Origin of the sequence: Bacillus cereus group sp. N6 (genome assembly GCF_016483705.1) — a bacterium.
In the GTDB taxonomy this organism is placed as follows: domain Bacteria; phylum Bacillota; class Bacilli; order Bacillales; family Bacillaceae_G; genus Bacillus_A; species Bacillus_A wiedmannii.
On the sequence record NZ_JAEHBI010000002.1, the window covers coordinates 230,687 to 271,527 of the forward strand.

Here is a 40,841-nt window from a genome sequence, read left to right on the forward strand (position 1 = left end):
AAATTATCAGAAAATTATTACTAATTATCATTCTACTAATTTTTCGCGATTTGTAAAGTATTTTTAAAGAATATTCATAATAATTAATTTATTTAAATCAATAACAATCTATTACTACTATACGAATTCTCCCCCATCTACTATATGTAAGTACCACTTTTCTTATTCTTCTCTATTTATTTAAATTTAATTGAATAGTAAAAGAGCGTTAAAAAAATAAATAATATATTTTTTTAACGCTCTTTTTTCCTATTTCCCTTCCGTTACATAAGCCCACTTAAAGCTATATTCTGGACTAATGTTATGTTTCACAATTCCTTTTACATTCGGTTTCATTACATACGCTCTTCCTGTTTGATATAAAGGAACTAACCCTGCATCTTCTTCAAGGAATAATTTTTCTGCTTTCCCTAACGTCTCCCAACGTTTCTTCGCATCACTCATTAATTCATTCCCTGATTTTTGTACCATTTCGTCGTATTTTGCATTTGAATAACTCATTTGGTTATATGGGCTCTTCGATTCAAACATATCAATAAATGTCATTGGATCCGCATAGTCTGGACTCCAACCTGCATAAGAAATTTCATAATCTTGTGCAGTCTCTAATTTTAGTTTTTGTTTGAACGGCTGAATTTTTGTATTAATCGTTACACCTTTTAAATTTTTCTCAATTTGATCTTTTACATAATCAGCAATCTTTTTCGCAGTTCCATCATCATAACTTAGTAATTCAATTGTAACTTGATCTTTTCCAAGTTCTTTTTTCGCTGCTTCCCATGCTGCTGCACCTTTTTTCGGATCATATTTCAGACCATTTTTAAATGTATCTTGGAAATCTTTACCGTCTGGTCCTGTCGCCAGCCCTTTTGGAACCAATTGATCCGTTGCTTTTGAACCATTATTTAAAATAACGTTTGCCAGCCCTTTTTTATCAACCGATAATGCGATTGCTTCACGAAGCTTTTTGCTCTTTAACGGTGTATCTTGTCCGTTACGCTTTTGATTTAAACGTAAGAAGAATGTACTTGCTTCTGAATACTCACCGTACTCATCTTTGTTCGATTTATATTTATCTACAAATTCTCCTGATAGTAATGTAAAATCAATTGATCCTGTATCATATAAGTTTACTTTCGTCGCAACTTCTTTTACTACACTATAGTTAATTTCTTCTAATTTCACAGTCTTCTTATCCCAATACTTATCATTTTTCTTTAGCTGCCATCCTTGTTCATGTTTCCATGAAGACATCACGAACGGCCCGTTATACACAGTTGTATCTGCTTCTAAACCGTACTTATCGCCTTTTTCTTTTACGAATTTTTCATTTAACGGATAGTATGACGGGAATGCTAGTAAATTCAAGAAATATGGTACTGGCTTTTCTAATTCTACTTCTAGTGTATAATCATCTACCGCTTTTGCCCCCAAATCTGTTAGAGGTTTTTCACCCTTATTAATTGCTTCTGCGTTTTTAATATAGTAAGCAATAAATGCGTATTCTGACGCTGTATTTTTATCGAGTAAGCGCTGCCATGCAAATACGAAATCTTTCGCTGTTACAGGATCACCATTCGACCATTTTGCATCTTTCCGTAATTTAAATGTATATTTTTTGCCATCCTCGCTTTTCGTACTAGATTCTGCAGCAGCTGGGATTGGCTTATTATCTTTATCCAAACGATATAATCCTTCCATCGTGTTCCCTAAAATTTGTGACCCTAACGTATCAGTAGATTTAGAAGTATCCATCGTCGGAATTTCTTGATTCTCTGTACGATTTAATACTTGTTTTGCTGCGTATTTAATTTCGGATTTGTTCTCTTCCCCACCACCATTAGACGTCGTAGTTGTTTTCTTCTCCCCACCTGATCCAGAACACGCTGTCAACGCCATACTCATCGCTAAAACTGGCGCTACAACCGCCGTGAACTTTTTCATCTTTTTCTTCATTTTTGTACCCTCCCCAATTATATGTACGAAACTAGATTTGAGTAATTTCCTAATAATTAGTTATCAGAAAATTCTTATTAATTAATATTCTACTATTTTTTCTGATTTTGTAAAGTTATTTTTAAAATATTCTAAAAATTATTCCTTTCACAATAGAAACCTTATATCCATTATTTTTTACATTTAATCTCATAATAAAAAGCATTCCAAAAGTAAAGAATCTACCTTTGGAATGCTCTATTATTTTATCCTTCTATTGTGGACAGCCAGATTCTCAATGCAAGAATAAGATAAGGAACTTGCATATATCCACTTAAAGATAAAACCACTATTTAAAAATTATTTCCCATCTTTTTCAGTCATATATGCCCACTTGAAGCTATACTCTGGGCTAATGTTATGGTGAACGATGCCTTTTGTATTTGGTTTTTGAACGTATGCATCACCACGTTGGTATAAAGGTACAATTGCTACATCTTTCTCAAGAAGCAATTTCTCAGCTTGTCCTAGCTCTTCCCAACGTTTCTTCGCATCGCCCATTAATTCTCCGCCAGCTTTTTTAATCATTTCATCATACTTCTGATCAGAGAAGCTCATTTGGTTATGAGAATGCTTAGACTCAAACATATCTAAGAATGTCATTGGATCCGCATAATCTGGATTCCAACCGCCATATGAAATATCATAATCTTGCTCTGTTTCTAATTTTAGTTTTTGCTTGAACGGCTGAAGTTTAATATTAACTGTTACACCTTTTAAATTCTTCTCGATTTGATCTTTAACATATTCTCCAACTTTTTTCGCATTACCAGTATCATAGTTTAATAGCTCAATTGTAACTTGATCTTTTCCAAGTTCTTTTTTCGCTGCTTCCCATGCAGCAGCTGCTTTTTTCGCATCTGGTTTAATACCGTTTTTAAATGTTTCTTGGAAATCTTTACCGTCTGGTCCAGTTGCTAATCCTTTCGGCACTAAGAAGTCCGCAGGTTTAGATCCATCATTTAAAATAACATTTGCTAAATTTTTCTTATCAATAGAGTAGGCAATTGCTTCACGTAATTTTTGACTCTTTAATGGTGTATCTTGTCCACCACGTTTTTGGTTCATACGAATAAAGTAAGTACTTACTTGTGAATAAGTCCCAAACTCTTCTTTATTGTTTCTATACTTATCAACGAATTCACCTGATAGAAGTGCAAAATCAATTGCATTTGTATCATATAAATTTACTTTTGTAGCTACTTCTTTTACTACACTATAGTTGATTTCATCTAGTTTTACAGTCTTTTTATCCCAATATTGATCATTTTTCTTTAGTTTCCATCCTTGCTCATGCTTCCAATCAGTAAGAACGAACGGTCCATTATAGACTGTTGTATCAGACTCTAAACCGTATTTATCTCCTTTTTCCTTCACGAACTTCTCATTTAATGGATAGTACGATGGAAATGCTACTAAGTTTAAGAAGTATGGTACTGCTTGTTCTAATTCAACTTCTAAAGTAAGGTCATCTACTGCTTTTACTCCTAGTTCCGTTACAGGTTTTTCACCTTTATTAACCGCTTCTGCATTTTTGACTGGGAATGCAATAAATGCATACTCAGCAGCTGTTTTTGGATCTAATAAACGTTGCCATGCAAATACGAAATCTTTTGCTGTTACTGGATCACCATTTGACCATTTTGCATCTTTACGTAATTTGAATGTATATTTTTTACCATCCTCACTCTTCGTGCTTGATTCTGCCGCAGCTGGGATTGGTTTATTATCTTTATCTAAACGGTATAAACCTTCCATTGTGTTCCCCAAAATTTGAGAACCTAATGTATCTGTATTTTTAGAAGTATCCATCGTTGGAATTTCATTTGTTTCAGTACGATTTAATACTTGTTTCGCTGCTAATTTTTCTTCTGATTTGCTATCTCCGCCAGAGCTAGAGTTTGTGCTTGTCTTCTTATCTCCACCTGATGTAGAACATGCTGTTAATGCCATACTCATTGCTAAAACTGGTGCTACAACCGCTGTTAGTTTTTTCATTTTTTTCTTTTTCACTTTCTGTACCCTCCCTAATTCTTAACGCTCTCATTTAAGAATTTTCTGATAATTCTGTTTTTCTTTATATATTTATCAGAAGATTCTTATTAACTATTATTCTACTAATTTTTCGAGTTTTGTAAAGTGTTATTATTGAAAATTTTTAAAAAATTATTTTTTTACAGTAATATTCATAAAAATTCCATAATCTTTTAAAACACTATACCTCATTGAATTCTATGTATTGATTTAATAGTCTTTATATCCCTTCGCTATAAAACACTTGTAAATTATTGTTAATAAATAATGTATATCGTAACAAACCTCTTTTCTACAAAAATAAAAAAGTCAGCTTTGCTGACTTTTTTATCCGGCCATTTTCTTTTTTTTCATTTCCTCTATTACTCTCGTATACTTCTCTTCATCAAATTCATTTTCACTTTTTGCAACAACTACAGTCGCAATACCGTTACCAATTAAATTCACGATAGCACGTGCTTCTGACATGAAACGATCTACACCAAGTAATAGCGCTAACCCTTCTAACGGGATAACATTCATTGCAGATAAAGTAGATGCTAGTACTATAAAACCTCCACCTGTTACTGCTGCTGCCCCTTTAGATGTAACTAATAAAATAGCTATTATAGTTAATTGTTGACCTAGTGAAAGATCGACGTGAAAAACTTGAGCTAAAAATATAGTTGCCATCGATAAATAAATCGTCGTTCCATCTAAATTAAAAGAGTAACCTGTCGGAATGACTAAACCTACTACTGGCTTAGAACACCCGAAGTCTTCCATCTTTGTCATCATTCGCGGCAGTACTGATTCTGATGATGATGTCCCTAGAACAATAAGTAATTCTTCTTTAATATGTGCTAAATATTTCCACAAACTAAATTTGTACAGTTTACAAATAAAATTTAAAACAATAAAAACAAATAATGCCATTGTCGTATATACACAAATCATTAGTTTACCAAGTGGTATTAACGTACTTAAACCATATTTACCAATTGTAAACGACATTCCACCGAATGCCCCAACTGGCGCTAACTTCATAACAATAGATAAAATATTAAAAAATACTTTCGATAATCTTTCAAAAAAGTCGATAACAGGTTGTCCATTTTTCCCGAGCATCGTTAACCCTGCACCGAATAAAATGGAGAAGAACAGAACTTGTAAAATATCACCTTTTGCAAATGCTTCAAACATGTTAGACGGCACAATATGTACAAAGCGGGCAAGAAATCCATCCACTGCATTTCTTGCCCGCTTTGTACATATTGTGAAACATCTCCTCCCTTTAGTTTCGAAGGATCTAATCCATCTCCGGGACGTACAACATTCGCTACGATGATACCAATAAGTAAAGCCGCTGTTGTAACGATTTCAAAATATAATAGTGCCTTCCCACCAACACGACCTACCTTTTTCATACTTCCCATACTTGCAATACCAAGCACAATCGTTAAAAAGATTATCGGTGCAATAACCATTTTAATCATATTGATGAATGTTTCACCAATTGGCTTCATCTCTTGTCCAACACTAGGCCAAATTGCCCCTACTGCAATACCACAAATAATTGCCACAATAACTTGGAATGTTAAATTCTTTACAATTCTCATTTTTAATACTCCCCTGTTTCGTTCATTTCCCCCATACGATTTCAATAATTGCTAATGATGTATTTTATGTAATAGCCCCCCTGCTATTTAACTTAAACCACATCATTATGTTACACTATTATCAATAATTTGAAAATAGTATATAATATTTGAATTTAAATGCCATACTATTAAACATAATAAAAAAGCAGACATTATGCCTGCTTTAATTCTCCTCAATCTGCTTTTCACTTAATCCTAGATGTGTTCTAAGCGTATTACTCAAACTCTGTAGATCTTTTTTATTAGGGTTATAATAATATACACGTTGCCCATTTGGACCGTTGGGTAAATATAAATCATCTCCGCCTAATTGAATCTTTTCAACTGAACCATTTAAACCGTATTTATAAAAAGATAAAATATCATCCATTACTAAATTTGTTTTAAAATCGCCGTCAATCGCCTCAACTATTTTTTCTAGCTTCGTAATCGAGCCTACACTTTTTAATTTACTTAACATCGCTTCAATAACAAGTTGTTGGCGCTGACCTCTCATTGCATCACTATCAATATGACGCGTTCTTGCCAGTGCAAGTGCTTCTTCCCCTGTTAATTTTTGTAGTCCTTTTTTCAAATGGATTGCGTCAGGTTCATCTTTACTATTTTGCTCCGTAAATTCAACTGGGACATTTACTTCAATTCCATCTAATCCATCAACAATTTTAGTAAATGAATTAAAATTAAACTTCACAAAATAATCAACAGGCACTTGTAACAACTTTTCTACTGCTTCCACTGAAGCTTGCGGTCCTCCATCTTTACCATTTTTAACGAAACCACTTCCATATGCATGCGTTATTTTATCTTTTTTCTTTTCAACTGGAACATATGTATATGTATCACGTGGTATGCTCGTTAATTTCACTGTCTTATCATCTTTATTAAAAGTAGCTAACAGTAGTGCATCTGTATGGAAAGCACCATTATACTCCTTTTGTCGTTCTTGATTTTCATCAATTCCCATAATTAAAAGTGAAACATTGTTTGCAATTGGCTTTACAGTTTCCTCACGTAAATGTGATTTTTCACCACGCGCTAAATTTAAACTAGACTTTTGTACGAGATTAGAAGTTTTCATATATACATAAGTACCATATCCAACTCCGCCAAATAGTAATACTACTAACAAGACACTTATTATCGTTGTCTTTTTATATTTTCTTTTATTTTTCTTTTCTCTTGAAGAAGAGGTATTCTCCATATCGTTCCCTCCGTTTTCTATTCATCTAATATATTTTTCAATTTTTCATAATTAGTACTATCCTTTTGAAATACATTCTCTTTCAACCCTTTGTTTATTTGTATCCATTCAGTTGTAATCGAATATTGAATCATACCTTCGTGGAAACTAAGGAACTTTAGCATAATCCCCGTATTTTTCTCTACAACCATTTCAAATTTCCCTCTTAAATCTTCAGATGTACTTACAGGCATTTCTATGTTTATTGTCCCTTCTATTTTGTAGCAATCAAGTCCAAGATACTTCGTTTCTTTATAATTCCAATCTTTATATCGGATTAATAGCTCAGCAAATTCTGATTGCATACTATACTTCGCAAATCCCACATATTCGTCATCATATCGTTTCTTTTCACCTGATTTTCTCAATAATCTTTCCGTAGGATTTAATTTTAATAGTTCATAGTTTCTTTCCTTCGGGCTCCATTTTGTCTCTCTATATGTATACTTCTCATCATCAAATTCTTTTTTCTTGCCCTCGTTATATATAATTGTTCGTTTTTTCGTTAGCTTATCTTCTTTCGAAGAGATACCTCTTTGTTGCTCCGTATCAATCGCATATTTGTATGTTGTAGCGATTCTTGACGAACTAGAATATTCCTCAAATTGTCCTGAAATATTTTTAAAATGATCAATGGAATCCAGCATCTTTTCATGAATCTTTTCTTTATCTGGATAGTTTACGTTCGATTTTATTTCTTCTTCATTTTCATAATCAGAAAACGCCTTTTTCTTTACATATTCAAATACCCCACCATTTTGAGCAAAAATTTGATCAGAAAACTCCGACATAGACACAATGGACAGTGTTAGAACCGCAGCACTTATAGCCATCATATAAACTTTGTAACCTTTCTTTTTTACCGGAAGATTATGTAGTGTACGATTAATCTTTTCATTTAACTCTGGTGGTACTATAACATTCTCTTCTTTTATTCTCTTTTTTATTTTCTCATCAAATAATTTTTCGTTATCCATCCTATACACCTCCTATTCCATCTTTAATCGCTTTTGCAATTGTTCCCTCGCGCGTGACAATCTCGATTTCACTGTTCCTTTTGGCACTTCTAAAAGCTTCGCTATACTTTCTTGATTCATATCTTCATAATAAAAAAGCACCGTAACCGCTCTTAACTCTTCATGTAATGATTGAATCGCATTACACAAATCTATATCTTCATACAGATCACAAGCACTCATATTGTAATCATTTTCTTCTATTACCATTATCTTTTTGTATGATCTAATAATGTTGTTACACTCATTTATCAAAATTCGAATTAACCAAGTTTGAAAAAACTCTTCTTTCTTTAATTTTTTTATATTTTCATAGGCTTTTAAAACTGTTGCCTGTATCGCATCCTCTATATTTGTCTCATCACGTAACATAGCCTTTGCAATACGATACATCTTCATTTTTTCTGTATGTATAAGCGCCATAAACGCTTCATGATCACCTTTTTTCGCTAAGGAAACATCGGTTTCTTCTTTTACAATCATTTTATATAAAGGGATTACTTTCACAATTGCTCCTCCTGTTTCATCCTCACTTCAAATTTAACTTTACATGTATTAGACGGATGAGCCTAGAAAAAGGTTCATTTTTTTGAATATTTCCATAAAAAAAGGTAAACATTCTTCATGTTTACCTTTTTTATACGTAACTCTGAGGACATATCCATTTGGATCGACAACTTTAAAACAATTATTTTCTCATAAAACAATAATGACTTTTCTACATCATATATATAGCTGCACCCCATTCGTTTCCTCCTCATCAAAAAAAGCCCACTCTATCCGTGGACTTTCTACTTTACAACGGTAAATCCCTCTTTCTAAACACTACAATTGCTACTATGAAAATACAAAGTGCTCCAGTAGTTAAACCTATACTCACTGGCCATATATTATATGTTCCCTCAGCAATTTCTTTCGGACGAAATAGCGTAAATAATGATATATTTCTCATCCACTCTAACTTATCGCTTAATTTACCTACCATGTCCGTTACGAAAAATAAAATAGTTAGACTTGCTGAGTAGCTAAGTGCCTTTCTTTCGTCATTACATATACAAGAAAAGAAAAATGAATACGCACTAACGACTAAAAATATTAACCCACCGACTATATTTATCTTCAGGAATAATTCTTTATTTAAGTTATTATCTTGTAGAAACCACTCTGCACCTACTATACCCGCTACATACGTAACAGTTACTATGATTAGTAGCCCTAATACGAGAATAGCCGCTTGCGTGATTGCAATTTGCACTCTAGATACAGGTGTTGCGAGCAAGTATGCCATCGCCCCTTTATCTACATGACGAGCAATTAAATGCGTTGCAACTGTTACACAAAAAATTGTTAATATGATAATAAACAATAGACTATAATATTCGCCAGCTAAAAAATCCATTACGTTTTGAATCGGACTTTCCATTCCAACAATTTTTTTCACACTATCAGGCATAGCACTTATTAATTCATTTAACCCTTTCGCTGATACCATTGAAGGAAAGATCCAAATTATCAACCATAAATATAAAGCTGCACCAGTTGCATAACTCAAAATACTTTTTTGTGTTTCTTTCAAACTAGCTAAAAACAATTGCTTATTCATGCTTTATCCCTTCTTTCTTATCGTAATAATGCATAAATAAATGTTCTAAATCCATTGCTCTCGTTTGAAGCGCTGTTACATTATAGTTTGAAAGTGTTTGTAAAACAGTTTGATAGTTTCCTTGCACAATAATCGATGCTTCTCTACCTTTCACCGCTTCAAATTGCAAATTACATTGTGTAAGAGATTCAATCTCTTCTTGCGATGATACGGTTACATCTATTACCTGTCGTCTCAAGCTTTGTAAATCATGAATATTTTCAACCGTTACAAGGCGACCATCTTTAATTATAGCCACTCTGTCACAAGTTCTCTCAATCTCAGTAAAAATGTGCGATGACATAAGGATTGTTTTCCCTCTTTGCTTTTCTTCTAATATTAAATCGATAAACACTTGCTGCATAAGTGGATCGAGTCCTGATGTTGGTTCATCTAAAATTAACACTTCCGGATCATGCATAAAAGCAGCAACAATTCCTACTTTTTGCTTCATTCCTTTAGACATTTTTCGAATCGGTGTTTTCACATCAAATTGTAGACGTTCTATTAATTCATCTCGTCTTTTCGTATCCTTTAACCCGCGCATTCCTTGCATTAACTTTAAAAACTCTAATCCGTTCATTCCTTCAATAAAAGAAATTTCTCCTGGTAAATAACCAACTTCTCTTTGAATTTTCGCTGCTTCATCCCAGCAATCTAATCCAAAAATTGTCGCTTTACCAGCTGTCGGTTTTATAAATCCCATTAAATTGCGAATTGTTGTGGATTTCCCAGCACCATTTGGTCCTAAGTAACCAAATACTTCCCCTTCTTTTACATCAAATGTAATATGAAACAAACCTTTTCCATTTGAAAACTGTTTTGTGACATTTTGAACTGAAATCATAATTCCACCTCATTTTTTGAAATATTTAATATGTGATATTTCAAAATTATTGTACTCCTCATCTTTCATATTCGCAACAACTTTTTGAAATATTTATATGTCCATATTTCAAAATTATTGTTTTCCATTATTTTTTCTTGTATATTTTAATTGAGGTGATTGCATTGAACGGCTTTGAAAGAGTGAAAGAAAAGAAAAAACGCGCTATTAAAGAGGCGGCTTTCTTATTATTTTCAGAACGTGGATTTAATGAAGTGAAAATAGAACATATTGCAAAAAAAGCAAATGTTTCTCAAGTTACCATTTATAATCATTTCGGAAGTAAAGATGCATTATTTAGAGAGCTTATACAAGACTTTATCATATCTGAATTTCAATATTATAAAGATCTTGCAGAGGAAAAATTACCTTTTCATGAGATGATGCAAAAAATGATTGTAAGAAAAATGAATACTGGTGGGTTATTTCAGCCGGATATGTTACTACAAATGATGCAAAGAGATGAAGAGCTCCGAGAGTTTATTTATAGTTATCAAAACGAAAAAATCCTGCCTTGGTATTTAGAAATACTAGAACAAGCACAGCAAAAAAATGAAATTAACCCTCACCTTACTAAAGAAATGATGTTACTATACATTCAAATGTTCACTAAACTAGGTGATGATTTCGGGGCTCAGCTTCTTGAAGGAGATCGCGAAAAACATATACAAGATATCGTTACGATGTTCTTTTATGGACTGTCCGTCCCAGAAAAATAATGTTTCTAAAGAACAAATACCATCACAAAAAAAACCCTTTGGATATTTAAATCTCAAGGGCTTTTTCATGTCAATAAAATGATTAAAACTAACTTTATCTTAAAGCAGTTAAATGCTGCTTTATAGATAATACCTTATTATAGATTAACTCTTTTAGCATAACTGGCTGAATTGAGATAATTGTTTCACCGAAATTCAGAAAGTAACTTGAAATAAACTCAACTTCTTGTTTGTTAAAATAGCCTGTTATACTATAATTTTCATTTTCTTTTTGTATCCTCATGGAAGGATAATTCTCTTTATCAAAAATATCTTTTCCTTTTGGATTAACAATGACACGAAAATCAATTGCATCCGGCTTTCTGTGAAAAGTTGTAAGATAACTTAACAACTCTTCAAGATTTTTTGGATTCGTATTGCTTGTTTCCTCAATAGAAAGAATTTTATCACATCTAATTATTTGAACATTATTTGTCTCAAAATTAAAGATTTTAGCATACCACTGGCCAAATTTAGATTCTATTCGAATAAATTGGGCGACCAATACTTTTTCCTCATCTTTTTTTAAATATGTTAAATGATAAACTCGCTCAGCAAAAATCCCCTGTAAAATTTCTTTTAAGAACGGACTAAAATTACTATGATTTGTTACTTCAAAAGAAAGCGTTCTTTCCATGATTGAAATATTTTCACTCACATTATCAGGTAATACATGTTTAAATTTATTTTCAAGCGCAATACTTTCTACATTAAATGGTTTTGTCTTGTATCCATTTAGCGTAAGAATCGAAAAGTATAACGCATACATTTCATCCACACTAAAATAAATTGGCGATAACACACTATTTTCTATAATTTTATAACTTCCATTTCTACCCAGTTCAGAATATATTGGTACACCTATTTCTTCCAATGATTGAATATCTCGCAACGCGGTACTTTTAGAAATATCATATCTAGCCATTAAATCTTTTAAATTAAAATATCTTTTATTATTTAAGAAAATAAGCATATCATTTATTCGTTCCGTTTTTTTCATATTTCCCTCCCAAAAAGGTGTCATGTATTGGAACCTTTTTAGTCTATATTATAATTATTAACTAATAAAGGAGTTATATATTTATGACATTAGAAATAGCTATATTTCTTTCAATGAATGGGCAAGCAAAGGAGGCAATTAATTTTTACACACGTAATTTAGAAGCTACGCAGTTAATGATTGTTACGTATGGAGAACTGGCCAAAAGAGATAGTTCTTTTAAAATTACAAGTGAGAATAAAGATCATATTGCTCACTCTGTTTTACAAATTGGGAATACAAAGCTAATGATAGCAGAAGATACAATGAAACCTAATGAACGTTATAACGTTGGAAATAACATGTCACTTTGCATTCAAAGCGCTAATTTAGAAGAAATACAAAGGTTTTATAATAATTTAATTTCCGATAAGCATGTGAAGATAATCTCTCCGCTAGAAAAAAATATATTTAGTGAAGCATATGGGATTATTGAAGATCCTTACGGCATACAAATCCAGTTAATGTATGACAAACGATTAAACTAAATAGTTATCCATATTCACATATTCCTAATAAAAAAGACACGAGTTTCGTGTCTTTTTTACTTTATAGTGATGACTCTACCGGTTTCACTACTTTCAATCGCTAATTGAATAAGTCGAATAACTTCTAAGCCTTCTTGTGCTGTTACAGGTGGTTTCTCACCATTTACTATACTATCTCTTACACCTTTATAATACATGTCATAACAGCCAACTTCTGTTGGAATACGCTCTAGCTTTTCTTCCGTATGTAAAGTAGCAAAATTCTCTTCAGCATCTAATCCATAACCGTTATCGCCTGGCTTCATTCCATTTTTTAATTGTTCTTCCTGTGAATCCATACCGTATTTCACGATAGAACCTTTATCTCCATGCAGTGTAAAGTGTGGACCTTCTTGCTTTACGTAACTGCTACTATGTAAAGTGACACGTTTAACACCGTAGTGAAGTATAACATGGAAGTAATCATCAATTTCTGCACCTGGTCGTTGTTTGATTACATCTGCACTTATCGCATCTGGTTTCCCAAATAATGATAATGCTTGGTCAATTAAATGCGATCCTAAATCATACAGTATACCTGATCCTGGTAAATTCTTTTCTCTCCAGCGATCACGTACATTCGGGCGAAAACGATCGAAATGCGCTTCATATGCGTATAAATTCCCTATTCTATTTTCTTCTAACAATTTCTTTATCGTTAAGAAATCATTATCAAAACGGCGATTATGATACACGCTTAACACCACATTATGCTGTTTTGCTAATGAAATTAGTTCTTCGCCTTCTTCAATTGAAACAACGAATGGCTTCTCCACAACTACATGCTTACCATGTAAAATTGCTTCTTTTACATATGGAAAATGAGTTGTATTCGGTGAAGTAATGACCACTAAGTCAATATCAGCACGATTTACTAATTCCTCAATTGTGCCAACAACTTCAGCATTTGGTAATGCTTGCTTCACTAGTTCTTCTTTTGAAGATAAAATAGCACGAATATCATATTCTTCTATCGTTTGTAATAATGGGATGTGAAATGTTGTACTGGAAAATCCAAATCCTACAATGCCTACACCTATTTTTTCCATGTTGCCCCTCCATCTGTCCCGCTTTAACGGACAGTAAGATTCCTACCTCAAAATTCAGCGAAAGCAAAGAAATTAGTTGAGGAATCAACTGCTCGTAAAAGTCCGATTGATTAAAGTTTCACTTTATGAGAACGATTTCATTCAGTTATTATAACAAGATTATTATTATTTACATAATAATTTGCCTAGAAAAAAGCATCTTGCCATTATTCATAGCAAGATGCTTTTTTACTCCGGTCGTTTTTTTGTCCACGTTTCAATAACTTCACCAGTATCATTAACATCTAGTACTAAACTACCGTTACTATACCGGTCTTTATTTCGATACGCTTTCGGATCAATTTCTTCTACAATATGTTTCTCAGTCTTCATATATACTAGTTCATCATCTCGAACAATTTCAATACCGACAATACGGTATGGATTACGTTTTAACTCTTTAAAAATAACAAGGCCTCGCTTCGCCCTCGTTGATTTCTCAATTTCTGATGCTTTTAGACGTTTTACAGCACCTCGCTGCGTAACAAGAATAAGTTGATCTTTGTCACCATTTAACGGTTTACCAGAAGCGACATAATCATCTTCTTTTAAGTTAATTGCTTTTACACCAGCGGCCCTTACACCGACTGGACTTACTTCATCTTCATGGAAAATAAGTGCATATGCACCATAGGTTGCAAGAACAATATCACTCGTTCCATCTGTTGCAAATATATCTACAACATAATCATCTTTTTTCAAATTCACAGCGACGAACGCTCTTGAATAACGCTGAACTTTATATTGGTTTAATTCTGTTTTCTTAATCATACCATTTCGTGTAACAAATACGATAAATCGTTTTTCTTCTTCAAAGTTCGGTACGACGGTCGCCCAAATAATCATTTCATCCCGCTCGAGTGAAACGAGATTCGCAACGTGTTGACCTAAATCTTTCCAACGAATTTCTGGCATTTCATATACTGGCAGATATATATAGTTTCCTTTATTCGTAAATAAGAGGACTGTCTCTGTCGTATTCGTATCGAATCGCTCCAGTAAGATGTCACCCTCTTTCATACCGAAGTCTTTCCCGTTCGATGCATTATGTGAACGCCAACCTGTTCGTTTCACATACCCTTCTTTCGTTACAGTAACGATGACATCTTCCTGCGGAATCATAACTTCCACATCGATTTTAATTTCCTCAATTTGTTCTTCAATAATAGCACGGCGATCATCACTATATGTTTTCTTTACTCTCTTCAAATCTGTTTTAATAACTTGAAGAAGTCTTTTTTCACTTTGTAAAATTGACTGTAACTCTATAATCTTCTTATTAAGCTCTTCTGCTTCTTGTTCTAGCGCCGTAATATCTGTATTCGTTAAACGATATAGTTGCAGCGAAACAATTGCTTCTGATTGCGCTTCTGTAAATCCAAATTTCGTACTTAAATTATCTTTTGCATTACGTTTATCTTTAGAAGCACGGATTGTTTCAATCACTTCATCTAAAATCGATAATGCTTTCTTTAAACCTTCTACAATATGTTGACGGTTTTCTGCTTTTCTTAATTCATATTGTGAGCGTCTCGTAACAACTTCTTTTTGATGCCCAATATACGCATCCAAAATCTTAGGTAATGTCATAAGTGTCGGACGACGATTATTTATCGCTACCATATTAAAGTTATATGGAATTTGTAAATCTGTGTTCTTATATAAATAATTTAAAATACCTTCAGCATTTACTTCTTTTTTTAACTCTACAACGATGCGAAGACCTGTACGATCTGTCTCATCACGTACTTCAGCAATTCCATCTAGTTTTTTATCTAGACGTAATTCATCCATTTTTTTAACAAGGTTCGCTTTATTTACTTCATACGGAATTTCTGTAATAACGATTTGTTGCTTCCCACCACGGATCGTTTCAACTTCAGCTTTTCCGCGAATAATAATTTTACCTTTTCCTGTTTCATACGCTTTTTTGATACCATCAATCCCCTGAATAATACCACCTGTCGGGAAATCTGGTCCTTTCATAACTGTTAATAAATCATCAACAGTACTATTCGGCTTATCAATACGCATCATCGTCGCATCAATTACTTCCCCAAGGTGATGCGGAGGAATTTCTGTTGCATAACCAGCTGAAATTCCTGTCGATCCGTTCACTAATAAGTTCGGGAACATCGCTGGAAGTACAACAGGTTCTTCACTCGTATCATCGAAGTTTGACACAAATTCCACTGTTTCTTTATCGAGATCACGTAATAACTCAGATGCAATTGGTGATAATCGTGCTTCCGTATAACGCATTGCCGCTGCTGGATCGCCATCCACACTACCATTATTACCATGCATTTCAACTAAAACATTACGTACTTTCCAAGTTTGACTTAAACGTACCATCGCCTCATATACAGAGGAATCACCGTGTGGATGGTAGTTACCAATAACATTACCAACTGTTTTAGCTGATTTACGAAATGCTTTATCATGTACATTTCCTTCTACATACATAGAATATAAAATACGTCTTTGTACCGGTTTTAAACCGTCACGCGCATCTGGAAGCGCGCGATCTTGAATAATATATTTACTATAACGTGCAAAGCGGTCACCTAACACGTCTTCAAGCGGGAGGTCATGAAACTTCTCTGCCTGCATGTTATTCCACCTCCGTCTCCATAATCATTTCATTTTCTAAAATGTTTCCTTCTTCTTGCATACCAAATTGTACATTTCGTTCGATCCATTTACGGCGAGGTTCTACTTTATCACCCATCAATGTCGTAACTCGGCGCTCCGCTCTTGATGCATCGTCAATTTTCACACGAATCAACGTACGTGTTTCAGGATTCATCGTCGTTTCCCATAATTGGTCTGCATTCATTTCGCCAAGTCCTTTATAGCGCTGCAGCATGTAGCCTTTACCGACCTTTTTTGTTACACCATCTAATTCTTCATCAGACCATGCATACTCAATCACTTCACTCTTACCTTTTCCTTTACTTACTTTGTATAAAGGAGGAAGTGCAATAAATACTTTGCCAGCTTCGATAAGTGGTTTCATATATCTGTAGAAGAACGTTAGTAACAATACTTGAATGTGCGCACCATCTGTATCAGCATCGGTCATAATTACAATTTTATCGTAGTTAATATCTTCAACAGCGAATTCATTCCCTACACCACCGCCAATAGCGTAAATGATTGTATTAATTTCTTCATTTTTAAAGATATCAGCAAGTTTTGCTTTTTCTGTATTGATTACTTTACCACGTAACGGTAATACCGCTTGGAAACGTCGGTCTCGACCTTGTTTTGCGGAACCACCCGCAGAGTCACCCTCTACTAGGTACAGTTCATTTTTTTGCGGGTTACGTGATTGTGCTGGTGTTAACTTACCACTTAATGTACCTTCTGATTTCTTTTTCTTTTTACCAGTACGCGCTTCTTCTCTCGCTTTACGAGCAGCCTCACGTGCCTGCGCTGCTTTAACTGCCTTTCTCACAAGAAGTGTAGCAACATCCGGGTTTTCTTCTAAAAAGTAAGCTAAATGCTCAGATACAATTGCATCAATTGAAGAACGAGCTTCACTTGTACCAAGTTTCCCTTTCGTTTGCCCTTCAAACTGAAGTACTTCTTCTGGTACACGTACAGAAACGATAGCCGCTACACCTTCACGAATATCTGTACCTTCTAAGTTTTTATCTTTTTCTTTTAATAACAATACTTTACGAGCATACTCATTGAACACACGAGTCATTGCTGTCTTAAACCCAGCTTCGTGTGTTCCACCATCTTTTGTACGTACATTATTTACAAACGAAAGAATATTTTCTGAGTAGCCATCGTTAAATTGAAAAGCTAGCTCTGCCTCAATTCCATTTTGTTCACCAGTAAAATATACAACCGGATGGATTGAATCTTTTTCTTCATTTAAGTATGAAACGAAAGCTTCGATTCCTGTTTCATAATGAAAGACATCTTCTAAATCATTTCGCTCATCTTTTATTGAGATTTTCATCCCTTTTAATAAGAATGCAGATTCACGTAATCTTTCACATAATGTTTCGTAATTGTAATTTGTTGTGCTAAAAATCGTTGTATCTGGTTTAAAATGTATTGTCGTACCAGACTCTTTCGTCTTCCCGATCTTTTCCAGTGTCGTTGCAGGAATACCACCATTTTCAAAGCGTTGTTCATAAATATTTCCGTCACGTTTAATCGTCACTACTAACCATTCTGACAAGGCATTTACAACTGATGCCCCAACACCGTGTAAACCACCACTTGTTTTATAGCCACCTTGACCAAACTTACCACCGGCATGAAGTACAGTTAAAATAACTTCAGGTGTAGGTTTCCCAAGTTTATGCATTCCCGTAGGCATTCCTCGCCCTTTATCAATAACGCTAATACTATTATCTTTATGTATTACGACAGAAATTTCGTCGCCAAATCCCGCTAACGCTTCATCAACGGAGTTATCTACTATTTCATATACTAAATGATGCAATCCACGGCTATCCGTACTCCCGATATACATACCCGGGCGTTTTCGAACGGCTTCAAGTCCTTCTAGCACTTGAATTGCATCTTCATTATATTGGAACTGATGCTTTGCCAAACTCCTTGCCCCTTTCCTAATCAAATCAGAACATATGTTTCTATTATAGAATAACGCCTCGACTATAGTTTTGGCAAGTTATCTTATCTCTTTTATATACCATTTTCAATAGAAAAATCCTTGTTTTTTCACAAGGATTCCTCTAGGCTACTATTTCAGAAAAATAATCGTTTGTCAACGAGAAATGGATATGTATGCCAAGATTATACATTCCAAACCTTTATCATGATCCAAATGATCAATATCCAAAATGGGATAACAAGTAACAATCCCCAAAAACAGCCTTTAAAAAATCTCATGATGAACACCTCGTTCATCGGCCCTACTTATTTATAAAGAGGGCTGAATCAATCTTTCTCTCTTTAAAACCTATACTATTTTGTCATCGCATGTTCTACTTTAATGCAACGATCCATTATTACAGTATAGCCTTTTTCTTGCAAAAGTTTATATGTATCTTCATCTTGTACTCCTAATTGTGCCCAAAAAACATCTGCATCAATCTCTACAAACTCTTTCGCAACATCCATTAAAAATTCTGAACGACGGAATACATTTACAATATCAACATGTTCCTTAATATCCTTTAGTGAAGAAACTGCTTTTTCTCCAAGCACCTCATCTACTGTTGGGTTTACTGGAATAATGCGATACCCAGCATCTTGCATTGCTTTTGAAACCATATACGATGTACGTTCTGGCTTATCCGATAATCCAACAACTGCAATCGTTTTGCTTTTCTTTAATACTTCACCAATTTCCGTACGAGTTGGGTTTTCAATTGTCATAATTTATCCCTCCTATTCCTTTAGTATAGCCGATAAAGAAAGTCTCTTTCAATATGAAAGAGACTTTCTTTTATTTCAATTATTGATTCTTTGTAGCTGAATTATCTGCTAAAGTAGCTGTTTTCGTCATTTTTTGACCGTTACGATAGAATGTAACTTCTACTTTCTCGCCTACTTTTTTCTTTTCATATAAATATTTACGGAATTGAAGTGAATTTTCTACTTTTTGATCATCTAATGATACTACAATATCATATTGCTCTAAACCAGCTTTTTCTGCAGGTGATATTGGGTAAATTTTACCTAATACAACGCCGTTTGTTACTTCTTTCGGTACTTTCAATTGATTTACTGCATAAGCTTGCACATCTTCTAATGAAACGACACCTACTCCAAGAGCTGGACGTTTCACCACTCCGTCTTTTTCAAGTGATTCAATAACTGGCTTTGCAATATTAATTGGAATAGCAAATCCAATTCCTTCAACTTCTTGTTGTGCAATTTTACTTGAATTAATCCCAATTATTTCACCATTTTGATTAAACAACGCACCACCACTATTACCTGGGTTAATTGCTGCATCTGTTTGAATAACTTGAGCATTCCAATCTGCACGCTTATCGCCATCGATATCTACTGGAATTTCACGTTCTTTGCTACTAATAATACCTTCCGTTACACTTCCATCAAACCCTAGTGGGTTACCAATTGCAATCGCTTTTTCACCCGCACGAAGTTTACTTGAATCACCTAAAGTCGCAACTTTATTTACATTAGATCCATCAATTTCTACAACCGCTAAATCTAACCAAGGGTCTTTCCCTACAAGTTTTGCATCTACCTTTTTACCATCACTTAGTTTTACAGCAAGTTTATTCGCTCCATCTACTACATGGTTGTTCGTTACAATATACGCTTTATTTCCTGCTTTTTTATAAATAACACCTGATCCTGAGCCAGCTTGTTGCTCTTGGCCTGTCGGTTGCATTGCAAATGGATCAACACTTTGTTGCATATTAATAACACCTACAACAACATCTTTCGCGCCTTCAATCATACCAGGTAAATCAGTTTCATTTTTTGCTTTATTGACAACAGGAACTACAGTACCTTCAACTTTTGAATCCGAACTGAATGATGATACAGCCGCTCCATTATTTTGAGCCCATGGCATATATGGTGCCGCAAAACTAATTGTGACAGCCCCAACTACAGCTCCGACTAAACCTGTGAAAAAATAACCTTTTTTACTACCTGATTTTCTCACTTCTCTCGTTTCACTATGCTCTTCATTTAAATTTGGTCCGTCGTAATATCCCATGTTTACTTCCCCTCTCTGGTGAATTCGTATTTTCAGTATAGTCACGTTTTGTGTCCTTCTTGTGAACTCATCGTGAAATCCAATTAAAAAAATACTCTTATCTAACATTGTAGACAAGAAAAGTATTTTTTGTTCATTCCACCTACAAAAGAGAGTATAAATTTGCTATATCCCAAAGCCAAAGCGCATAGTAATTTAAAGGTTATTCTTCAAATTTGTAACCAACTCGAATAACAGTACCGATATGCTTCGCTTTATCTCCTAGCTTATTTCGTAGTTTTTTAATATGAGTATCAACCGTTCGGTCATCACCGTAGTAATCATATCCCCATAACTGATCTAATAAATGTTGACGTGACAACACAATTCCTTTGTTCTCCATTAAATAAACAAGAAGTTCAAATTCCTTATGTGTCAATATAATTTCTTCTCCATCTACTAAAACGGTTCTAGATAGACGATTCACTTCTATTCCAGCTAAAGACATAGCATTTTCTTCCGCTACTCCTACCACGCCATCCGCACGCTTCAATAATGTCTTCGCGCGAGCTACTAACACTTTCGGGCTGAAAGGTTTCGTTACATACTCATCTGCACCTAATTCGAACCCTAGTAATGTATCATCCTCATCCGAACGTGCTGTCAACATAATGATTGGTACTGCTGATTCTTTTCTAATTCGTCTACAAACAGACCATCCATCTATTTCTGGTAACATTATATCTAACATAATTAAATCAATTTCATGCTCTGCAAATAATTCTAACGCTATTTTCCCGTCTTCTGCTTCGATTACTTCAAAGCCTTCATTACGAAAATAATCACTAACGATTTCACGTAATCTTCTTTCATCTTCAACTAGTAATACTGTTTTATTCATATAATCTATCCCGCCTTTTTACTCTTTCAATCGAATAATACGTTGATTGGAGCTTCCGCGAAATGGAAGTGTTAAATCTTTTTTCTCGATTTCAAATCTTCCATCGACTAAAACATCCCCATAATGTAACAACTCTATCATATCATTATTTTGAGAACTCTGTATCTCTTCTAACGTATAACCTGTATACATCCAAAGATTTTTTTTCAAGTCTTTCACAGCTTTTGCTACTTTTTTCACTTCAGCAGCTTGAAAAAATGGATCTCCACCTGAAAATGTTACATCAGTTAATGAATTACTTGCAATCTCTTTCACAATTTCTACTACTGTCATTTCAGTTCCATTACAAATATTCCACGATTTCGGATTATGGCAACCAAAACAACGATGCGGACAGCCCGCAAAAAACACGACTGTCCGCAACCCTTCCCCATCTACTACACTATCATGAATGATGTTCATCACTTTCATTTATGCTTCACCCGATCCATCTCTTCACTACGTTTCGCACTATTCCACTTCGACATATCTCCTACAAGATAACCTGTTATACGGCGAATTCTTTCTATATTAACTTCGTCTTCATTTCCGCAACTTGGGCATTCATTTCCAATAACTCCGTGATAACTGCAGCACTTACAACGGTCAACAGGATGATTAATTGAACCGTATCCAACGCCATGATTTGCCATCGCTCGTACAATTTGTTTTAACGCCTGTTTATTATGCATAGCTGCTCCATCTAGCTCAATATACGTAATATGTCCCCCGTTACATAGAGCATGGAAAGGTCCTTCTAAACGAATTTTATTTATCGCTTGAATGCTATAGTAAACTGGGATATGGAATGAATTCGTATAATAATTATGGTTCGTTATACCGCTAATCACACCAAATTCTTCTCTATCTTTTTTCACAAACTTCCCTGATAACCCTTCTGCAGGAGTTGCAATTAATGAGAAATTCAGTTCATGTTCTTCCGTTGCTTTATCCATTCTATCTCTCATAAAGGAAATGATTTCATATCCGAGTTTCCATGATTCTTCATCTTCTCCATGATGCTTTCCTGTTAAAGCTACTAAACACTCCGCAAGACCGATAAAACCAAGACTTAACGTCCCTTGCTTTAAAATGGATGCTACAGAATCTTCAGGCTGTAACTTCTCTCCACCGCGCCATACACCTTGTGAATATAAAAATCGAAAATCTCTTGCTCGCTTCGTACATTGATACTCAAATCTCTCTAATAATTGCTTAATCCCTAAATCTAAGTAATAATTTAACGCTTCAAAAAATGCTTCTTTTGAACCACTAATTAACGCTAATTTCACTAAGTTGATAGACGTAAATGATAAATTGCCTCTTCCAATCGCTGTTTCTTCTCCATGTATGTTAGACATGACACGGGTACGACATCCCATATAACATACTTCACTTTCCGGTCGTCCGTCATAATGCACTGCATTAAATGGCGCATCTAAAAATGAAAAGTTAGGGAATAATCGTTCAGCCGTTGTCTCTAACGCTAATTCAAATAAATCATAGTTCGGATCACATTCTTCAAAGTTCACACCTTTTTTCATTTTAAAAATTTGAATCGGAAAAATTGGTGTTTCTCCTTTACCAAGACCAGCTTGTGTCGCTTTTAAAATTTGTCTAACTAATAACCGTCCCTCTTTTGATGTGTCTGTTCCATAATTAATAGAAATAAACGGTACTTGTCCCCCGCCCCTACTGTGCATACTATTTGAATTATGAACGAAAGCTTCACACGCCTGATACGTATCATTTTCTGTTTCTTTCCATGCAAATTCTTCTATTTGTTCTTTCGTAAGCGGATATGACTGTAATCGTTTCTTATGTCTCGCTACTGTTTTTCTCACATATGGAGCTAAATCAATATCAAAGAGTGCAAATGATTGACCACCGTGCTGCATATTTTGATTCGCCTGAAAAATAATAGACGAAAGAGCCAATGCACTTTTAATATCCTGCGGTTGTCTCATATGCCCATGTCCGGTATGAAAACCGTCCGCAAGCATTTGCGCTAACGGAATTTGCGAACAAGTCGTCGTTCCTGTCGCATAAAAATCTAAGTCATGTGGATATAATATATTTTGATTTATCGCTTTTTTCACTTGATCTGACAATAAATTTTCAACTGCATAATATTTCGCACTCTCTGATGCGAACGTTCCCATTACTCCCATTGGAGAGCGACCATCTACATTTGCATTTTCTTGCATTAAATCTTGCTCACTACCGTGGACAATCGTCTCAAACACTCTCATTAATTCTTCTCCACGTACATTTCGTTGTAACATTTATAACCCTCCACCAATATGTTGTTGTCTTTTGATTAAAATGTTACTACATATAGTCTTGGTGTTTCTGTGAGAAATGTAACATTCCTGTGAAATTTTTTTCACGAAATAATGAATTTTTCATTTACAAAAAAGAAATGTGCTCTTTACAAATGTATGGTACAATATACGGGAAAAACTCTTTTTACCCTTTATCAACACATTTGAATAAAGGAGACTGAACTTATGGTTATTACATATCTTTTATTTATCGTTGCCTACTTACTTGGCTCGATTCCATTCGCACTAGTCGTTGGAAAAATCGGCTACGGAATCGATATTCGTGAGCACGGAAGCGGTAATCTAGGCGGAACAAATACATTCCGCACACTAGGGAAAAAAGCAGGTTTTATCGTTACAATTGCTGACATTTTAAAAGGTACATTAGCAACAAGTCTACCGATTATTTTCGGTTTAGATGTTCACCCACTATGGTTCGGATTAGCAGCTGTTCTTGGACATGTGTATCCGATTTTCGCGAAATTCCGTGGTGGTAAAGCTGTTGCAACTTCTGCTGGCGTGCTATTATGCTACTCTCCAGTTGTTTTTGCAATATTAGCTGTTGTCTTTTTCAGCCTTTTATTTACAACAAGATACGTATCACTTTCTTCTATGGTAACAGCCGTCGTTGCTGTTATTGCATCCATTGTTAGCGGGGATAAAATCTTCATTATTGCGATGTGTTTATTAGCAGGTATGGTTATTTATAAACACCGTGCAAATATCGGACGAATTATAAATAAAACTGAACCGAAAGCAAACTTTTCAAAAAAGCAAAAATAAGATCGTAACCCACATAACGCAAAAAGAAAACGTGAAGCATATTAATAGCGTCTTTTTGCGTTATTTTTTATACTAAAGAAAAAGCAACATAATTTGGAGGAACTATACATGAATCTTTCCGTAACAAAAGAAGCAGCACAATGGTATAAAAACGAATTAAACTTACAATCGGGTGAAACACTACGCCTTTTCGTACAATACGGCGGTTGCAGTACTGTGCAAAAAGGACTTTCTTTAGGTATTCGTAAAGATGATCCTGCACATCCTGCTGTTCAAACTCAAGAAGAAGGTATTAACTTCTTTATTGAAGGCGATGATGAGTGGTTCTTCGATGGACATAATTTAGCTGTTACATTTAACGACGGTGATGATTTCCCGCAATTTAATTATGAAAAATAAAAAAGCGTGGCTTCTGCCACGCTTTTTTATTTTTTCTTAATTTCCTCATATTTCGCATACCACTCTGGATATAACTTTTTAAATGATACAGGCCTGAACCCTTCTTTTTTCGCGCAAATATTCGTCGTACTTGCAGTAATGCAAAGTTCACCTTCACCGTTATATATTTCATAACCATATACAACGCGAAGCGGACTAACAGTATCAATCCACGTTTTCACAATTGCTTTTTCTCCGTAACGCATCGCTTTACGATATGAAATTCGCAAATCTAACACAGGAGAAATAATTCCCTCTTTCTCCATTTCAACATATGAAAATCCTAAATCTTGTATAAGTTTCGTGCGACCTAGTTCAAGCCACACCAAATAGTTTGAATGGTAAACAACACCCATTTGATCTGTTTCCGCATAACGGATTTCAACTTCATGTTCTGCTACAAACATATGTATTCGCCTTCTTTCACTTCTGCTACCTTGCATACATTTAATCATAATACAGTGACATCAAAAATAAAATAAAAACAGTGAATCTTTTACTGAAAGGAGCAAGCATATGATTCAAATTGTAACTGTTCGTAGCGGTGATAGCGTATATAGCTTGGCATCAAAGTACGGATCAACACCTGACGAAATAGTAAAGGACAATGGACTAAATCCAGCTGAAACACTCGTTGTAGGTCAGGCACTGATCGTTAATACGAAAGGGAATAATTATTATGTACAGCCTGGCGATAGCCTATATCGAATCTCTCAAACATATAACGTACCTCTCGCTAGTTTAGCTAAGGTTAATAACTTATCTTTAAAATCCATTCTCCATGTTGGACAGCAATTATATATACCAAAAGGGACAAAACGCGCAGTAGAATCCATCGCTTATTTACAACCTTCAACAATACCAATAAAAGAAAGTTTGGTTAACGCTACGCGTGCCATTAATCCATTTTTAACATATTTGGCTTACTTCAGTTTCGAGGCAAAAAGAGATGGTACGTTAAAAGAACCAACTGAAACAGCTAAAATCGCTAATATTGCAACGCAAGGCAAAACCATCCCGATGCTCGTTATTACAAATATTGAAAATGGAAATTTCAGTGCCGATCTGACATCGGTTATTTTACGCGATGCATCGATTCAAAACAAATTTATTACTAACATTTTACAAACAGCTGAGAAGTACGGTATGCGAGACATTCATTTTGATTTCGAGAGTATAGCACCTGAAGATCGCGAAGCGTATAATCGTTTTTTACGAAATGTAAAAACACGCTTACCTAACGGATACACATTGAGTACAACGCTTGTACCGAAAACAAGTTCAAATCAAAAGGGAAAATTTTTCGAAGCTCACGATTATAAAGCACAAGGGCAAATTGTTGATTTCGTCGTCATTATGACATATGACTGGGGTTGGCAAGGCGGGCCACCGATGGCTATTTCTCCTATCGGTCCTGTAAAAGAAGTACTTCAATATGCAAAATCTCAAATGCCTCCCCAAAAAATTATGATGGGGCAAAACTTATACGGATTCGATTGGAAACTTCCGTTCAAACAAGGCAATCCGCCTGCAAAAGCAATTAGCTCTGTCGCAGCTGTCGCACTAGCTCGTAAATACAATGTCCCCATCCGCTATGATTTCACAGCTCAAGCTCCTCATTTTAATTATTTTGATGAAAATGGTGTTCAACACGAAGTTTGGTTTGAAGATTCACGGTCTGTTCAAAGCAAATTCAATTTAATGAAAGAACAAGGTATAGGCGGTATTAGTTACTGGAAGATTGGCTTACCATTCCCGCAAAATTGGCGTTTACTCGTTGAAAATTTTACGATTACGAAAAAGGGCTGACATAAGTCAGCCCTTTTTGACTATTAAAAATCCGTCACAAAAAGAAGAATGACAACATTCTCCCTTTTTTAACCGTTATCAACAATCGGTTGTTTGCCTGTTTGGTCTTGCATTTGCTTTCCTTTATTGCCACCAGCTTTTTTTGATTGTGTTCCAATATGATTCGGTGCAAAGTCTTTTGAATTCTTTTTCGGATTACCCATTACTATCGCCTCCTTAACACTAGTATCGTACTAGTGTTAAGAATTATTCAGCTTGCTTAAAAAGTTGCATTTCATAACGTTTTTCAATACGCTCTTCAATGCGATCGATTGCATCACGATCACTTAATAATTGTTGTTTATTTTCTTTCACAAGTTCGTCAAATGATTTACGACGACTTCTTCTCATGCTGTTCACCCTCTCTCCTTCGCATTCTTACTATACATAGTATGAGCAAATGAAAAACTCTTTAATCAGATTTGTAAGAAAATTTTATGTTTTAGTACTCCTAAAAAAACTCCGTGCACAACTTCTTGTACACGGAGTTTTTTATACCATTATATTTAAATATTCTTTTAGCTTTTCATCTGCATTCATTTCACTTTGCTTATACTCACTTAGCGCTTGCAGTACGAAATCATACTGTCCTAAAATATAACTTTCTAATTTCAGGACATCCTCTAAGCTATTAAGCATAATTCTCGTATTACCAACTTCACTTTTTAACGCGGGTTCACAATTTAAACTCGTACATATTTCTTTCACATCATCTTCTAATATCTCTGTTAATACGTATTTCTTTCGCCCTTTTACTTTTACTCTCATAACTGGATAAAAAGCTTTTATATCTAAATAGCTTCCTACATTCATACAACGAATCCATTCGATATCACGTTTATTTCGTACAAGTATCTTTTTTACTGCTTCATATACTGCTGTTTCATCAAGTACTTCTGTATTCGATTTCCTGTTTGTTTCTTCTTCAATAGATGCACATTTTTGATAAACAGCTGCACAAGTAATACAATCATCAAATGCATTATGAGAACTTAAACGAATGCCAAGCATTCGCTTTAACGTTTCAAGTTTATGATTAGGTGCGTGCTTCATATATTTCTTCGCTAAAAACACAGTATCAATCACTTTATTTTGAGGTTCAGGCAGCCCAAGCATATTTACATTACTTTTTAAAAAACGCATATCAAAAGATGCATTATGAGCGACAATAACATTTGTATGTAAAAATGCTAAAAATAAAGGTAATACTTCTTCAATCGTCGGTGCATCTGAAACACGATAATTTGTAATACCTGTTAAACTCGTTATTCGGTCCGGAATTGAACGCTCTGGATTCACATAGGAAACAAATTGATCTACTAGTTCATGATTACGATATTTCACTGCTGCTACTTGAATAATTTTATCATTATAAGGGTTAAATCCTGTTGTTTCAAAATCAATTACAACATAATCTAACGGTAAGGATATATTCCCCACTCCAAACACTCCTTTACCTCTAAACGTTTATATTTCTTTTATCATAACATGCTGCTATCACTACGTGAAAAAGAAAAGGCAGAAATGGTAACTTTCCACCTCTACCTTTTCACCATTATTTTAATTTAGTAATCCGTTTCTCCATCTCTTTTTGCGTCATCGGTCCAATAAACTTATCTTGAATGACACCTTTCGTATCTATAAAATACGAAGTTGGAATCGTAATTACTTTATACGCTGTTGTCACATCAATGTTCTTGTCCAATAAAATAGGAAAAGTAATTCCTTTTTCTTTTGCAAAATTGCTTACCTTTTCTACTCCCCCCCCCTTTTCTGAAGGCGTATAATTTATTGCTAAAATTTCTACATTTTCTTTATGTTCTTTATAGAAAGCCTCCATATCCGGCATTTCTTGCTGGCAAGGTCCACACCACGTTGCCCAAAAGTTTAAAATCACTTTCTTTCCTTTCAAATCTGATAACTTTACATTCGTTCCATCTAACTTCGTTAATTCAAAGTTTGGCGCACTCTTCCCTATTTCGATACCATTACTTGCAATCATCTCTTTCATAGCAGCTTCACTTTTTTCTTGCTCCCCTTGTACCGCCTGGTCTTTTTTACCAAACTGTTCATAAGCTGCATATCCCGCTAAACAAAGTAACACTACAATAATCGTAAGCTTCCGCCACATTTTATATCACCCTAACGTATTTATCTTCTTATTAATCTAATTACCCAAATACTATATACCTTATTTTAGCTTATACGGACAAGCTTGGAAATATTCACAGTCAAAATAATTAGAATATTCTTATTTAAAGTGAAGTTTTTTCCTTTTTATCATATAATTAGAAAAACAGATGAGGTGTTTTATCTTCTTATTGACCCACTTACCTATTTACTCTCGTAGTTATATAACCTTCAACAAAAGGGGGATTGTTTATGAATTCATTCGAAAAAACAACATTATATATTCTTAGTTTTCTTTTATACCCAATCGGCATTATTACATGGATCATTTCACTCTTTAGTAAAGATCTTGAAAAAAAGAAAGTAGGGCGTATTTGTCTCTACGTCTCTCTAGTCTCATTCGTCCTTTTCTTAATTCTCGGAATTGCAACTTTCCTTATGACTGCTACTTTAAACGTTGATCTGAATCACTCCGAATCTATCGAGTATCAAATAAATTATGCTGAATAAAGATAAGAGCACTGCTCTTATCTTTATTCATATCTCTGTAAAAACGAATGACTATTTATTAATTTTTCAGGACTTCCACATGCAACAATACTTCCTTCTCTCATTATAACAACACGATCTGCTAGTATCGCTTTCTCTACATCATGTGTTGCCACAATTCTTGTGACCCCTCTTCCTAATCCTTCTATCATATTCCAAACAGTTTCTTGATTGCCCGGATCTAATCCCGCAGTCGGTTCATCTAAAATAATAAGATTCGGATTTGAACCAATAGCGCGTAATAATGCAAGACGTTTTCTTTCCCCTCCAGAAAACTCTTCCCCGCTTTTATGTAGTACAGTTTCAATCCCCCTAGGTAAATCACTAATAATCGGTTTCACATTTACAAGTTCCATATTTTTTTCTAACTGATTTTCTAGATACTTTCCCCCGAAATACATATTCTCTTTTACTGTCGTCCGAAAGAAACGAGGTTCTTGCCACACTGTCGTCATACGAGCCTCATCACCATAATAAACAATGTTACCGTTAGATGGTTTATACAACCCTATCATTAATTTTAAAAGTGTCGTCTTTCCTGCACCACTTTCTCCTACAATCATAACGAGTTCACCAGGATTAATTTGCAAATCAATATTATGAATTCTGCATTTCTCTTCATTACTCTCCTGAAATGAAACATTTGTTACCGTCATCCCCATCGCTCTTTCTACCTTACTATTTGCCACTCGTTTATCTAAAAAGGAAAAAACTCTATTTGCCGAAGCGACTGCAACTTGTGTCATCATTAATAAATCGCCAACGTAGCGGACTGGAAAAAAGAGCATTTCAATTGTGGCTAACACGGCAACAATTGAACCAACTTCCATTTCCCCCTTCATTATTTTCTGCGCGCCTATAATGAGAACAACGATATATGCCCCTGTTTCAATCACGGTTCCAACTACTCCAATGCAATGTTGCATCATCGTCTTCTTTACTTCTGTTTTATAAGATTGTGCCGTTACTCCCTTAAATAAGCGAATGGCCCATTTTTCTTTTTGCAAACTACGTAAATCTTGTGCTCCTTTTACAAACTGTGACACCATCTCTACAACATTTGATTGATTTCTTTGAGCAATGCTGGCGATATTTCTTACCTTTTTCCCCATCAACATCGGAACCGTTGCACTTAAAAATAAAAACGGAGCTACCCACAATATGAACTTTATATCTATATGTTGTAGTGCTATGATTGCGCCAATAAATTGGGCAATAGCGTGTATATATTCTATTAATATAGATCCATATAATCTGACCCAGTTCGGAATATCAGACACAACTAATGTCTCTAACTCTCCTCCCTTAATCTTCTCACTCTCTTCAAACGGTAATGAGAAGAAATGACGCAATACATCTATACGCTTCTCTCGTAATATTCGCTGACTCGCTTTTGAACTTACATAATCAAATGAAAGATTGTTCACCCACATCAACAAGCGGCTAGCTGCAAACAAAGTAATGTAAAGATACACCTCCTTTAACTCTCGTTGAATAAGGTTATCTACAATTAATCCCATGAATAGTGGACGAGATAAATTTAAAATAGCAGCAAAGCATCCACTACATACAGCTGCTATTACTAATAATTTTTCTTTCTGTAACGGTAACAATATTCTTTTATATTCTTTCATGATGTTCCCTCCATTTTTATAGTAAAAAGAAAGGGATGAAACCAAATGGCTTCATCCCTTTCCATAAAATAAGGAAGCTAACAGTTGTTAGCTTCCTTATCGTTCATTTCAATTATTTAGTTCGACACTTTAGACTCTTCAATTTTCTCACGAAGAACCATTTGCAGAATACCACCGTGACGGTAGTAGTCAATTTCTACTTCACTATCGAAACGAGCTACTACTTCAAATTGTTTTTCGTTGCCATCTGCATCAGTTGCAACTACTTTTACAAGATCGCGTGGTCTAACTGTTTTGTCAATTTGAATTTCAAATGACTCGTTACCAACAAGACCTAACGTTTCAGCGCTTTCGCCATCTTTAAATTGAAGTGGTAATACACCCATTAATACTAAGTTACTACGGTGAATACGTTCGAAGCTTTCTGCGATTACCGCTTTAATACCTAATAAGTTTGTACCTTTCGCAGCCCAATCACGAGAACTTCCCATACCGTAATCTTTACCAGCAATAACTAGAAGGCCTGTGCCATCTTCTTTATATTTCATAGCAGCATCATAGATTGATGTTACTTCACCAGTTGGCCAATATGTTGTGTATCCGCCTTCTGTTCCTGGTGCGATTTGGTTTTTAATACGGATGTTCGCGAATGTACCACGCATCATAACTTCGTGGTTACCACGACGAGAACCGTAAGAGTTAAAGTCAACAGGTTGTACGCCGTTTTCTAATAAGTAGCGTCCTGCTGGTGTATGCTTACCAATTGAACCTGCTGGTGAAATATGGTCTGTCGTTACAGAGTCTCCAAATTTACCAACTATGCGTAAATCTGATAACGTTTCAACTTCACCTGGCTCTTTAGATAATCCTTCAAAGAACGGTGGGTTTTGAATATAAGTTGAATCATTATCCCAAGTATATAAAGCTTCATTTGAAGTTTGGATTTCATTCCAGCGCTCATTGCTGTTAAATACTTGTGCATATTCTTTCTTGAACAGTTCAGATGTAACAACGTTTTGAACTACATCTTCAATTTCTTTAGCTGATGGCCAAATGTCGTTGAAGTAAACAGCATTGCCATTTGCATCTTTACCGATTGCATCATTTTTCAGGTCAATATCAACAGTACCTGCAAGTGCATATGCCACAACAAGTGGTGGTGATGCTAAGTAGTTTGCTTTTACAAGTGGATGAATACGACCTTCAAAGTTACGGTTACCAGATAAAACAGATGTTACTAATAAATCGTTTGCTGCGATTGCTTCTTCTAATTCCTCTGCTAACGGACCAGAGTTACCGATACAAGTCGTACAACCGTAACCAACTGTTTGGAAACCTAATTGATCTAAATATGTTGTTAAACCTGATTTATCTAAGTATTCAGTAACAACTTTAGATCCTGGTGCTAATGATGTTTTTACGTACTCAGGTACTACAAGCCCTTTTTCAATTGCTTTCTTCGCAACTAGACCTGCCCCAATTAATACGTATGGGTTTGATGTATTTGTACAGCTTGTAATTGCAGCGATTGCAATTGCACCTGTTTTCATCGTTACTTCTTTATCTTCTAATGTAACCTTCACTTCTTTATCGAACTCTTGCTCATTAAATCCAAGTCCTTGTGTTCCAACTGGTGCTACAACAGCTTTATGGAACGCATCTTTCATATCTGAAAGTGGAATTAAATCTTGTGGGCGTTTCGGTCCAGAAAGGTTAGATTCGATTGTATTTAAATCAATTTCAACAAGATCAGTGTAAATTGGATCTTTGCTGTCTGCTGTATAGAATAAACCATTTGCTTTACAGTATTCTTCAACAATGCGAATTTGCTCTTCATCTCTACCTGTTAAACGTAAGTATTCTAATGAAATATCGTCAATTGGGAAGAATCCACAAGTTGCACCGTATTCTGGTGCCATATTTGAAATTGTTGCACGGTCAGCTAAAGGCATGCTCTTTAGTCCATTACCGAAGAACTCAACGAATTTACCAACTACACCTTTTTGACGTAATACTTGTGTTACTTTTAATGCAACGTCAGTTGCTGTAGTACCACTTGGAAGTGTACCAGTTAATTTCACACCGATTACTTCAGGTACTGGGAAGTATGAAGGCTGTCCAAGCATTCCTGCTTCCGCTTCAATACCACCAACGCCCCATCCAAGAACGCCGATACCGTTAATCATTGTTGTATGTGAGTCTGTTCCAACTAATGAATCTGGGTATGCAACTAAGTCACCTTCAGCATTTTTCACAGCATGAACAACTGGTGCTAAATATTCAAGGTTTACTTGGTGTACAATACCTGTAGCTGGTGGCACTGCGCGATAGTTATCAAATGATTTTTGTGCCCAGCTTAAAAATTTATAACGTTCTTCGTTACGTTTAAACTCTAAGTCCATGTTGAATGCAAGCGCGTCTGCCGTACCCGCTCTATCAACCTGTACAGAGTGGTCAATTACAAGGTCTACAGTAATTTCTGGATTAATTTTATCAGGATCCCCGCCCATATCTGCCATTGCTTTACGAAGCGAAGCCAAATCAACAACAGCTGGAACACCAGTGAAATCTTGTAAAATTACACGAGATGGTTTAAATGGAACATCGATATCTTGCACATCTTTCGTTCCCCATTTCGCTAAATTTGTAACATGTTCTTCTGTAATTACACGTCCGTCTACTTGACGAAGTACTGATTCAAGTAAAACTTTCACGGAATATGGTAATTGAGATACGTTGCCAACCCCTGCGTTTTCAAGCGCTTTCAAATCATAATAATGATACGTTTTTCCATCTACTTCAAAAGTTGCACGTGATTGAAATGGATTATGTTTGACCATTATGTTTCCCCCCTGTTAAACGTGACTAAGTTGTCTGAATATAAAATGTAGACAAACTTTTCAATACCTTACGATAATATCTTATTACAACTTTCTAAATAAGTAAATAATAAGAAACTTATAGATTATCATAAGTTTTCTTTATGTTTCTAAATTTGAATAGTGTTCACGCTCCTTATGAATACTATTACCATAAAGTAAAGTGCTCTATTAGTGCTTTACTTACAGTTCATACATACTATGAACTGCTCATCATTCAACATACAAAAAATATTATAGAGGTGAAATAAAATGGGTAAAAGAAAAGCAAATCATACTATTTCAGGAATGAATGCAGCATCCGCACAAGGACAAGGTGCTGGTTATAACGAAGAATTCGCAAACGAGCCTTTAACTCCAGCAGAGCGACAAAATAATAAGAAACGTAAAAAGAACCAGTAACGAAAAATCCCAAAAGGCATATTTTCCTTTTGGGATTTTTTCTAATGTTTATAACGTAGTAATTCTGAAACCGTTACAAATCGATATCCTTGTTTTTTCAGCTCAGGTAAAATTTTTGCTAATGCTGCTACTGTTTGACTACGATCATTTCCTCCATCATGTAACAATACGATATCTCCACTTTTAGCATTTTTTACTACATGATTTACAATGGATTCAACCCCTGGATTTGCCCAATCACGCGGGTCTTGATGCCACGACCATAGAACAGTTTGATAACCTGCTTCTTTCGCTGTTTTAAATACAGCATCGTTAATATATCCGCCAGGTGGACGGAATAGTAAAGGTTCTTTCACCCATTTTTCGAAAAATTTCTTTCCATCTAAAATATCATTTTCTAATTTTTCATCCGATGAATTACTCGCATATAAATGATTCATCGTATGATTTCCAATTTCATGTCCCTCTTTTAACACTTGTTTCACTAAATATGGATTACGCTGAACTCGAAATCCAATCATAAAAAATGTTGCTTCTGCTTTATATTGACGTAATAAATGTAAAACTTGCGGTGTATAAGTTGGATCTGGGCCATCATCAAATGTAATGGCAATAATCTTTTCATTATTAGGTACTTCCCACGTTACATAGCCAGTTGGTTCTAGCTCTTTTCTGAGCAACATTTTCGCTTCCACTTTTTCCACTTGAAATATATGTACTGCGCATAATAAAGAAAAAACCACTAAAAAAATTTTCTGTTTTAGCATAATGTTCATTAAAGTAGGAGGTTGTCGAATACACAACAACCTCATTTACTTTTCTAATTGATCTACATTTCGCATAATGTTTTGGAGATTATTTTCGTATTGCTCAAGTTGTGGACGTTGTGTTTCTGAAGCGACTTCTAACGCATTTTGAATCTGTTCATACGCTTCCTGAACCTCTTGGCGTAATTCTTTTAGATCATGACCGTAGTTTGGATCATTTTTCACAATGTTGTTAAATGCATGTTCTGCTTGTGTAACTCCTTGCTGCGCTGCTTGAAAAGCTTGTTGTTTATCTTTATGATATGGCATTATATAATCCCCTTTCCATAATAGTTAGTCCCATTTATCTTTACCTTTTTTTCTAAAAACATTCTCGTATAAATTTGCAAACTTCTCTCATTCTAAAGAGAAAGAGGAGGTGTCACATACAATGGGAAAAAACAATCGTGAAGCGAAAGAAAAAAAGGGACAACCTGAACCATTAAGCGGATCTCATAAAGTAAAAAACCGTAACCATTCACGCCAAAAAAATCATGCACATCATGATATGTAAAACAAAAGGCTCACACTAGCTACCTTTGCCACATACAATGTTTATATTTTTCCATTTATTCTTCACCCCTACTTCATTCATGCATAACATAGTATGAATTGAGATTTTACGGAGGGTGTCTTACATGGGCAAGAAAAAGAAGGATTGTCTTTTTCATGTTGATGGTTTCGAAGAATGGATGGATCAATTTTGTTCTGATTCTTGTAGTAACTTTAGTTTCCCAAATCAAATTCATATTGACCTTTGTGAAACTGAACAAGAATACATTTTGGAAACAGATGTACCAAATGTATCCGAACAAAATGTAGTTATTAAAAAGATGGAGACAGGCCTAAATATTTGCATACTTCATAAAAATATTTCTTTGCAGCGGATCATCCCTTTACCCACTACTATTATTTATAAAAAGATGCTAGCCTGCTTAGAGAATGGATATTTAGCCATTCATATTTCCAAAAATGAAGTTGCTAATAAACATGAAGAAAAAGTTCTTTTTCAAATTGAGAATTAAAATAAAGTAAAGCTTTAATCAATGGGTTCTTACTGCCCGCAAATAGCGGGATAAATACAAAAATAAGCCCCAGTCATCTGCTGGGGCTTATTTTATTTCGCATCTAATTCTAAATTACAATTTCTATCATATCTTTTTTTCAATAAACCTTTTGTAGCTACAAGTACAGGAAATGCTACAGTTGAAAATATAGCTAGTGCTGAAAATACTACAAACCCATTTTGATACCCGTAGTAATCGAGAAGCACTCCTCCAAACCATGGACCAATTACTGCTCCAATCCCTGAAAATCCCATTGCTCCAAAATATGTTCCTTTTAAATGTGAAACAGCTATATCATCAATAAATACATCCGTCATGGAAAACATTAAAACTTCTCCAACTGTAAAAATAATTGTACAAATAGCAGCACCTAGCATAGATTCTGCTATTCCAAATCCAAACAACCCCCCGCTCACAAATAAAGTTCCAACCATAATTGATGTTAACGGTGTATACTTTTTACATATTTGAATAACAGGGTATTGAATTACGACTACAACAATCGCATTTAAAGCTAACATATACGAAAATAATTTCACTCCATCCTGAAATATATGTGCATTTGCAAAATATTGAGATACTGTTGTCGTTAAGTGTGAAAAGCCACAATTACTCAAAATAATACCGACTAAGGCAACTAAAAATACGACATCCTTTCGCAATATACGAACTGCATTTAACATTGTGACAGGCTTTTCTGTATTTACTTTCTTTTTTTCAATTGGATACTTCTTAAATTGGAATGCTAATATAGCTGTATATAGAATATATACTCCAGCTGCTACTAAAAAAGGAATTGTAGATTTTGCACTTCCAATCTGTAATCCGACAAGTGGGCCAATCGCTACTCCAACATTGATTGCACCGTAACGCAAATTATATACGAGTAAACGATACTCTGGTTTCGTTAAATCTGATAATAATGCTCTTGACGTCGGCTCAAAAAAAGACCGACATAATCCATTCAAAGCATTTAATAAAAAGAAACTTAGAACATGATTTGCAAATGAAAAACCTATAAATACAAACACCCAAACGATCATGGACCATATTATAATCATGTTTCGGCCGAATCGATCCGATAAATTCCCTCCGATAAAACTAGCAAACACTCCAACAAGTGCACTCGTTCCGATAATAGCACCCGTCATTCCAGCTGATACACCTTTAACAGTCGTTAAATGAATTGCTAAAAAAGGAATACTCATTGACGTGGCGAACCTCGCAAATAAAGTCCCTATTATAATTGTCATTCCTAACGGATGAATATTTTGTAACTTCCCTTTCATCGTTAAACCTACTCTCCCTGTTCTTACAAAAAAAAAGAAAGCAAAGGATCTGCTTTCTTTTCCCTTTTTATACTTGAGCTGTTGATACCCGAGCTGTTCTCGTTATTTCCATATCTATGCCATATGTAAACTGTAATTCTTTACAAACATCTTTAATTAAAATTACGACATTATACTTCTCATTAAATTGTAAAACGATATTTTCTACTTCTTCATATGTATACTTATACTCCCCTGTAATGACACTTTTTAAATCAAAGCATTCATTTATACAAAGTTGCACAAGCAGCTGATCATATTTCTCTATTACATCTTCTTTCTTCCACAGTACCTCTTTTACATATAACCGATCAAACTTCACACTTTCTCGATTACAATCCGTTAAAATCCGGGTCATTTCATTTAATTCTCGATACAATTCAGAAATATTTTTGCTTAAACTAAGCAGTTTATCTACGCCGTTTTCATATAACATATTCATTCCACCCCCGCATTTTCTTCTTATTATAGCAAGAAAATTCTAAAAATAGTTTCTTTCTTCTGAAATATTAGGAAACTAATTTCGATTGCTTTACAATGAAACTAGTGAACAGGAAAGGGGAAAGAAAATTGGAGCAAAAATTATATTACACTGACGCTTATAAAAAAGACTTTACTACGAAAGTCATAAAGCAAGATTATGATAAAGACGGTAACTTATACGTTGTTTTAAATGAAACAGCATTTTATCCGACAGGTGGCGGGCAGCCCCATGATACTGGAACTTTAAATGGAATTGCTGTACTCGATGTTGAAGAAGTCAATGACGAAATCCGCCACTTCATTACCGAACAATTACATACAGAAGAAGTAGAAGGTAAAATTAATTGGGAGCGCCGTTTTGACCATATGCAGCAACATGCGGCTCAACACATTTTATCTGCTGCTTTTTGGGACCATTTTAACATACCTACGATTGGATTCCACCTTGGTAAAGAAACGGTAACAATTGATTTAGAAACAGAAAATCTTCATGCAGAAATAGTTGAAAAGGCGATAAAAATTGCAAACAAAATTGTTTTTGAAAACCATCCAATCCGTACCCTGTGGATGAATTTAGAAGAAGCGAAAACGTTACCTCTTCGTAAAGAACCGACTATAACAGAAAATATACGTGTTGTTATAATTGAAAACTTCGACTACAACGGCTGTGGCGGAACGCATCCGAAAAGTACAGGTGAAGTAGGTCCTATTCAAGTACTAGGATGGGAGCGCAATAAAGGCGGCATACGATTAACGTTTATAGCTGGCTGGCGCACACTACAACTTATGGGGCAACAGCAACAAATTATGAAGGATGTTTCTAAACAATTAAACAGTAGCGAGAGTGATATTCCAGCAAAAGTAGCACAACTGCTTACTTCTCAAAAAGAAAACGAAAAAGCAATACAAACAATGAATGAAAAATTATTATTTGTAGAGGCAAATGAACTACTTCAACAGCCTACGGAAATACATGCTGGCATACTTATTTCTAAAGTATTTACAAATCGCTCTATGCAAGAAATCGCAAAACTTTCTGCCATTATTACAGAACAACAAGAGCATGCCATTACATATTTCGTTATTGAAAATGAAGACAAATTACAATGTATCCTTGCTTGCGGAAAAACAGTCACGCTCGATATGAATGCTCTTTTAAAAGAGGCACTTCCTACAATTGAAGGAAAAGGTGGCGGAAATAAAAAGAGTGCTCGCGGCGGCGGAAAAGCGGTTATGACCGGGGACGAATTTTTAAATCAACTTGTTTCTTCTTTACATTCAGAAGTGTAAAACATGTTTATGAAGGATAGCTAACTGCTATCCTTCAACTATATTTACAAGCCTATATTTTGTTTCAAGCCTTGATAACTCCCTGCACTTGCAAAACCTTCACTTATAAGAGTTATAAAAGTTTCCGAAAAACCATATTGACTTAAATCTTTAATCGGTACCATTTGCACATCTTGAATTGGATTATGATCAAACTCATTAGAAGGTAGCGTAATTTCACCTTCAATCCTTTCAAGCAGAAACGTAATATGTAATAAAGATGGACTAGCATCTGGTTTATCACAAACATAGAGTAGCTTCTTAATTTTAACTTCTAATCCTGTTTCTTCTCTCATTTCTCGAATCATCGCTTCTTCTAACGTTTCACCATTCTCTACCCTTCCCCCAGGTAAAAACCAATTGCGATTAGCAACTTTTTGCTTTACTAGCAATACTTTTTCATCTTCAATTAAAATTCCCGTAACACGAACTTGCATTACACTTTCCATATGTAATCTCCTCTTCCCGTTATATTTACAAATTAATCCTTCCACAAAAAGAACATACGTTTTATAATTAAAGAAAATTATGGAAGAAAGAAGTTGTTACATCTATGCGTCCACCTTTAACAAAGTCTATATCACTTGAAGATTTCCAAAACTTTTATTGGTTAAAAGCAGAACTCCAAACATTTTGTCGTGAGCATGGTTTGCCAGCTAGTGGCTCTAAGATTGAAATAACCGAGCGTATCTCACATTATTTACATACTGGTAAAATATTAAAAAACAACTCTCGTCAAAAGGTGAGTAAAGCTTCCCTCTCTTATAAAGAACTTTCTCTTCTAACGATTATTACTAACAATCACCGCTGCAGCGAAGAAGTTCGTGCTTTTTTCAAAGAAAAAATCGGAGCAAACTTCCGCTTTACAGTAGCTCTTCAAAAGTTTTTTAAAGAGAATGTCGGAAAAACATATGAAGACGCGCTAACGTTTTGGTATGAAGAAAACGAACGAAAAAAAGATCCTACATACAAAACAACTATTAGCGCGCAGTTTGAATACAATCGTTTCACTCGCGACTTTTTCGAAGATCCAAATAACAAAGGGAAATCAAAAGCTGATGCTATCGCTGCTTGGAATGAAATAAAAGCACAACCTGGTAGCAATGCTTATGTTCCTCAAAAAGTAGAAAACTAGTTCTTTTCTAGTCTTCTACTTTTTCAAATAATAGCGCTAACCCTATTCCACCACCAATTCCTAACGTCGCAATTCCATACTTCATATGCTCTCTTTTCGCTTGATAAAACGTAACTACTCAGCTTCCTCACGGAAGCTTTTTTAATTTTACTAGTTTCATATGCCTCTCATTTGTAAATACTGAGTATATCAAACAGTGTGGAGGTGATAATATGGTCGATCGAAAAGTCATTT

At 34.9% G+C, this 40,841-nt stretch carries 39 protein-coding genes and 1 pseudogene; 11 read left to right on the forward strand and 29 right to left on the reverse strand.

Going from position 1 to position 40,841, the window contains the following annotated elements:
- Positions 1-249: 249 nt before the first annotated feature.
- From JDS99_RS02955 to JDS99_RS02990, 8 genes and pseudogenes are all read right to left on the reverse strand, one after another.
- A complete protein-coding gene (locus tag JDS99_RS02955; protein WP_088064175.1) occupies positions 250-1,956 on the reverse strand; it encodes a peptide ABC transporter substrate-binding protein in 1,707 nt (568 codons plus the stop codon).
- 339 nt (positions 1,957-2,295) lie between these two features.
- A complete protein-coding gene (locus JDS99_RS02960) occupies positions 2,296-4,008 on the reverse strand; it encodes a peptide ABC transporter substrate-binding protein (RefSeq protein ID WP_046954582.1) in 1,713 nt (570 codons plus the stop codon).
- 348 nt (positions 4,009-4,356) lie between these two features.
- Positions 4,357-5,627 (reverse strand): annotated as a pseudogene (locus JDS99_RS02965) (dicarboxylate/amino acid:cation symporter).
- Positions 5,628-5,832: 205 nt separating this feature from the next.
- Positions 5,833-6,870 carry an LCP family protein gene (locus JDS99_RS02970; protein ID WP_098091657.1) on the reverse strand — a complete coding sequence of 346 codons (1,038 nt, stop codon included), beginning with the start codon at positions 6,868-6,870 and terminating at the stop codon, positions 5,833-5,835.
- Between the two features lie 17 nt (positions 6,871-6,887).
- Entirely contained in the window at positions 6,888-7,886 is a 999-nt protein-coding gene (locus JDS99_RS02975; RefSeq protein WP_060487378.1) for a hypothetical protein, read from the reverse strand.
- Positions 7,887-7,898: 12 nt separating this feature from the next.
- Positions 7,899-8,432: a sigma-70 family RNA polymerase sigma factor gene (locus JDS99_RS02980; RefSeq protein ID WP_199694528.1), complete on the reverse strand. Its 534-nt coding sequence runs from the start codon at positions 8,430-8,432 to the stop codon at positions 7,899-7,901.
- A gap of 289 nt (positions 8,433-8,721) precedes the next feature.
- Positions 8,722-9,528: an ABC transporter permease subunit gene (locus JDS99_RS02985; protein ID WP_199694530.1), complete on the reverse strand. Its 807-nt coding sequence runs from the start codon at positions 9,526-9,528 to the stop codon at positions 8,722-8,724.
- Positions 9,521-10,414: an ABC transporter ATP-binding protein gene (locus tag JDS99_RS02990; protein ID WP_199694532.1), complete on the reverse strand. Its 894-nt coding sequence runs from the start codon at positions 10,412-10,414 to the stop codon at positions 9,521-9,523. The genes JDS99_RS02985 and JDS99_RS02990 overlap by 8 nt, the downstream gene beginning before the upstream one ends.
- A gap of 137 nt (positions 10,415-10,551) precedes the next feature.
- On the opposite strand from JDS99_RS02990, the gene JDS99_RS02995 reads away from it, so the two are divergent.
- Positions 10,552-11,172 carry a TetR/AcrR family transcriptional regulator gene (locus JDS99_RS02995; protein ID WP_152665110.1) on the forward strand — a complete coding sequence of 207 codons (621 nt, stop codon included), beginning with the start codon at positions 10,552-10,554 and terminating at the stop codon, positions 11,170-11,172.
- 94 nt (positions 11,173-11,266) lie between these two features.
- Here the strand turns inward: JDS99_RS02995 and JDS99_RS03000 are convergent, their stop codons facing one another.
- A complete protein-coding gene (locus tag JDS99_RS03000; RefSeq protein ID WP_199694534.1) occupies positions 11,267-12,235 on the reverse strand; it encodes a helix-turn-helix transcriptional regulator in 969 nt (322 codons plus the stop codon).
- 59 nt (positions 12,236-12,294) lie between these two features.
- Between JDS99_RS03000 and JDS99_RS03005 the strand changes: the two genes are divergently transcribed.
- Entirely contained in the window at positions 12,295-12,738 is a 444-nt protein-coding gene (locus JDS99_RS03005) for a VOC family protein (protein WP_087982129.1), read from the forward strand.
- 56 nt (positions 12,739-12,794) lie between these two features.
- Here the strand turns inward: JDS99_RS03005 and JDS99_RS03010 are convergent, their stop codons facing one another.
- The 8 genes from JDS99_RS03010 to JDS99_RS03045 form a co-directional block, all read right to left on the reverse strand.
- Complete coding sequence (locus JDS99_RS03010) at positions 12,795-13,826, reverse strand: oxidoreductase (RefSeq protein ID WP_199694536.1); 1,032 nt, start codon at positions 13,824-13,826, stop codon at positions 12,795-12,797.
- Positions 13,827-14,054: 228 nt separating this feature from the next.
- Positions 14,055-16,478: a DNA topoisomerase IV subunit A gene (gene parC, locus JDS99_RS03015; protein WP_098857222.1), complete on the reverse strand. Its 2,424-nt coding sequence runs from the start codon at positions 16,476-16,478 to the stop codon at positions 14,055-14,057.
- A gap of 1 nt (position 16,479) precedes the next feature.
- A complete protein-coding gene (gene parE / locus JDS99_RS03020) occupies positions 16,480-18,444 on the reverse strand; it encodes a DNA topoisomerase IV subunit B (protein WP_199694538.1) in 1,965 nt (654 codons plus the stop codon).
- 374 nt (positions 18,445-18,818) lie between these two features.
- Positions 18,819-19,232: a CoA-binding protein gene (locus tag JDS99_RS03025; protein ID WP_048565897.1), complete on the reverse strand. Its 414-nt coding sequence runs from the start codon at positions 19,230-19,232 to the stop codon at positions 18,819-18,821.
- A gap of 79 nt (positions 19,233-19,311) precedes the next feature.
- On the reverse strand, positions 19,312-20,553 hold the full coding sequence (locus JDS99_RS03030; protein ID WP_046957742.1) for a S1C family serine protease: 1,242 nt from the start codon (positions 20,551-20,553) through the stop codon (positions 19,312-19,314).
- Positions 20,554-20,755: 202 nt separating this feature from the next.
- Positions 20,756-21,433: a response regulator transcription factor gene (locus JDS99_RS03035; protein ID WP_001044675.1), complete on the reverse strand. Its 678-nt coding sequence runs from the start codon at positions 21,431-21,433 to the stop codon at positions 20,756-20,758.
- A gap of 18 nt (positions 21,434-21,451) precedes the next feature.
- Entirely contained in the window at positions 21,452-21,904 is a 453-nt protein-coding gene (nrdG, locus tag JDS99_RS03040; RefSeq protein ID WP_048544052.1) for an anaerobic ribonucleoside-triphosphate reductase activating protein, read from the reverse strand.
- Entirely contained in the window at positions 21,901-23,757 is a 1,857-nt protein-coding gene (locus JDS99_RS03045; RefSeq protein WP_199694540.1) for an anaerobic ribonucleoside triphosphate reductase, read from the reverse strand. Before JDS99_RS03045 ends, nrdG begins: the two co-directional genes overlap by 4 nt.
- A gap of 225 nt (positions 23,758-23,982) precedes the next feature.
- On the opposite strand from JDS99_RS03045, the gene plsY reads away from it, so the two are divergent.
- Together plsY and JDS99_RS03055 are read left to right on the forward strand one after the other, a co-directional pair.
- Complete coding sequence (plsY, locus tag JDS99_RS03050; RefSeq protein WP_000237189.1) at positions 23,983-24,579, forward strand: glycerol-3-phosphate 1-O-acyltransferase PlsY; 597 nt, start codon at positions 23,983-23,985, stop codon at positions 24,577-24,579.
- A 108-nt stretch (positions 24,580-24,687) separates the two neighbouring features.
- Positions 24,688-24,978 (forward strand): HesB/YadR/YfhF family protein, encoded by a 291-nt coding sequence (locus JDS99_RS03055; RefSeq protein WP_001054448.1) that lies wholly within the window; start codon positions 24,688-24,690, stop codon positions 24,976-24,978.
- A 26-nt stretch (positions 24,979-25,004) separates the two neighbouring features.
- On the opposite strand, the gene JDS99_RS03060 is transcribed toward JDS99_RS03055, so the two are convergent.
- Complete coding sequence (locus JDS99_RS03060) at positions 25,005-25,424, reverse strand: acyl-CoA thioesterase (RefSeq protein WP_199694542.1); 420 nt, start codon at positions 25,422-25,424, stop codon at positions 25,005-25,007.
- 109 nt (positions 25,425-25,533) lie between these two features.
- Here JDS99_RS03060 and JDS99_RS03065 point away from each other — a divergent pair, with 109 nt between their 5' ends.
- Positions 25,534-26,826, forward strand: coding sequence for a glycoside hydrolase family 18 protein (locus tag JDS99_RS03065; RefSeq protein WP_046957740.1), 1,293 nt, complete (start codon positions 25,534-25,536; stop codon positions 26,824-26,826).
- 68 nt (positions 26,827-26,894) lie between these two features.
- Here the strand turns inward: JDS99_RS03065 and sspN are convergent, their stop codons facing one another.
- From sspN to JDS99_RS03085, 4 genes are all read right to left on the reverse strand, one after another.
- Positions 26,895-27,029 carry an acid-soluble spore protein SspN gene (gene sspN, locus JDS99_RS03070; protein ID WP_000527987.1) on the reverse strand — a complete coding sequence of 45 codons (135 nt, stop codon included), beginning with the start codon at positions 27,027-27,029 and terminating at the stop codon, positions 26,895-26,897.
- 43 nt (positions 27,030-27,072) lie between these two features.
- A complete protein-coding gene (locus tag JDS99_RS03075) occupies positions 27,073-27,216 on the reverse strand; it encodes an FbpB family small basic protein (RefSeq protein ID WP_001254698.1) in 144 nt (47 codons plus the stop codon).
- 141 nt (positions 27,217-27,357) lie between these two features.
- Complete coding sequence (locus JDS99_RS03080; RefSeq protein WP_172554522.1) at positions 27,358-28,305, reverse strand: 3'-5' exonuclease; 948 nt, start codon at positions 28,303-28,305, stop codon at positions 27,358-27,360.
- A gap of 115 nt (positions 28,306-28,420) precedes the next feature.
- Complete coding sequence (locus tag JDS99_RS03085) at positions 28,421-28,996, reverse strand: redoxin domain-containing protein (protein ID WP_199694543.1); 576 nt, start codon at positions 28,994-28,996, stop codon at positions 28,421-28,423.
- 251 nt (positions 28,997-29,247) lie between these two features.
- Between JDS99_RS03085 and JDS99_RS03090 the strand changes: the two genes are divergently transcribed.
- The gene (locus tag JDS99_RS03090; protein WP_199694544.1) at positions 29,248-29,505 is read left to right on the forward strand and encodes a hypothetical protein; all 258 of its coding nucleotides are present in this window, start codon (positions 29,248-29,250) and stop codon (positions 29,503-29,505) included.
- A 23-nt stretch (positions 29,506-29,528) separates the two neighbouring features.
- Here JDS99_RS03090 and JDS99_RS03095 read toward each other — a convergent pair whose 3' ends face one another.
- Together JDS99_RS03095 and acnA are read right to left on the reverse strand one after the other, a co-directional pair.
- The gene (locus JDS99_RS03095; protein ID WP_199694545.1) at positions 29,529-31,178 is read right to left on the reverse strand and encodes an ABC transporter ATP-binding protein; all 1,650 of its coding nucleotides are present in this window, start codon (positions 31,176-31,178) and stop codon (positions 29,529-29,531) included.
- 116 nt (positions 31,179-31,294) lie between these two features.
- Positions 31,295-34,018 (reverse strand): aconitate hydratase AcnA, encoded by a 2,724-nt coding sequence (gene acnA, locus JDS99_RS03100; protein WP_098091639.1) that lies wholly within the window; start codon positions 34,016-34,018, stop codon positions 31,295-31,297.
- Between the two features lie 291 nt (positions 34,019-34,309).
- On the opposite strand from acnA, the gene sspO reads away from it, so the two are divergent.
- A complete protein-coding gene (gene sspO, locus JDS99_RS03105) occupies positions 34,310-34,459 on the forward strand; it encodes an acid-soluble spore protein SspO (RefSeq protein ID WP_000518053.1) in 150 nt (49 codons plus the stop codon).
- Positions 34,460-34,500: 41 nt separating this feature from the next.
- Here sspO and pdaB read toward each other — a convergent pair whose 3' ends face one another.
- Together pdaB and JDS99_RS03115 are read right to left on the reverse strand one after the other, a co-directional pair.
- Positions 34,501-35,226, reverse strand: coding sequence for a polysaccharide deacetylase family sporulation protein PdaB (gene pdaB, locus JDS99_RS03110; RefSeq protein ID WP_106383428.1), 726 nt, complete (start codon positions 35,224-35,226; stop codon positions 34,501-34,503).
- A 45-nt stretch (positions 35,227-35,271) separates the two neighbouring features.
- Positions 35,272-35,535 carry a hypothetical protein gene (locus JDS99_RS03115; protein WP_001146292.1) on the reverse strand — a complete coding sequence of 88 codons (264 nt, stop codon included), beginning with the start codon at positions 35,533-35,535 and terminating at the stop codon, positions 35,272-35,274.
- Positions 35,536-35,656: 121 nt separating this feature from the next.
- On the opposite strand from JDS99_RS03115, the gene JDS99_RS03120 reads away from it, so the two are divergent.
- Both JDS99_RS03120 and JDS99_RS03125 read left to right on the forward strand, forming a co-directional pair.
- Positions 35,657-35,779: a small acid-soluble spore protein P gene (locus tag JDS99_RS03120; RefSeq protein WP_000517650.1), complete on the forward strand. Its 123-nt coding sequence runs from the start codon at positions 35,657-35,659 to the stop codon at positions 35,777-35,779.
- 124 nt (positions 35,780-35,903) lie between these two features.
- Positions 35,904-36,290, forward strand: a complete 387-nt coding sequence (locus JDS99_RS03125) for an Hsp20/alpha crystallin family protein (RefSeq protein ID WP_142334101.1) — start codon at positions 35,904-35,906, stop codon at positions 36,288-36,290.
- A gap of 92 nt (positions 36,291-36,382) precedes the next feature.
- Here the strand turns inward: JDS99_RS03125 and JDS99_RS03130 are convergent, their stop codons facing one another.
- Together JDS99_RS03130 and JDS99_RS03135 are read right to left on the reverse strand one after the other, a co-directional pair.
- Positions 36,383-37,621 carry an MDR family MFS transporter gene (locus JDS99_RS03130; protein WP_199694546.1) on the reverse strand — a complete coding sequence of 413 codons (1,239 nt, stop codon included), beginning with the start codon at positions 37,619-37,621 and terminating at the stop codon, positions 36,383-36,385.
- Between the two features lie 67 nt (positions 37,622-37,688).
- The gene (locus JDS99_RS03135; protein WP_137035270.1) at positions 37,689-38,096 is read right to left on the reverse strand and encodes a hypothetical protein; all 408 of its coding nucleotides are present in this window, start codon (positions 38,094-38,096) and stop codon (positions 37,689-37,691) included.
- Between the two features lie 134 nt (positions 38,097-38,230).
- On the opposite strand from JDS99_RS03135, the gene JDS99_RS03140 reads away from it, so the two are divergent.
- Positions 38,231-39,433 carry an alanyl-tRNA editing protein gene (locus JDS99_RS03140; protein ID WP_199694547.1) on the forward strand — a complete coding sequence of 401 codons (1,203 nt, stop codon included), beginning with the start codon at positions 38,231-38,233 and terminating at the stop codon, positions 39,431-39,433.
- A gap of 44 nt (positions 39,434-39,477) precedes the next feature.
- Here JDS99_RS03140 and JDS99_RS03145 read toward each other — a convergent pair whose 3' ends face one another.
- A complete protein-coding gene (locus tag JDS99_RS03145) occupies positions 39,478-39,921 on the reverse strand; it encodes an NUDIX hydrolase (RefSeq protein WP_199694548.1) in 444 nt (147 codons plus the stop codon).
- A gap of 104 nt (positions 39,922-40,025) precedes the next feature.
- On the opposite strand from JDS99_RS03145, the gene JDS99_RS03150 reads away from it, so the two are divergent.
- Positions 40,026-40,607 (forward strand): DUF6434 domain-containing protein, encoded by a 582-nt coding sequence (locus tag JDS99_RS03150; protein ID WP_199694549.1) that lies wholly within the window; start codon positions 40,026-40,028, stop codon positions 40,605-40,607.
- The last annotated feature ends 234 nt before the right edge of the window (positions 40,608-40,841 follow it).

Coding starts and splice junctions, on each gene's coding strand:
- JDS99_RS03075 (WP_001254698.1), bottom strand. CDS start 27,216: ATGAGAAGAAGTCGTCGTAAATCATTTGACGAACTTGTGAAAGAAAAT.
- JDS99_RS03095 (WP_199694545.1), bottom strand. CDS start 31,178: ATGAAAGAATATAAAAGAATATTGTTACCGTTACAGAAAGAAAAATTA.
- JDS99_RS03060 (WP_199694542.1), bottom strand. CDS start 25,424: ATGTTTGTAGCAGAACATGAAGTTGAAATCCGTTATGCGGAAACAGAT.
- JDS99_RS03030 (WP_046957742.1), bottom strand. CDS start 20,553: ATGGGATATTACGACGGACCAAATTTAAATGAAGAGCATAGTGAAACG.
- JDS99_RS03120 (WP_000517650.1), top strand. CDS start 35,657: ATGGGAAAAAACAATCGTGAAGCGAAAGAAAAAAAGGGACAACCTGAA.
- JDS99_RS03035 (WP_001044675.1), bottom strand. CDS start 21,433: ATGAATAAAACAGTATTACTAGTTGAAGATGAAAGAAGATTACGTGAA.
- JDS99_RS03085 (WP_199694543.1), bottom strand. CDS start 28,996: ATGTGGCGGAAGCTTACGATTATTGTAGTGTTACTTTGTTTAGCGGGA.
- JDS99_RS03025 (WP_048565897.1), bottom strand. CDS start 19,232: ATGACAATTGAAAACCCAACTCGTACGGAAATTGGTGAAGTATTAAAG.
- JDS99_RS03010 (WP_199694536.1), bottom strand. CDS start 13,826: ATGGAAAAAATAGGTGTAGGCATTGTAGGATTTGGATTTTCCAGTACA.
- JDS99_RS03115 (WP_001146292.1), bottom strand. CDS start 35,535: ATGCCATATCATAAAGATAAACAACAAGCTTTTCAAGCAGCGCAGCAA.
- JDS99_RS03065 (WP_046957740.1), top strand. CDS start 25,534: ATGATTCAAATTGTAACTGTTCGTAGCGGTGATAGCGTATATAGCTTG.
- JDS99_RS03045 (WP_199694540.1), bottom strand. CDS start 23,757: ATGTTACAACGAAATGTACGTGGAGAAGAATTAATGAGAGTGTTTGAG.
- JDS99_RS02955 (WP_088064175.1), bottom strand. CDS start 1,956: ATGAAGAAAAAGATGAAAAAGTTCACGGCGGTTGTAGCGCCAGTTTTA.
- JDS99_RS03005 (WP_087982129.1), top strand. CDS start 12,295: ATGACATTAGAAATAGCTATATTTCTTTCAATGAATGGGCAAGCAAAG.
- nrdG (WP_048544052.1), bottom strand. CDS start 21,904: ATGAAAGTGATGAACATCATTCATGATAGTGTAGTAGATGGGGAAGGG.
- plsY (WP_000237189.1), top strand. CDS start 23,983: ATGGTTATTACATATCTTTTATTTATCGTTGCCTACTTACTTGGCTCG.
- JDS99_RS03145 (WP_199694548.1), bottom strand. CDS start 39,921: ATGGAAAGTGTAATGCAAGTTCGTGTTACGGGAATTTTAATTGAAGAT.
- sspN (WP_000527987.1), bottom strand. CDS start 27,029: ATGGGTAATCCGAAAAAGAATTCAAAAGACTTTGCACCGAATCATATT.
- parC (WP_098857222.1), bottom strand. CDS start 16,478: ATGCAGGCAGAGAAGTTTCATGACCTCCCGCTTGAAGACGTGTTAGGT.
- JDS99_RS03090 (WP_199694544.1), top strand. CDS start 29,248: ATGAATTCATTCGAAAAAACAACATTATATATTCTTAGTTTTCTTTTA.
- JDS99_RS03135 (WP_137035270.1), bottom strand. CDS start 38,096: ATGTTATATGAAAACGGCGTAGATAAACTGCTTAGTTTAAGCAAAAAT.
- acnA (WP_098091639.1), bottom strand. CDS start 34,018: ATGGTCAAACATAATCCATTTCAATCACGTGCAACTTTTGAAGTAGAT.
- JDS99_RS02975 (WP_060487378.1), bottom strand. CDS start 7,886: ATGGATAACGAAAAATTATTTGATGAGAAAATAAAAAAGAGAATAAAA.
- JDS99_RS03150 (WP_199694549.1), top strand. CDS start 40,026: ATGCGTCCACCTTTAACAAAGTCTATATCACTTGAAGATTTCCAAAAC.
- JDS99_RS03130 (WP_199694546.1), bottom strand. CDS start 37,621: ATGAAAGGGAAGTTACAAAATATTCATCCGTTAGGAATGACAATTATA.
- JDS99_RS03000 (WP_199694534.1), bottom strand. CDS start 12,235: ATGACACCTTTTTGGGAGGGAAATATGAAAAAAACGGAACGAATAAAT.
- JDS99_RS02970 (WP_098091657.1), bottom strand. CDS start 6,870: ATGGAGAATACCTCTTCTTCAAGAGAAAAGAAAAATAAAAGAAAATAT.
- pdaB (WP_106383428.1), bottom strand. CDS start 35,226: ATGCTAAAACAGAAAATTTTTTTAGTGGTTTTTTCTTTATTATGCGCA.
- JDS99_RS02985 (WP_199694530.1), bottom strand. CDS start 9,528: ATGAATAAGCAATTGTTTTTAGCTAGTTTGAAAGAAACACAAAAAAGT.
- sspO (WP_000518053.1), top strand. CDS start 34,310: ATGGGTAAAAGAAAAGCAAATCATACTATTTCAGGAATGAATGCAGCA.
- JDS99_RS03055 (WP_001054448.1), top strand. CDS start 24,688: ATGAATCTTTCCGTAACAAAAGAAGCAGCACAATGGTATAAAAACGAA.
- JDS99_RS03125 (WP_142334101.1), top strand. CDS start 35,904: ATGGGCAAGAAAAAGAAGGATTGTCTTTTTCATGTTGATGGTTTCGAA.
- JDS99_RS02990 (WP_199694532.1), bottom strand. CDS start 10,414: ATGATTTCAGTTCAAAATGTCACAAAACAGTTTTCAAATGGAAAAGGT.